This is a genomic window from Phytopseudomonas daroniae, from assembly GCF_004327275.1.
GTDB lineage: Bacteria > Pseudomonadota > Gammaproteobacteria > Pseudomonadales > Pseudomonadaceae > Aquipseudomonas > Aquipseudomonas daroniae.
The window spans coordinates 111,546-169,216 of record NZ_QJUJ01000012.1 but is presented as its reverse complement, the minus strand read 5'-3'; the positions used below and the strand labels follow the sequence as shown (position 1 = coordinate 169,216).

Below are 57,671 nucleotides of genomic sequence, written 5' to 3'. Positions count from 1 at the left end.
TCTACGTTCAGGCGGTGACCGACGATGCGCAACTGCTGTTCGACACCAGCGTGACCACCGGCACCAACATCGACGGCGTGAGTTATACCGGCAACACCGAGGCCACTGTCACCCTCAAGGAAGACACCGACTTCAACGTGAAGGATATCCTCAGCGCGTCGTTTCAGGATCTGGACGGCTCCGAGGTGCGCTCGATCACCATCACCAATAACACCGGGCAGGCCATCCTGGTCAATGGCACGCAGTTGGCGGTAGGCGCAAGCCGCGATATCCCCGCACAAACTGGCAGCGATGGTCAGACCGGTGATATCGCCAGCTTCCCGGCTATCAACATCGGCGCGGTCGGCGACTACAGTGGCGATCTCAACGGCATCGGCATCCGTATCAACGCCCAGGACAAGGACGCAGACGGCTTCCAGGGCACGCCGGGCAATTCGGGCAATCCTCCGAATGGCGTTGTCGAGGCCGATACCAGCAACAACAGTGTGATCCTGAACCTGCACATCACCCCGGTTGCCGGCGATGTGGCGGCGGGGAACGTGACCACCGAGGAAGATACCGCGGTAGCCTTCCTGCAGCATGTGCAGGTCACCGACATCGGCACCGGCACCGAGGTCATCGACAAGGTGGCCTTCGAAATCCCGAGTGGCTGGCAGGTGACCGAACCAACCAACAACGGTGGCTGGAGTGTTTCCGGCGACGGTTCGACCGGCGACCCCTACACCATCACCTTCGACGGCAGCCTGAGCGAAGCTCAACGTGAGGCCGTGCTGAATGGCTTCATGATCAAGCCGCCGGCACACAGTAGCAAGGATGCGGAGATCATATTGAAGGTCACCTCGACCGATACCAATGGCACCGACAGCCATCAGGTCGAGGATCAGGAACTGAGCGTCCGGATCACCGTCACCCCGCTCGGCGAGCGTGTCGACAGCGACTCGAATGGCCAGAACGGCAACGACGTGACCATGAGCGGCGACCACCTCTATACCGACCATGGCAAGGAAGACGAGTGGTTCGAGTTGAACTCGGAAGGCTTCGACCTCAAGACGCCCTGGAGCAACGAGGACGGCAATGGCACCGTCAATGGCGGCCCCGTTGGCGGCAGCGAGGAAACCTTCGCCCGCTTCACGCCTTACACGAATGCCGACGAGGAACTGGATGGCTCGTACTTCCAGTACAGCGATGGTGTCGATTGGATCACCGTGCCCTACAACGGCTCGCCGGTGGACATCCCGATCGAATACCTGGACACCGTGCAGTTCAAGGGGCCGCACAACTTCAAGGGCGTGGTCAAGATCAAGGTCGAAGCCGTCACCATCGACCATGATGAAGACGACTACAACGCTACCAATACCCAGGTCTCGGGCGAGTCCTGGCTGACCAACCTGATCCTCGATCCGGTGGCCGACCAGGTGACCCTGAAGGTGGATGCGCGAATTACCGCCTACGAGGATGCCGGTCGCGATGGCAGCGCCCCGATTCAACTGAACATCCGTCCGACCAGCGATGACCCGAGCGAGACCTTCAACATCACCATCAAGGGGATCCCGGACGGCGCCAGCATCACTTACGACGGTGTTACCTACGCAGTGGGCAGTGGGCTGACGCCGGACGGCAATGGCAGCTACCAACTGGAGCTGATCGACTTCGACAATAGCAAGCAGCCAACGCTGATCCCGCCGAAGGACAGCAACCAGACCATCAATCTGTCGGTCGAGGCGGTTTCCATCGATACGCTGACCTATATCGATAAAGATGGAATAGAGCAGACGATCACTTCGTCGCCGAGTGCTGCGCACATCCTGCCGATCACCGTCACCCTGCTGGGCGTACCGGACGAGCCGTCGATGACCATCGACAACGATCAGGTCTATGTCGAGGAGGATCTCGACAACAACGGCAGCCAGGTGGAGCTGCGTGAGCTGGTCACCTCGCTGGCCTCCGGCGAGACCTCAAACGACGGTTCGGAAACCATCACCCTGCGCATCAGTGGCCTGGCCGATGGCTTCAGCGTGGTGGGTGCCGGGCCAGTGGTCGGCAATGCCAGCGGTAGCGACCGGGTCTGGGTGGTGACGCCTGCGCAGATCGCCGATGGTTCGGTGAAGATCCAGGTGCCGGCCAACTACAGCGGCACGGTGCAATTGACCGCGCAGCCGGTAGTGACGGAGAGCGACAACCCGTCGGAGACCTTCTTCGCGCCGCAGAACGTCGAGTTTCAGGTCACGTCGTCACCGGAGGCGCAGCTCAACATGAGCTCCAGCATGATCGAGGATCAGCTCGGCCGGCTCGACCTGTCGCCCGACTACAAGAATGGTGATACCGACGAAGAGATCAGCGCGGTGCGCATCGAGGCAGTGGATGGCGTCACCTTCTACAGTGACGCCGCCGGCACCCAGCCACTGGTCGCGGTGGGTGGCTGGTACGAGATCAGCGGTGTGGATGCGGTGAAGAGCATCCATGCCAAGGCGGGTGCCAACTTCAGCGGCGATATCGTGCTGAACGTGCAATACAAGGTCACCGATACTGCCCAGGACGGCACCACCGGGCCGGTGGAAAGCGGCTGGCAGAACACCAGCCATACCCTTGAAGTGCAGCCGGTGACTGACGAGGTCGATCTCGCCCTGACGGCGATCAACGGCCAGCCGGGCACTTCCTACCTGCTGATGGCCGAAGGCACGGTCACCGTCAGCCTGGACATCGCCAAGGAGCCCGATGCCAACGCCGGCAACGCCAGAGACTACGATGGCAGCGAGCGACTGACCCATATCCTCATCCAGGGTGTGCCGAACGGTATGGCGGTGCAGGGCGGGATATTCACCGGTGCTGGCCAGTGGTTGCTACCGGTCGGCGAGCAGTTCAACGGAGATATCGCCAAGAGCATCGTGTTCAGTGTCAACGGTAATAGCGGCGCGCTCGACAACGTGCCGATCACCATCACTGTGGTGACCCGCGATGGCAATGCCGAGAGTACCGAGGAGGCCAGCATTACCTGGTACCTGAGCACCGACTTCGCCCTGGGCGAGGAAGGCAAGCTGCCGACGGTGACCCTGGGCGAGATCGTCGCCCCGCAGAGCGAGGATGGCCCGTTCACCCTGGATCAGGTGGTATCCGCCACAGTGGATACCAGCGGCGCCGATCAGGCCAGCTTCGATATGACCATTACCCTGCGCACTGCGCCAGGCGACGGCACCACGTTCCCTGGCATGACCCAAACGGAAGCGGTCGAGAACGGCCAGCCGGTGGTGCTGTGGATCACCACAGTGACGGGTGTGACCAACGCCACCGTCCAGGATGTGCTGAACAATGCGCTGGCGGGCATTACCGTCATCCCGCCGACGAATGCCAATGGCAACGCCAACAACCTCGGCGGCGACCTGCCGCTGGATGTCACCGTGACCCTCCACAACAACGGCGTGCATAGCGAAGGCCACGTCGAGCCGCAGGTCGAGCTGGCGCCGGTCACCGACAAGGCGACAGTGTCGATCGTCGCCGCGCCGGTAACCGAGGGCGAGCCGATCGATATCGCTATCACGGTTTCCAACCCGGCCGATCAGGGCGGCGACTGGAGCGTCGTCGACGGCAAGCTCTATCTGCAACTGGATGGCACGGGTATCCCAGGCGAGCTCAGCCAGGGTGCTGCGCCGCTGGCCCTGCAGGATGTGAGTGGCGTACCGGGGCTGAGCGATGGCCAGTACTACGTCATCGACGGCGTCACCCCGGACACCGTGCTGAACCTGACCTATACCCCGGCCGGTACGCATGACAGCGGCAGCGTCCAGCTCCAGGCCTGGGTGCAGAATCAGGAGAACGGCGGCGCGGCGATGATTTCCGCAGGCCAGGGCAACCTGACGGTCAATCCGACCAACACCGCCCCGGAAGTGACGATAGCGGCCGCTGGCACCGAGCATGACGGTGTGACCAAGACGCAGGCGCAGTTGAACATCACCGGTACGCTCCTGCCGGACAGCGGTGAGACCCTGCAATCGGCCTTCATCGAGGGGCTGCCCAAGGACTTTACGGTCTGGTATGGCAACAACGCGGATGGTTCGGGTGCCGTGCTGGCCAGCAACGCCGGAGGCAGTACGACCAACACCTGGTCCATCCCCGTCTCGGGCAATGCCCTGCCGGCCTATATCGGCATCCAGGCTCCGGCCCACTGGAGCGGCACGCTGGAAGACCTCAGGTTGTACCTGGTCAGCGGCGAGCCAGGTAACGAGCCGACTGCCTGGCCGGTCGAGTTCGACCTGAGCGTGGCACCGCAGGCGGACGGTATCGAACTGCGACCGACTCTCAGTTTTGGTACGGCGGGCGAGGTGATCGCCCTGAACCTGAACGCAGAGATGAAGGATCCGGTGGCGGTCAACGCCAACGATAGCCATCACGAGCTGACTACCCTGGAACTGAGCGGCTTCCCGGATGGTAGCAAGGTGGTGTTCTATGCCGACGGTGTCGAGCTGGTATCCACGTATGACGCAGACACCAATCAGCACACTCTCGCGGGCCTGACACAGGAGCAGTTGAATGGGCTGGGCTTCCTCCATCTGGGCACTGGCGGTGTGCAGAACATCGCCGTCACGGCCTGGACCCAGGAGGTGGATGCCAGTGGCAACCCGGTGGGCGTGGTCAGCAGCGAAGCGTCGACGACGCTGCAGATCAACGTCGCCGACAAGCTGCCGACCAACAACGCTGACAATCTGCTATGGAGCGGCGAGGCGATCGACGGTCGTGGCGGCGAGGACACCATCCAGCTGCGCTACGGCGAAAGCCTGAGCGGCACCGAGCTGGCCAGCAACCTCAGGAGCATCGAGGTGCTGGATCTGTCGGCCAAGGGCGCCAACGCGATCACCGGACTGACCGCCCAGGACGTGCTGGATATCGCCGGCGGTAACCTGCTGACGATTTTGGGTGACGACGAGGACTCGGTGGCGCTGGGCAGCGGTTGGATGCCAGGTGCCGATGTGAACGTGGGCGGCGATCTCTATCATGCCTACACCAACGGTGCCGCTACCCTGTACGTTCAGGAGCACGTACAGGTCATCGATTAGCCGCGGTGGGTTAGACGCACACCATCAGGGCTTGCCGTTCGACGAGTGACAGACGCTGTAAACCCACTGAGCGGGGCGCTGGACTCCGCTTGGCGCTCGGTGGGTTACGCATCGCTGTAGGGGTGGTAGGTTTGTGGTCTGGTCATTTGCGGATTCGCCGCTAATCCACCTTACGGGCTATTGGTCGTATTGAGTAATTCTCATTGCCGACGATCGAGGCTCGCTATCGTCGCCATGCGGTGGGCAATGGTTGTCCTACCTCGACCGAAGTAGGACAATTGGCGGCTTCCACCCCTTGTCAGCGACGTGCATGGCCTTTATCGCCCTCGGTATCAACCACAAGACCGCTTCGGTGGATGTCCGCGAGCGCGTGGCTTTTACTCCAGAGCAGCTGGTAGAGGCGTTGCAGCTGCTTTGCCGGCACACGCCAAGCCGTGAGGCGGCGATTCTGTCGACCTGCAATCGCAGTGAGTTGTACCTGGAACAGGACGGCCCGGGCGTCGATGCCGTACTCGGCTGGCTGGCCGATTATCACCATTTGAGCGTCGACGAGCTGCGTGCCTGCGCTTACGTCCACGAAGACGATGCGGCAGTTCGTCACATGATGCGCGTGGCCTCCGGCCTCGATTCCATGGTGCTGGGCGAGCCGCAGATTCTCGGCCAGATGAAGTCCGCCTTTGCCGTCGCCCGCGAGGCCGGCACCCTGGGCCCATTGCTCGGGCGTCTGTTCCAGGCCACCTTCAGCACCGCCAAACAGGTGCGTACCGACACCGCCATTGGCGAGAACCCGGTATCGGTAGCGTTCGCTGCCGTGAGCCTGGCCAAGCAGATCTTTTCCGACCTGCATCGCAGCCAGGCGCTGCTGATCGGCGCGGGCGAGACCATCAGCCTGGTCGCCCGTCACCTTCACGATCAAGGAATCAAGCGAATCGTCGTGGCCAACCGTACCCTCGAGCGTGCCAGCAGCCTGGCCGAACAGTTCGGCGCGCACGCCGTGCTGCTTTCCGATATCCCGCAGGAGCTGGCGCACAGCGATATCGTCATCAGTTCCACCGCCAGTCAGCTGCCGATTCTCGGCAAGGGCGCGGTGGAAAGTGCCCTGAAGCAACGCAAGCACAAGCCGATCTTCATGGTCGACATCGCCGTGCCGCGGGACATCGAGCCCCAGGTTGGCGAGCTGGACGACGTCTATCTGTATACCGTCGACGACCTGCACGAAGTCATCGAGGAAAACCTCAAGAGTCGCCAGGGGGCTGCCCAGGCCGCCGAGGAGCTGGTCTCCGTCGGCGCCGACGACTTCATGGTGCGCCTGCGCGAACTGGCCGCAGTGGATGTACTTCGGGCATACCGGCAGCAGGCCGAGCGCCTGCGTGACGATGAGCTGGCCCGCGCCCAGCGCATGCTCGCCAATGGCGCCGCTGCCGAAGACGTACTGGCACAGTTGGCCCGCGGCCTGACCAACAAGCTGCTGCACGCGCCCAGCGTGCAACTGAAAAAATTCTCCGCCGACGGGCGCGTCGATGCGCTCGGTGTGGCCCAGGAGCTCTTCGCCCTCGAAGAAGGCGCGTCGTCCAATAAAGGCATGCAATGAAAGCTTCGTTGATCAACAAACTCGACATGCTGCAGGATCGTTTCGAAGAGGTCACGGCCCTGCTCGGCGATGCCGAAGTGATCGGCAACCAGAACCAGTTTCGCGCCTACTCCAAGGAATACGCCGAGATCGAACCGGTGATCATGGCGTTCCGCGAGTTCCGCAAGGTGCAGGCCGATCTGGAGGGCGCCCAGGCGCTGCTCAAGGATAGCGACCCGGACATGCGCGAAATGGCCGAGGAAGAGGTCGACACGGCGAAGGCCCGCCTGGTCGAGCTGGAAGACAGCCTGCAGCGGATGTTGCTGCCCAAGGATCCCAACGACGGTCGCAACGTGTTTCTCGAAGTGCGTGCCGGTACTGGCGGCGACGAGGCGGCGATCTTCTCCGGCGACCTGTTTCGCATGTACTCGCGCTATGCCGAGAGGCAGGGCTGGCGCGTCGAAGTACTGTCGGCCAACGAAGGCGAGCACGGCGGCTTCAAGGAAGTGATCGCCAGGGTCGAGGGCGACAACGTGTTCGCCAAGCTCAAGTTCGAATCCGGCGCGCACCGCGTGCAGCGTGTGCCGGAAACCGAATCCCAGGGGCGCATCCATACCTCGGCCTGTACTGTGGCCGTGTTGCCCGAACCGGACGAGCAGATGGCCATCGAGATCAACCCGGCCGATCTGCGCGTCGATACCTATCGCTCCTCGGGTGCCGGTGGCCAGCACGTCAACACCACCGATTCGGCGATCCGCATCACCCACATTCCCACCGGTACCGTGGTCGAGTGCCAGGAAGAGCGCTCGCAGCACAAGAACCGCGCCAAGGCCATGGCCTGGCTGGCGGCCAAGCTCAAGGATCAGCAGGATGCCGCCGCGCACAAGGAAATTTCCGACACGCGCAAGCTGCTGGTCGGTTCCGGTGACCGCTCCGAACGCATCCGCACCTACAATTTTCCTCAGGGCCGGGTCACCGATCACCGTATCAACCTGACCCTGTATTCGCTCAATGAAGTGATCGCCGGTGGCGTCGACGCGGTGATCGAACCGCTGCTCGCCGAATACCAGGCCGATCAGCTGGCCGCGCTCAGCGATTGACCACCGTAGCGGCAAGCTGCAAGCCACAAGCCGCAAGTGGGTGCGCGGGAGCTTGTAGCTTGAGGCTTGCAGCTTGAGGCTTATAGTGATGGCGACCATCGAATTTCTGCTCAATGCCGCTGAACTGCCGGACTCACCCAGTGCCCGTCTGGATGCCGAGCTGTTGCTGGCTCATGCCCTTGGCAAGCCGCGCAGCTATCTGCGCACCTGGGCGGATCGTGAGGTCGAGGCCGACGCGGCTGTGCGATTCGCGGCCAGCCTGGCGCGCCGACGTAACGGCGAGCCGGTGGCGTACATTCTCGGCCGGCAGGGTTTCTGGAGTCTGGATCTGGATGTCGCGCCGCATACCCTGATCCCACGCCCGGATACCGAACTGCTGGTGGAAACCGCCCTGACATTGCTGCCTGGCAGCGCGGCACGTGTGCTCGACCTCGGTACCGGTACGGGCGCTATCGCCCTGGCGCTGGCAAGTGAGCGTCCAGCCTGGCAGGTGACGGGTGTCGACCGGGTCGACGAAGCTGTGGCCCTGGCTGAAAGCAATCGTGTGCGTCTGGGGCTGGATAACGCAGCGTTCAAATCGAGCCATTGGTTCGATGGGCTGGGCGGCGATCATTATCAACTGATCGTCAGCAATCCTCCTTATATAGCCAGTGACGACCGTCACCTGGGCGAGGGCGATGTACGCTTCGAGCCGAGCAGCGCGCTGGTTTCGGGCCTCGACGGCCTGGACGATATCCGTCTGATCATCAGGCAGGCGCCCGATTATCTGGCGGCTCCCGGCTGGCTGTTGCTCGAGCATGGTTTCGATCAGGCCGAGGCGGTGCGTGATCTGCTGAGCCAACGCGGTTTTGCCGAGGTTCACAGCCGGCGCGATCTGGCCAATCATGAGCGCATCAGCCTGGGGCGGTGGCCGCATGAATGAACACTTGAACGATGAGGAGCTGCTGCGTTACAGCCGGCAGATTCTGCTGTCGCAGATCGATATCGATGGCCAGTTGCGACTCAAGAGCAGCCGCGCACTGATCGTCGGCCTCGGTGGGCTCGGCTCGCCGGTAGCGCTGTATCTGGCGGCGGCCGGAGTCGGTGAGCTGCACCTGGCGGATTTCGATACTGTCGACCTGAGCAACCTGCAGCGGCAGATCGCTCACGACACCGCGAGCATCGGGCAGAGCAAAGTGGATTCGGCGTTGGCTCGGCTGGCGGCGCTCAACCCCGACATTCGTCTGCATGCCCATCGCCAGGTGCTGGACGCGGACTCCCTGGCAGCAGCGGTGGCGGCGGTCGATCTGGTGCTCGATTGCTCGGACAACTTCGCCACCCGCGAGGCGGTCAATGCCGCCTGTGTCGCCGCCCGCAGGCCGCTTATCAGTGGCGCGGCGATCCGTCTGGAAGGGCAGCTTTCGGTGTTCGATCCGCGTCGTGCCGACAGCCCCTGTTACCACTGCCTGTATGGCCATGGCAGCGAAGCCGAGCTGACCTGCAGCGAAGCGGGTGTGGCTGGGCCACTGGTCGGCCTGGTTGGCAGCCTGCAAGCGCTGGAGGCCCTGAAGCTGCTGGCCGGTTTCGGTGAACCGCTGGTGGGGCGGCTGCTGCTGATCGATGCTTTCGGCTCGCGCTTTCGTGAACTGCGGGTCAAGCGCGATCCGGGTTGTGCGGTCTGTGCGGGCAACGCCCATGAGTGAAGCGCCGATAGGGGTGTTCGATTCCGGCGTCGGTGGCCTCACGGTGTTGCGAGAGATCCGTGCGGTGCTACCGCACGAGTCGCTGCTTTATGTGGCCGATAGCGGTCACGTGCCCTATGGCGAAAAAAGCGCCGAGTACATCCGTGAGCGCTGCCGGGCAATCGCCGAATTCCTCCTCGTCCGGAATGCCAAGGCCCTGGTGCTGGCCTGCAATACCGCGACGGTGGCGGGTGTCGCCGAGCTGCGGGCGCTTTACCCACAGCTGCCTATCGTGGCCATGGAGCCTGCGGTCAAGCCTGCCGCCGCGGCGACCCGATCCGGCGTGGTTGGTGTGCTGGCTACCACCGGCACGCTGAAAAGCGCTCGTTTCGCCGCGCTGCTCGATCAGTTCGCCAGCGATGTGCGGGTGGTCACCCAGCCTTGTCCGGGGTTGGTCGAGTTGATCGAAGCGGGGGATCTGGACGATCCGGCGCTGCACGAGTTGCTGCGTGGCTACGTCGAACCACTGCTCGCCGAGGGCTGCGATACGTTGATTCTCGGCTGCACCCACTACCCCTTTCTCAAACCATTGCTGAGCCAGTGGCTGGATCCGTCGATCAGCCTGATCGACACCGGCGCTGCCGTAGCACGGCAGCTACAACGGCTGCTGAGTGAACGAGGGTTGCTGGCCGCAGGGCCGGCAGCGCCAGATCGCTTCTGGTGCAGTGGTGAACCATTGCTCATGCAAAGGATTCTGCCGCGGCTGTGGGGCAGCGCCGAGTATGTAAACAGTTTTACCCAAGAGCGTTAGTGGGCTATTGGCCATTAAATATTTTTAGAACAAATGGAACTCAGAGCAACTCTGTAACTATAGTTTTTCCGTGCTTCACTTAAACAGAATCCGTGATCCCTATAAAAAGGATGTTTCCAATGAAGAAGCTGGTTGGCTTGGCCGCTGCAGTTGCGTTGTCTCTTGGATCGGTAACAGCAGTTCAGGCCGCGGGAGTGACCTTTTCTGCAGGTCAGTCAGGTGATTCCACCATGGTTTACCGTCTCAGTGCTCAGTTCGATTTCAACAGCCGCTGGTTCGAAAGTAGTGTCGGCCACTTGGGCGGCTACTGGGATGCTGGTTACACCTATTGGGAGGGTGATGATACGTCCACCAACCACAGCATCTCCTTCGCGCCGGTATTCGTCTACGAATTCGCCGGGCAGAACGTCAAACCCTACCTGGAAGCCGGTATCGGTGTGGCAGCGTTTTCCAACACCAAACTCGAGTCCAACGATCTGGGTTCCTCGTTCCAGTTCGAGGATCGCATCGGCGCTGGCCTACGGTTCGCAGGCGGTCACGAAGTCGGTATTCGTGCGATTCACTATTCCAACGCCGGCCTCAAGAACCCCAACGATGGCGTCGAGGCTTATACCGTACATTACCGCCTGAATTTCTAAGTCGGTCGCGTTGCCACATCCTGAACCGGGCCTCACGCCCGGTTTTTTATGCCTGCAGTAAGTTCGTGGCGAGGCCGCGGAGAGCACTGTCAGCGATAGGCATCGCGGATGCCGCGGCGTTCCTCCAGGCATTCGGGAGCGCCCAGTTCGAACTCGCGGCAGATCAGTGGACGTACCGAATAGATGGTGCAGCGCATGGTGTCGCGATCCAGTGCGGCGCACCAGCCGTCATCCAGCCTGCGCATCACCTCGCCACCCCAATCGTCGTTGTCGATAAAGCGCCGTGGCACGCCGGTATCGGTGATCAGCATCACTTCCAGCTGGCAGCAGCAGGCCGCGCAGGTGCTGCAACTGACCTCGGTGTTTTCGGCAATCTGGGTATGGGGGATGTAGTGGTTGGCGCTCATGGGGTTAGTTTACGCCAGGCGCCGTTGCTCTGAGTGGATTCAAGCCGGGCGGTCGTTCGCCGTGTGGAGCCTGGCGAAACCGTGCAACACCGGCAGCACTACCGCCCAGATCAGTGCCAGCAGGGCCAGCGTGACCTCGGCACCGTAAGGGAAACTCGCTCCGGTCAGAGCGGCGCTCGCATAGTAGGACAATGGCGCGAAGCAGGCGCCGAGCAGGCTGGCGCGCCACCAGGGCCGCGCTGTCCAGGCCAGACAGTGGCACAGCGTAGTGCCGAGCAGCAGCCATAGCAGCGCCAGCCACAAGGGGATGAGCTGGCGAGGTTCGCCGAAATAGAAGACGCCGAATTGCAGCAGAAAGCTGTCCACCGCGCTGCCGAACAGGAACACGCTCACCAGCAGTTTGCCTTCGCGCTGCCAACTGCCAATGTAAAACAGGTGCACCAGCATGATCACCGCCACCAGCCACAACCAAGGGCCGCCACCGAGTACACAGGTGAACCAGCCGATTTGAAAGAGGATGGCGTTGAGCAGGTTTTTAGGCACCGAATCGTCCGAGCAGCTGTTGGGGGGGACGCTGCCGGTTTGGCCAGCAGCATTTGAGCGGTGTCGATGGTGCGCTCGATAAAGCCGCCTTCGCAATAGCCGCGGTAGAAGTCCCACAGTCTGAAGACGAAATTCGTCAGATCCCGGATGCGCCCGTTCGTGCCGCGCCCGCTGCGGATTTCGTCCTACAGGCGCAGGGGGCGCACGTAATGCAGATGATGTAGCCCGCCGAGACGATCCAGGTTGTGCTTGCCCAGACTGGTGAGACGCTGCAGGAATTCGTTCACGAGGGCTCGCTTGCCGATGGCAGGTTCTTGAACGCGTCCAGGGCCCGCTGGCGGCTGGCACGTAGGTCGACGATTGGCAGTGGATAGTCCAGGCCTGCTGCAAACAGACCGTCCTGCCCTTTGCGGCCGACATGAGGATCGTGAATCTCCTTGTCGCTGAGCGTGGCCAGTTCCGGCAGCCACTGACGGATGAAGCGACCATCCGGATCGAAGCGCTGGGACTGGCTGACCGGATTGAAGATGCGGAAGTAGGGCACCGAGTCGGTACCGGTCGAGGCGCTCCACTGCCAGCCGCCATTGTTGGCAGCCAGATCGCCGTCGATCAGGTGACGCATGAAGAAGCGCTCGCCTTCGCGCCAGTCGATCAGCAGGTTCTTGGTCAGGAACATCGCCACTACCATGCGCAAGCGGTTGTGCATCCAGCCGGTGGCCAGCAACTGGCGTATCGCCGCGTCGATGATCGGGATGCCGGTGCGCCCCTCTTGCCAGGCTTGCAGGTCGCTCCCGGCATCACGCCACGGCAGGGCTTCGGTTTCCGAACGGAACGCGCGGTGCATGGACACGCGTGGGTAGCCGACCAGGATATGGGTGTAGAACTCTCGCCAGATCAGCTCATTGACCCAGGTGACGGTACCCTGATTGCCGATTTCGAACTCACCCTGGTTGAGATTCAGCGCCGTGTGCAGGCACTGGCGCGGGGAAACCACGCCAGCGGCCAGGTACGCGGATAACTGGCTGGTGCCGGGGCGGGCCGGGAAGTCGCGGTTGTCGTGGTAGTCCTCGATCCATTCACTGGCGAAGCGCTGCAGCCGCTCCCGAGCGGCCTGCTCGCCAGCCGGCCAGGCATCACGCAGCGTCTGGCTCGGCGGTTCGAAGCCGGAGACGCTATCCGGCACCTTGTCGCCGTCGATCTTCAGTCTGGCTTGCGCCTTTGGCAGTACCACCAAGGGCGGCAGGGCGTTGTGCAGACGCTGGTAGCAGATCCCACGGAACTGGCTGTAGACCTTGAAGTAAGTGCCCGTGCGCGTCAGCACGCTGCCGGGCTTGAACAGCAGACGATCGAGGTGGCTGTGAAAGTTGATGTCGAGCCCATCCAGTACGGCTGCGACGCCATGGTCGCGCCGGGTTTCATTGACCCCATATTCCTCGTTGACGTGTAGCGCGCTGGCCTCCAGCTCCTGAGCCAATGCGCCCAGGATTTTGGGGGCAGCGCTCCACTCATCGGCTTCACGAATCAGCAGCGGTACGTTGAGGCGCTGCAGCTCCCGGCTCAGTTCAGCCAGGTTGCGCAGCCAGAAGTCCACCTTGCTTGGCGCATCGTCATGCCGTTGCCATTGACCGGGGCTGAGCAGAAATACGGCCACCGTCGGCCCGGCCCGCATGGCGGCGGTCAGCGCGCCGTTGTCGGTGACGCGCAGGTCTGTTCGGAACCACATCAGTTGCAGCATGGGGCGTCCTATTCGAGCAGATGGCGGTCGGCGAGCGTTTGCAGCGCGGCGAGGGGATCGGCCATGAAGGTGATATCCGCGCCTTTGGGGGCATTGGCGACCAGTTGCCCGCCGCGGGCTTCGTCCTCGATGCCGACCAACAGGCAGGGCACGCCGTGGTCGCCCAACCAGTCATGCAGCGACGACTCGGCATCGGTATTGGAGTCCGCCTCGCAGAACAGCAACAGGGCACGGGGTTGCAGTCGGGCGATGGCCAGCGCTAGTTCGTTGGCGGGGATTGGCCCATCGAAGGCATCCACCGGGCAACCGGCGGTGCCGATCAGCCAGGCGCACAGCCACAACTGCGGCGACATCGGCACCTGGCACAGGTTGATCAGCAGCAGCGGCTTGCCATTGTGCTGGCGGTTGTCGTGGTAAACCCGAGCGCCGAGCTTGCTGCGCAACCAGCTGTGCAGGAACAGCCGCTCGGTTTTCGCGCCGGGGCGTTGTGGCCAGCGTTCTTCCAGGGTTACCAACAGCGGCAATAGCAGGTGCTGGCAGAGAATCTGCGGAGGGTAGAGCGCCTGTTCGGCGTTGAAACGTTCGTCCAACTGGCGCTCGTCGAGCAAATGGATGGCGTGGCACATGCGCTCGCGTTTTTCCTGCCATTGTGAAGCCTGTTCAGCCGGCAGCGGCTGGTCGGCGCGCAGCAGCCCCTTGACCTGACCGACCGATACACCGCGATTGAGCCAGCCGAGCACGGCGTGAATGGTCTGCACCTGCTCCGGGGAGTACAGGCGATGACCCTTGGCGGTGCGGTGCGGCACGATCAGGCCGTAACGCCGCTCCCAGGCGCGCAGGGTGACCGGGTTCACGCCAGTGCGGCTGGCCACCTCGCGGATCGGCAGGTAGCCGTCGGCGATGGCGCCGCGGTAAGCCCCCGCGTTTGGCTCGGGTGAGGTTGGCTGGTTCATAGAGCGTTCCGCAGGCTGAGGTTTTCCGGGTGCGGTTGCAGGTAAATCTGCTGCGCGATGTAGCGATCGGGATGTTGGCGGAAGTGGTGCTTGAGCAGGGTCAGCGGCACCACCAGGGGCACGATGCCATGGCGGTATTGGCCAATGAGCTGCTGCATTTCCTGTTTTTCCGCCGTATTCAGGGCGCCCTTCAGGTAGCCACTCAGGTGCTGCAACACGTTGCTGTGGGTGCCGCGAGTCGCGCAGCGCTTCAGGGCCGTCATCAGTTCGCTGATGTAGTGCGCGGCCAGGCTGTGCAGATCCTGCCCGGACAGATCGCCGAGCAAACGGCCGAGACGCTTGTAGCGCAGCGGGTCGGTGGCCATCAGCAGGTATTTGTGACGTGCGTGAAACTCAATCAGCTTGCCGCGGCTCAGGCCGGTTCGGCACAGTGCCTGCCACTGCGCGTAGGTGAACACCCGCGTCAGGAAGTTCTCGCGCAGCACCGGGTCGTTGAGCCGGCCGTCTTCCTCGATGGGCAAGTTCGGGTGGCGTTCGCACAGCACACGGGTGTAGAGCCCGCGGCCCTTCGGCTCGCTGGGGTGACCGTTGTCCTGATAGACCTTGACCCGCTCCAGGCCGCAGGACGGCGATTGCTGCATGACGATGTAGCCGCTGATAGGCGGCAGATCGGCAGCCACCTGCTCGCCATAGGCGGTCAGGGCGTCGGTGTGATCCTGGTCAGGATGTACGGTGCCCACGGCGCGGGGCGCTGCCGGGTCACCGACCAGGCGAATCGGCTCGCGCGGCGTACCCAGACCGATGGCGACTTCCGGGCAGAACGGCACGAACTCGAAATAGTCGCTCAGTTGATCCAGGCACAGCCTGGAAGCCTTATGGCCGCCGTTGTAGCGCACTTCTGCGCCGAGCAGGCAGGCGCTGACGCCAAGCTTGGGTTTTTCGCAGTGGAGTGGGCTGACTGGCATGGCGAACCTTCGAGAATGTTCTTGTACAAGGATTTATTTTTGTACAAGTTTAATTTCATCTTAGGCGCGATCTTGTACAAGTCAAATGCTGTGTACAGCTATTGCCAGCAACAGGCGAGGCGGGCAGCGCTTCAACGCCAGCCCATCTGCCAGTGTTCGGTATCCTGCAGCAGCCGCCAGTCGAGGTACTGGGCGCGCTTGCTGAGTACGGCCTGAAGTTCCACTTCCTGCACCGTACCTTCTTCGTCGCAGAACAGTTCGGTGACCAGAAAGTGCTTTTCGCGGTTCTGCGGCGTGGCCGCCGTCCATTTGGACAGCAGCAGCTTGCGCGGGGGCAGGCGATGCCTTGCGGTATTCACTGATTGTGCGCGATCAGTTTGCGAGCCGCTTCCTGGCCGCTTAGCCAGGCGCCTTCGACACGGCCTGACAGACACCAGTCACCACAGGCGTAGAGACCCAGGTCGGCATCGGCCAGGGCGCCCAGTTGATGCGCCGCCGAAGGGCGGGCGTACAGCCAGCGATGGGCCAGGCTGAATACCGGCTCCGGCACGGCGCAACCGATCATTTCAGCGAAGGCGCCATGCAGGTGCTCGATCACCTGCTCCTTGGGCAGATCCAGATGCTGGCGACTCCAGTTGCTGCTGGCGTGTAGCACCCAGGTGTCCAGCTTGACATCTCGTCCGGGTTTGCTGCGGTTGCGTGCCGTCCAGTCCAGCGGATAGTCCTGTACGAAACAACCTTCCAGCGGTGTCTGTAGATGCTCTTCGAAAGCCAGCGCTACCGCCCAGGTTGGCTCCATGCTCACGCTGGCAACCGTGCCGGCGAGCTTGGGCGCCGCTGCCAGCAGAGCACTGGCCTGGGGCGCCGGTATGGCGATGATGACGTGGCTGAAAGGGCCGTGGCTCTCGCCGTCGGCATCGAGCAGATGCCAGTGCAGCTCACCGCGGAATACCTCGGTGATACGGCAGGAAAACTTCACCGGCAGGGCCCCGAGTATGGCGCGGGTGATGGCGCTCATGCGTGGCTTGCCGACCCAGCGCACCTGCTCGTCGGCCGATGGGCTGAGCGTGCCGTTGGCGAACTGGTAGAGGCTGGGCGTCCATTCCTCGACCCAGCCACGGGCCTGCCATTGCTGGACAGCAGCGGCGAAGCGGCGGTCGCGTGCGGTGAAATATTGAGCGCCCAGATCCAGGGCGCCAGCGTCACTGCGTTTGCTGGCCATGCGGCCGCCGCTGCCGCGACTCTTGTCGAACAATTGCACCGGATATCCGGCGGCATGCAGTGCCTCGGCCGCGGACAGCCCGGCGATACCGGTGCCGATGATGGCGATGGGAACTGTATTGGTCATGTTTACCTCATGTGCTGTCGGGCTGCCGCAACCGCAGGATCGACAACCCGCTGGGCCCCAAAACTACACTTTGGACATAGCTCATACAATGTACAGTTCATGTATAAGCTTATGTCCATGTCGGCCAGTGCCTGCAGCCAGGGCATCTATTCTTCAGAATAGGTGCGGGCGGCAATAGTTTCCCCGTTTATGTCGGCTGACTGCTCCAGCGGGTAATTGTTCTTGAGCATTGCCCCGCAAGCGGCGTCGAACCTTGTGAGCACACCATAGTGAGGAACCTGCCATGCATATCCTGATCACCGGCGGTACTGGTCTGATTGGTCGCGCGCTCTGTCACCACTGGCTCGAGCAGGGGTACCAACTGACGGTGTGGAGTCGTCGCCCGGAGCAGGTGGCGGTGCTCTGTGGTACTCGCGTGCGCGGCGTCGGGCGACTGGAGGACATCGGCGACGAGCCGCTGGATGCAGTCGTCAACCTGGCCGGCGCCCCCATCGCCGACCGCCCCTGGAGCAAGGCGCGCAAACAGCTGTTGTGGGAAAGTCGCGTTCACTTGACGGAGCAGTTGCTGGCCTGGCTGCAGAGCCGTGAACGGAAGCCTGCCGTGTTGCTATCCGGTTCGGCGGTCGGTTGGTATGGCGACAGTGGCGAGCGCATCGTCGATGAGCAGGCTGCCTCCGGCGCGGATTTCGCCGCGCAACTGTGCGTCGCCTGGGAAGATACCGCGCAGCAGGCCGAAGCACTGGGCATTCGCGTGGTTCTGCTGCGTACCGGCCTGGTGCTGGCGAAGGAGGGCGGCATCCTCAAACGCATGGTCACGCCGTTTCGCTTCGGGTTGGGCGGTCGCATCGGCGATGGACGCCAGTGGATGCCTTGGATTCATATCGCCGACCAAATCGCCCTGATTGATTTTCTCTTGCAGCACGAGCAGGCGCGCGGTCCTTATAATGCGTGTTCGCCGCATCCGGTACGCAACAGCGAATTCGCCAGCGAACTTGGCCACGCCGTGCACCGGCCCGCCATCGTGCCGCTACCGGCCTTCGCACTGCGCGCAGGCCTGGGCGAGATGTCACTGCTCCTGCTGGGCGGCCAACATGCTTTGCCTGTCAGGGCGCAGGAGGCCGGCTTCGAATTCCGTTTCACTCATCTGGACGTGGCTCTGGTGGATTTGCTGAGCCTTCATTAACAGGATGACATTGCATGACCGATCACGCCTTACTACTGGTCAACCTCGGCTCACCGGCCTCCACGGAAGTCGCCGATGTGCGGAGTTATCTCAACCAGTTTCTGATGGATCCCTATGTGGTCGATCTGCCCTGGCCGCTGCGACGGCTGTTGGTGTCGTTGATCCTGATCCGCCGCCCTGCGCAATCGGCCCACGCCTACGCGTCGATCTGGTGGCCGGACGGCTCACCGCTGATCGTGCTCAGCAAGCGTTTGCAGGAGGCGATGAAAGCGCAGTGGACGCAGGGGCCGGTAGAACTGGCCATGCGCTACGGCGAGCCGTCGCTGGAAACCGTACTGACCCGCCTCGCCGGCCAAGGCATCGAGCAGGTCACGCTGGCACCGCTGTATCCGCAGTTTGCCGACAGCACCACCACCACGGTGATCGAAGAGGCCAAACGGGTGGTGCGTGAGCGCAAGCTGCCGATTCGCTTCTCCATCCTCCAGCCGTTTTTCGATGATCCCGATTACCTCGATGCCCTGGCCGACAGCGCGCGCCCGTATCTGCAGAAGGATTTCGATCATCTGCTGCTGAGCTTTCACGGCTTGCCGGAGCGGCACATTCGCAAGCTGGTGAAAGGTATCGACGCGAAACACGACCTGCGCCGCCCCGATAGCGTGGGCGTCAGCGACGCAGTGCTGGCGCGCTGTTACCGTAGCCAGTGCCAGCGCACCGCCGAGGCGTTCGCGGCGCGCATGGGCTTGCGGCCCGAGCAATGGTCGGTGTCGTTTCAGTCGCGGCTGGGCAAGGACAAATGGATCGAGCCCTACACCGAGGCGCGCCTTGACGAGCTGGCCGTCCAGGGCGTGAAAAAGCTGCTGGTGATGTGTCCGGCCTTCGTTGCCGACTGCATCGAGACGCTGGAGGAAATCGGTGATCGCGGACGCGAACAGTTTCAGGAGGCGGGGGGCGAGAGCCTGGAGCTGGTGCCTTGCCTGAACGACCACCCAAGTTGGGCGGCAGCGCTCAAGCGGCTTTGCGAGCGAGCGCCGCAAAGCGTGGGGTAAGAGCGCGCCCTATCGCGAGTCCCACAGCTGTTCACGATCTTTCGACGAGACTCCGAGCGCAATGACAGCAAAGAGGGGTGCAAGCGGACGTAGGGTGGATCGGGGCGCGTAGCTGACGCTCTTTTCATCCACCATTGCGATCGCTGGGTTGGTGGACGGATGAAGCGTCGTCCACCCTACGTCATGAAACCCACCAAATCGAATGTCCGCTTCCGCCTTATTGCCGCCGATCCAAGGGATACGGATTCCTATTTGCCAAACACACGAAGATCGTGAACAGATTCTCAGATGTCCGGCGCTTCGTCTGCGTTCTTTTTCTTCCAGCCGTCGTTGCCCGGCAGGATCAGGTTCAGCGCGATGGCGACGATGGCGCACAGGGCGATGCCCTTGAGGCCGAAGTCGTCCGGGCCGTCGCCGGTGCCGATCAGTACGCCACCGATACCGAACACCAGGGTCACCGACACGATCACCAGATTGCGTGCTTCGCTGAGGTCGACGCTGTGGCGGATCATGGTGTTCATGCCCACTGCGGCGATGGAGCCGAATAGCAGGCACAGGATGCCGCCCATTACCGGTACCGGAATACCCTGCAGGATGGCGCCGAACTTGCCGATGAAGGCCAGGGTGATGGCGAAGATCGCCGCCCAGGTCATGATCTTCGGGTTGTAGGCCTTGGTCAGCATCACCGCACCGGTGACTTCCGCGTAGGTGGTGTTGGGCGGGCCGCCGAACAGACCGGCTGCCGAGGTGGCCAGGCCGTCACCGAGCAGGGTGCGGTGCAGGCCCGGCTTCTTCAGGTAGTTCTTGCCGGTGACGCTGCCCACCGCGATGACGCCGCCGATGTGCTCGATGGCCGGAGCCAGAGCCACCGGCACGATGAACAGGATCGCCTGCCAGTTGAAGGCCGGCGCGGTGAAGGCCGGCACCGCCAGCCAGGGCGCGTCGGCAACATGGCCAAGGTCGAGGGCGCCGAAGTAGATCGACAGTGCGAAGCCCACCAGAATGCCGGAGATGATCGGCACCAGACGGAAGATGCCGCGGCCGAAAACGGCGACGATCAGGGTGGTCAGCAAGGTCGGCATGGAAATCCACATCGCCGTGCTGTAGGGCAGCAGCACGCTGCCGTCACCCGCTTTGCCCATCGCCATGTTGGCGGCGATCGGCGCCATGGCCAGGCCGATGGAAATGATCACCGGGCCTATCACCACCGGCGGCAGCAGGCGGTCGATGAAACCGGTGCCCTTGATCTTCACGGCCAGGCCGAGAAAGGTATAGACGAAACCGGCAGCGACCACGCCGCCCATGGTTTCCGCCAGGCCGAACTGGCCCTTGGCGAGAATGATCGGGGTGATGAATGCGAAGCTCGAGGCCAGGAAAACCGGTACCTGGCGGCCCGTGACGATCTGGAACAGCAGGGTGCCCAGGCCGGCGGTGAACAACGCCACGTTGGGGTCGAGGCCGGTGATCAGCGGCATCAGCACCAAGGCGCCAAAGGCCACGAAGAGCATCTGCGCGCCGGACAGCACCTGACGCCACAACGGATCGTTGAATTCGTCGCGCATCAATCAGGCGTCCTTCTGCTTGGTGCCGAAGATCTTGTCGCCGGCATCACCCAGCCCGGGGATGATGTAGCCGTGTTCGTTGAGACGCTGGTCGATGGAGGCGGTGTAGATCCTCACGTCCGGATGTGCTTCGTTGACCGCCTTGATGCCCTCGGGCGCGGCGACCAGCACCATGGCGCGGATCTCCTTGCAGCCGGCCTTCTTCAGCAGGTCGATGGTGGCGACCATGGAGGCGCCGGTGGCCAGCATCGGATCGATGATCATCGCCAGGCGTTCGTTGATTTCCGGTACCAGTTTTTCCAGGTAGGTGTGCGCCTGCAGGGTTTCCTCGTTGCGGGCCACGCCGACGGCGCTGACCTTGGCACCCGGAATCAGGCTGAGCACGCCGTCGAGCATGCCGATGCCGGCGCGCAGGATCGGTACCACGGTGATCTTCTTGCCGGAGATCTTCTCGACCTGTACGGGGCCTGCCCAGCCCGCGATTTCGTAGCTTTCCAGCGGCAGATCCTTGGTCGCCTCGTAAGTGAGCAGGGCGCCCACTTCCTGGGCCAGTTCGCGGAAATTCTTGGTACTGATATCCGCGCGGCGCATGAGGCCGATCTTGTGGCGAATCAGCGGATGGCGGATCTCGAGGACTGGCATTGCGGGGTCTCCGGCAAAAGTGGGCAAAAAACACGCTAGATTAAAGCATTGCGTCGCAGTGTGGGCGCTGCGGATGTGGAACTTTTTACAATCGGCGAGCAACGGCCATGCCATTTGTCGAGCGCATTCGTGGATGCTTGCGCCACACCCGTCGGATGCGTAACGTTGCCGCCTTTTTCTGACCCGGTGATCAGCTTGTGCGCCGGAGCCATCAATACAGCGTGATCGACGCTCGGCAGAGCCAGGCTTCTGCCCGCCGTCGGCCACCAATGAGGACATGATATGCCCGCCGATCTCGCTCACATCCGTCAGATAATGGCCGAAGCCGACTGCCTGTACAGCGAAGCCGAAGTGGAAGCCGCCATCGAGCGCGTCGCCGTCGCCATCAACGCCGAACTGGCCGACCGCAACCCGGTGGTGTTCTGCGTGATGAACGGTGGGCTGATCTTTTCCGGCAAGCTGCTGACCAAGCTCGACTTCCCCCTGGAAGCCTCCTACCTGCACGCCAGCCGCTATCGCAACCAGACCAGCGGCGGCGAGCTGTTCTGGAAGGCCAAACCGGAAGTGTCGTTCATCGACCGCGATGTGCTGATCATCGACGACATCCTCGATGAAGGGCACACCCTGGGGGCGATCATCGATTTCTGCCACCACGCGGGCGCCAGCAACGTGCACACCGCCGTGCTGATCGACAAGGATCACGACCGCAAGGCCCGCCCGGATCTCAAGGCCGACTACGTGGGCCTGCCGTGCATCGACCGCTACATCTTCGGTTATGGCATGGACTACAAGGGCTACTGGCGTAATGCGCCGGGAATCTATGCGGTGAAGGGGCTCTAAGAGCCCGTCAGTTCGCGAGACCGTGATCAGGCGCTAACTGCCAGCTTTCGCAGATCGTCCGGGCGCGTGGTAGATCCCGGGCATAACTCAAGCGGCCATGAGCGTTTTGCAGACCGGCGCGGCGCAGTTTCAGGCGCAGTGAAGGCGAGGCGCCGCTGACGATCAGGGAGATATCGTGCTTGCGGTACTCCAGCACGATGCTGTGCAGCGCGGCGAGCGCCGTCATGTCGAGCATCGGCACGGCGCTGAGATCGAGAATCACCACCCGGATGTCAGGATCGAGCCGGCGCAGCGCACTCAGCGTCCGCTCTGCCGCACCAAAGAACAGCGGGCCACGAATGGCGAAGGCCAGCACGTGCTCCGGCAGGTCACTCAGGGCCTGATGGTTTTGCCGTGGCAGGCTGCGGGTATCGGTCAGTTCGCTCATGCGCTTGATGAATAGCCCTGCGGCCAGCAACAGGCCGACGCCGACGGCCAGCACCATATCGAACAGTACCGTGAGCAACAGGCAGGTCAGCAGCACCAGCACGTCGCTGCGTGGCGCGATGCGCAGGGTATGGGCCACGTGGTGGGCTTCGCTCATGTTCCACGCCACCATCAGCAACAGGGCGGCGAGCGCGGCCATCGGCAGGTAGCTGAACAGCGGGGCGAGAAACAGGATGGCGGCCAGCACCACGGCGGCGTGGATGACTGCGGCCAGCGGCGAACAGGCGCCGGCGCGCACGTTGGCGGCGCTGCGGGCGATGGCGGCGGTGGCGGTGATGCCGCCGAACAGCGGCGCGACCAGATTGCCAATGCCCTGGCCGAGCAATTCGGCGTTGGGGTCGTGCTTGCTGCCGGTCATGCTGTCGGCGACCACGGCGCAGAGTAGCGATTCGATAGCGCCGAGCATGGCGATGGCGAAGGCCGGGGCCAGCAACTGGCGGATCAATTCGAAGGACAGAACCAGTGGCTGGCCATCTGCTCCAGGCAATTGCCACGGCCAGGCGAACGTTGGCAGAAAGGGTGGAATGCCTGGGTAGCTGACGCCCTCGACGCTGTAACTGAAGCGCTCACCCAGCGTCGCCACCGGCAGTCCGCCGCGCTCCAGCAACAGGCCCAGCAGTGCGCCGATCGCCAGCGCCACCAGATGCCCCGGAATGCGCGGCACCAGGCGCGGCCAGAGCAGCAATACGGCAAGGCAGGCCAGCGCCACCAGGCTGTCGCCGAGCCGGATGCCGGGCAGTGCCTGGAACAGCAACTGCAATTGCTGCACATAGTGGCTCGGCTGCTCGGCCAGTTGCAGGCCGAACAGATCCTTGATCTGCAGCGTGGCGATGACGATACCGATACCGGCGGTGAATCCCAGCGTGACCGGGTAGGGCACGAACTCGATCAGGCGACCGGCCTTGAGCAACCCCAGCATGATCATAATCAGCCCGGCGAGCAGGGTGCACAGCAGCAGACCACCAATGCCGAATTTCTGGGTGATCGGCAGCAGAATCACCACGAAGGCGGCGGTGGGGCCGGAGATATTGAAGCGCGAGCCGCCGCACAGGGCGATCAGCGGGGCCGCCACCAGAACCGTGTAGAGACCATGCTGCGGCGCCACGCCGACGGCGATAGCCAGGGCCATGGCCAGGGGGATGGCGATGATGCCCACCGTGAGGCCGGCGGCCAGATCGCCACGCAGGCTGGCCCAGGAATAACCGCCGAGCAGGCTCTGGCGGCAAGCGGCGAACAGAGTGGGCATTGTGGTGTTTCCTAGGGGCTGTTGACGTTTCAGAGCAAGCCGCGTTGCTGCGAGAAATCTCGCCAGGCCGGGCGATCCGCTAGGCGGAGGACGCCGGTAATGGTATTCCCTTGCCAAGCCCTCCAACAATGCATGGCGAAATTTCTCGCGCAACCTGGGCGGCCCCACCCGCAGGGCGGTCATGCTGAAACGTCCACAGACCCTGAGGTTGTCACCAGTATAAGAGTGACCAGAGCGCATCGGTATTGACTTAGGTCGCGTACCGCTCAGGGTTTGCCAGTGCTAGAAAGGTTGGCTGTACCTGCGACGAGTTCCCCGCGTTGAGCGGTTGCGGCGCCGGGGTTACACTGCCGGCCCCGTGTGGTCTGGTTAGCTGGAGTGAGCGATGCGTAAAGACAAGAAGCAGGTGATTGGCGACGAAGTGAGCGACGAGCAGATCAAGCTGTTTCTCGCCGTGGAACCGGCTGATGCCACGCCGCCCTCGCTGCACAAACTGGTCAAAGCCTACCGCGGCTTGCGTGACCACGATTTCGAGCGGTTCGTCGGGTTCTTCGTCGAAGCCGGCTACGACCTCGATGCCAAGGATGCTGACGGCAATGACTTCGTCGCGTTGATCAAGGATCAGCGTCAGGCCGAGCCTTACATCCAGGCGATCAACGCCGCTCGCGGCTGATCGCTGCCGGGTGACGGCGTTCTGCCGTCGCCCGCTCTGATCGACTAGCGGCTAATTGCCGCGTTTGCTGTCGATCCTGTTCAGGCGATTGCCCTCGAAACGCAGAAAGTAGTTCATGCCGTTGCGCGGGCCGTAATTCCACTCCTCTATCTGCACTTCATGGGTGAAGCCATAGCTGTCAGTCTGTTCCTTGTAGCCGATGAACGCGCGGTTGTTCGGTTCGCCGCATTTGGACTGGACTTCGGCGGTGCTGTCGCCGGTGCTGGCTAGAGCGCTGCCGCAACGCCAGGTCGCCGCGTTGGCGGTGCTCGCCAGCAGCATGAGCAGGGTGCAGGTGATGAGTGTTTTCATGGTCGTCAGCGGCTGCGTTTGCGTTCGATGCGCGTCAGCCGATTAGCCTCGAAAGTCAGAATGGTGAACATGCCGTTGCTGGGTTCGTAGGCCCATTCCTCGATATTCGTTTCGCGTCGATAGTGGGGGCCGAGCGTATAACCGACGGGGTCACGGAAAGCCGGTTCGCCACATTTCTGCATCACCTCGAAGGTGCGATCACCGAGGTTCACCAGCTTGTTGCCGCAGCGCAGGGTATCGGCCTGGCTCAGCAATGGGCTGGTGCAGAGCACCAGCAACAGGCTCAAACGCTTCATATCCCTATCACTCGCTATCCAGATGCAAGGGCGTAGCCACGCGGCCGTCGTTCTCAGCCTCGCCTAGGCTAACGTCGAGCAAGTAGATGCGTTCGTCCGCCAACTTGCCGCTATCCACCAAGTACGCCTTGATCGCCGCGGCGCGATCCTGGGCCAGCTGGCGCTGCAGGCCACGGCTGTCGCTCCAGGACTCCAGCACGGCATCGCGCAGGTGCGCCGTGCGCTCATCGCTGTCCAGCTCGGCCCACTCGGCAGGCGGCTGTTGTTTCAGGCGGGCGCGGTAGATGCCTTCCAGCAACGGGGCTTTTTCGTCCTCCGGCACCACCAGCAAGTCGGCGTTGGCCGGCACCTGATCACCACGGCGTTGCATGATGCGGTACAGGTAGTCCTGATACTCGCGCTCCAGGCGCTGCTCGGCCAGCAATGGGCCGTCGCTGCTCTGGGCACTAAGACCCTCGATTTCCAGGCGCAGGGTCGGGCGTTCCTGCAGGGCGCTGGCGAGCATATCCAACGATTTTTGCGCCTGCTCATCCAGCTCGGCGTTGCCAGGTGCGAACACCACGGTGCTCAGATCCATGTCGGCACCACCGCTGACCAGGCCGCCGATGAACTTGAACGGTGCCTGGGCGGCACGCAGCACCAGGTTGCGCAGGGTTTGCCAGACGATTGGCATGACGCTGAACTGTGGGTTGTTGAGGTCGCCCTGCAGAGGTAGCTCCAGGGAAATCCGCCCCTGAGTATCCTTGAGCAGAGCTACGGCCAGGCGAATCGGCAGATCCACGGCGTCCGGGCTGTCGACTTTTTCGCCGAGCTGCAATTGCTCGACCAGTACCTTGTTCTGTGCGTTCAGCTTGCCGTTGTTGATGCGGTAATGCAGATCCAGGTTCAGGCGGCCCTTGCGGATGCGGTAGCCGGCGAATTTGCCGGAGTAGGGCGTCAGGGTGGTCAGCTCGACCTGTTTGAACTGGGTGGCGATGTCCAGGCTCTGCAGTGGATCGAACGGCGTCAGGCTGCCCTTGATGCTGACCGGCGCGTAACGGTCGACCTTGCCGCTGATATCCACGGGGGCTGGTTTGCTGCTGGTGCTGTCGAGGGTGCCGATACGACCATTGAGTTGCTGTATCGCGGTGGCGAAGTTGGGCCTGAGGCTGAAGTCGGCGAAGTTGGCCGAGCCATCCTTCAGGCTGACCTCGCCGATATGGATGGCCAACGGCTTTTCAGCGGCGGCTGACGATTGCGCTTGAGCGGCGTTGCCAGCGGGCTGTTTGACGATCAGCTCGTTGAGGTTGGTGCTCAGGTCTTCGTTGATGATGAAGCGCGCATAGGGCTGTTCCAGGTCGACCCGCTCGATGCCCAGACGATCGCCATGGCGGTAGTCGAGGCCGCCCAGATCCAGTTGCTTCCAGCGCAGCAAGTCACGGTTCTTGAGGGTGTCGAGGGTGTGCAGCTGGGTGATCTGTGCCTTGCCCTGTACACGCAGGGCCAGGGGCTCGGTTGCCGTGAGCTCGACACCAAGATCGCTGCTCAGCAGGCCGCTGCGCAGCTCCAGGTGCACGAAGGGGCTGATGTAGGCTTGTGCCACGCGCAGGTCGATATTGCGGGTGACCACTTTCAGGGTCGCGGTGGTCGGGCTCAGTTGCACCTGACCCTCGGCTTGCAGCTTGCCCTGTTTGCCGACACCGGTGTCGAGCTTGAGATCAAAGGGCGAGGTGCCGAGGCTATCGAAGTTCTGCACGTCGAGGTCGAGTGGGCCGAGTTCCACGGTGGTCGCCTTGCTCGGCACACGGTCGACGAGGTGGGCATGGTAGTCGCGTAACTGTACGTCCTTGACCAGAACGTGCCAGGGCTTTGCTGGCTCGCTCGGCGCGGCTTGCGAGCCGTGGTCTGCATCGTCGGCCGCCTCGGGTGTCTCGGAGGCATCCGCAGGCGCTTGCTTGGGCGCATCCTGCGGTTTGCCGGCCAGCAGCTTCTGCCAGTCGAGCTCTCCGTCGGCTTCGCGGGTGGCCCAGGCTTCCAGTTTTTGGCCGCGGATCTTGCCGATCACCACCTGTTGCCTGGCCAGATCCAGAGAGGTTTCGCTGACCTCGAGTGCATCCAGCTTGAGCAATGGCTTGCCGTCCGGCGCCTGCATGGCGAATGGCGCTACTTTGATGCGGGCGTTGTTCAGCAACAGCTCGGTGCTGTCACGCAGGCTCAAGCGGTAATCGGTCGACAGGCTCACTACACCGTTTTCGAGCACCAGCGGGACGGCGTCACGCACGTAGGGCCAGAACGCTTTCATCGGCTCGTCGGTGATCTTCAGGGTGCCACTGGAACTGATCGGGCTCAGACTCAGTTCACCGCTCCAGTCGATACGGCCGCCAGCCGGGCCGGTGGCCACCAGGGTCATGTCGGCGTTGTCGTCGGGCAGGGTGCTGAGGTTATGCAGTTCCAGGTTGAGATCGTCGTAGTGGATGTCGATCGGCTCCTGCGGGCGCAGATCCTGGAAATGCAGGTTACCGCCCAGCAGTTCGATGCGGTCGATGCGCAGGGCAAATGGCTCGCCGGGTTCTTCCGTCTGCTCCTCACTGGCCGGGAGCTTGAACAGCTGGGCCAGGTTGAGGTTGCCATCCTTGTCGAAACGCACCTCGGTGTGAGGCTTCACCAATCTCACGTCAGCCAGGTGCAGGGCACCGCTCCACAGGCTGTCCAGCTGCAGATTCACGGCCAGGTGCTCGAAGGCCACCTGCTCTTTGCCAGGCTCACCGAGGTGCAGACCCCAGAGATCCAGCTCCAGAGTGAAGGGGTTGAGTTGCAGGCGATCCAGCCGTGCAGGCTGAGTCGCATAATTTTCCAACTGCTGGTTGGCGATGCGCAGTGCAATGCCGGGCAAGATGAGAAAGCCGATCAGGCTGTACAGGCCGATGGCGATCAGTAGGGCAGTGGCGGCGCGTCGCAATCCTTTGGGCATGGTCTTGCTCATCTTCCTGGCGAGAGTGCCTTGGATTATGGCATGAGCCCTGGGTTCCGCGGGACGGTGCGAGTCTTCAAAAATGTAGAACGAGGGTTTTCAGCGGTGGGTTGCCGTCCGCGGAGGGGAAGTCCGCAGCCGGCAGCAGCTGTTCATGCGCGCGTACCGGGCGCCCCAATTTGCTGGCGCAGCGCAGCACCTGTTCGCGCCAGTCGGTCATGGCCACCTTCGCCAGGTTGTTGCAGCACACCAGGGTACCGTTATCGGCGGTAGCGAGAATCGCCGGTTTCAGCAGGCTCTGGTAATCGCGCAGCAGGTCGACGGTGCCGAAGGCGCTCTTGGCCCAGGCCGGCGGATCGAGGAACACCAGGTCGAACTGACGCTGTGCGAGGCGTGGATAACTCGGCAGCTTCTGCCCGCGTCGCTGGGCGATAGGCAGCCCGGCCCACTGACGGATCGCCGGGAAATAGTCCGACTGCACGAACTGCATGGGCAGCAGATCCGGGTTGAGCGCGCCATTTTCGCGACCGACCGCGAGGTTGCCCTCGGCGAAGTCGAGGTTGACCACTTCGTGTGCGCCACCGGCCGCCGCATTGAGGCCAACGCCGCAGGTGTAGGCGAACAGGTTGAGCACGCTTTTCCCGGCGCTGTGGCGCTGGATCCAGCCGCGGGCGTTGCGCAGGTCGAGAAACAGCAGCGGATCCTGGCCGGGATGGCGACCACGCACGCGGTAATCGAGGCCCCATTCCCGGCCAACCTGATCGGCCAGGGCCTCTTCGCTCGAGGCATACACCGGGTCGCTGCGGTCGATACGCGAGTTGCCTCTGGAGCGGTCGTTGTAGACCAGCAGCGTGTGCAGCCCGAGAACCTCGTTGACCTGTTCGTGCAGGGCGAGCAGCTCGTCATGGGTCAGCGTCTGGTGAAAACTCTGCACCATCAACTGTTGGCCGTAACGGTCGAGGGTCAGGCCGCCGGCACCTTCCTGGCTGCCGTGGAACAGGCGATAGCAATCGGTGTTCTGTGCATGCAGCTCGGCGATCAGGGCTTGGCGATTGGCAAGCGCGGCGCGCACTGCCTGGTCGAGAGACGGCATGTGCGGCGACTCGTGAATAAGGGGGCGCGCAGTTTATCACCCTCAGTAGGGCGGCAGGCCCATGCGTATCCGCGACTTATGCAGTGAGCCGCTGTGTACCGCCCAGCGTATGACCGGGGCAATGGCATGTACGCCACCGCGGGTCAGGCGGCTGCGCAGCGGCGTCATCCGTTGTTCGAGCATCGTCTGGGCCCAGTCCGGCAGCAGGTCGATGCCCGCCTGCAGGAACAACTGGCCCACGGGAACCGCAAGCCTGCTGGGGGCTGGTGCGGCAAGCAGGATGCGCAGAATCTCCCGGGAGCGCTCGTCGCACAGCAACTGCCCGCGCATCGCCGCAAGATAAGCGTCGATTTCGGCTCGGTTACGTGGCACGTCGCGTGCGCCCAGGCGTTCGGCGACCAGGGCGATTTCCCCGTAATAGCGATCCTGATCGGCCGCGCTCAGGCGTGGATCGAGATACCGCAAATGGGCCTGCAGAAAGCTGTGCACTTCGGCGACATGCACCCAGGTCAGCAGAGCCGGATCACTGGCTGCGTAGGGTCTGCCATCCGGCGCAGTGCCGGTCACCTGCAGATGGACGCGTTTGACCTTGTCGATCAGCCACTCGGCATCTTTGCTGCTGGCGAAGGTGGTGCCGGAGACGAACTGGCCAGTACGGCGCAGGCGGCCAAGCAGGTCATCGCGGAAATTGGAGTGATCCCACACCCCGGCCAGTGCCAGGGGATGTAAAGCCTGCAGCAGCAGGGCGCTGACCCCACCAATCAGCATGCTGGTGAAATCGCCATGGATACGCCAGCTCACCGAATCCGGGCCGAACAGGCCGGGATCGCCCTTGGGGTTCTCGAAATCGATCTGCCCCAGGGCGATGCCACTGAGGCTGAGCACCTGGCTTTCGATTCGGCGGCGGATGAATTCCATGGCGGGGCGGTTTTCCTGGCTAGAGCGACGCCCCATTGTAACGATCGAGGGTGGATCGGGGCGTTCCCCAATCTACCCTATGTGGCTAACCGTTCAGCCGTTCGGCGACCAGGCTGTCGACCACCGCCGGGTCGGCCAGGGTCGAGGTGTCGCCCAGGCTGTCCAGCTCGTTGCAGGCGATCTTGCGCAGGATGCGCCGCATGATCTTGCCCGAGCGGGTCTTGGGCAGGCCCGGCGCCCACTGGATCAGCTCGGGTTTGGCGAAGCTGCCGATTTCCTTGCCGACCAGGCTGAGCAACTCTTTCTTCAACTCGTCGTTTGCTTCGACACCGTTCATGGTGGTGACGAAGGCGTAGATACCCTGGCCCTTGAGGTCATGGGGATAGCCGACCACGGCCGCCTCGGCTACGGCATCGTGCAGCACCAGCGCGCTTTCCACCTCGGCGGTGCCGATGCGATGGCCGGAAACGTTGATCACATCGTCGATACGCCCGGTAATCCACCAGTAGCCATCCTCGTCGCGGCGCGCACCGTCACCGCTGAAATAGTAACCGGGGTAGGCGGTGAAATAGGTCTCGAGCATGCGCTTGTGGTCGCCGTAGACGCTGCGAATCTGACTCGGCCAGCTTGCTTTGATGGCGAGCACGCCAGCGCCGGCACCGTCGATTTCCTTGCCTTGCTCGTCCAGCAACACCGGTTGCACGCCAAAGAACGGCCGCGTCGCCGAGCCGGGCTTGAGGTCGGTGGCGCCGGGCAGTGGCGTGATCATGATGGCGCCGGTCTCGGTCTGCCACCAGGTATCGACAATGGGGCAGCGCTTTTCGCCAACCACGTTGAAATACCACTCCCAGGCTTCCGGGTTGATCGGTTCACCGACGCTTCCGAGCAGGCGCAGGCTGCTGCGCGAAGTTTTCTTCACCGGGGCTTCGCCTTCGCGCATCAGCGCGCGCAACGCTGTCGGTGCGGTGTAGAAAATGTTCACTTGATGCTTGTCGATCACCTGCCAGAATCGCGAGATATCGGGATAGTTGGGCACGCCCTCGAAGATCAGGCTGGTGGCGCCATTGGCCAGCGGGCCGTAGACGATGTAACTGTGTCCGGTAACCCAGCCGACATCGGCGGTGCACCAGTAGATGTCGCCGTCGTGGTAGTCGAACACGTACTTGTGGGTCATCGCCGCCTGCAGCAGGTAACCCGCGGTGCTGTGCAGCACGCCCTTGGGTTTGCCGGTACTGCCGGAGGTGTAGAGGATGAACAGCGGGTCTTCGGCATCCATGGGCTCGGTGGGGCATTCGGCGTCCACCTGCTGCACGGCTTCGTGGTACCAGAGGTCGCGTTCCGGCACCCAGTCGACGCTGTTCCTGGTGCGCTCGACCACCAGTACGGTGGAGACGTTGGGGCAGCTTTTCAGGGCCTTGTCGACATTGCTCTTGAGCGGGATGAGCTTGCCGCCGCGTACCGCTTCATCGGCGGTGATCACGGTGCGGCAATCGGCATCGAGAATCCGATCACGCATGGCATCCGGCGAGAAGCCGCCGAATACCACCGAGTGCACGGCGCCGATGCGGGTGCAGGCGAGCATCGCGTAGGCCGCCTCCGGGATCATTGGCATGTAGATACACACGCGGTCGCCTTTCTTCACACCGCGGCGTTTGAGCACGTTGGCCAGGCGGCAGACCTGCTCGTGCAGTTGCCTGTAGGTGATGCTGGCCGAATCTTTTGGATCGTCGCCTTCCCAGATCAGCGCCACCTGATCGCCACGTTTGGCCAGGTGACGGTCGATGCAGTTATGGCTGATGTTCAACTGGCCACCGGAGAACCAGCGAATGTCGCCCTTGCTCAGGCTGCCGCTGGAAACTTCGTCCCAGGGTTTGAACCAGTCGAGAAAGGCTTTGGCCTGTTCGCCCCAGAATGTCTGGGGATCGTCGACCGACTGGCGGTAGAGGCGCTGATAAGCGGCTTCATCGAGGTGGGCACGCTGGCGTACTTCGTCGCTGACGGGGTGGCGGCTGATCGTGAACATGGTGGGTTACCCTTGTTGTTATATGTCCGCAATAGACACTAGGGTCTGTTGACGTTTCAGCGCAAGCCGCGTTGCCGCGAGAAATCTCGCCAGGCGAGGCGGAGGACGCAGGGAATGGCGTTCCCTTTTCAAGTCCTCCAACGACGCATGGCGAGATTTCCCGCGCAACCCGCAGGGCCGGGCCCGTTTTGCCGCGATGCTGCGTTTCTCGCCGGCTCATTTAGCCAGCTAAACTTCGCGGCTCGTGCCTTGCCTCGCGGCAAAATGGGCTCCGGCGCGGTCGTGCTGAAGCGTCAACAAACCCTAAGGGTAGCAGCCAAGTTTTCAAGAGTGATCGAGGAGTGACGCAAAGTATTGCGGGCGCCCGCCGCCAAGCGAGCGCCTGCAATGGATCAACCGCGATGGCGCCCGCGGAAGTAGTTGATCAGCCCCTGGGTGGAGCCATCTTCGGCACGACTTTCTTCGCTACCGACCATGCGCGAGTAGACGCCCTTGCCCAACTCCTTGCCCAGCTCCACGCCCCATTGATCGAAGGCGTTGATGCCCCAGATGGCGCTCTGGGCGAATATCTTGTGCTCGTACAATGCCACCAGCGCGCCAAGGCGGCGTGGGCTGATGCGTTCGAGCACCAGGGTGTTGCTCGGGCGGTTGCCGGGGATCACCTTGTGCGGCGCCAGGCGCTGCACTTCCTCCTCGCTCAGGCCCTTGGCGCGTAGTTCGGCCTCGGCCTCCTCGCGGGACTTGCCGAGCATCAGCGCCTGGCTCTGCGACAGGCAGTTGGCGTACAGCCACTGATGGTGATCGGACACCGGGTTGTAGCTGACCACCGGGACGATGAAGTCCGCCGGAATCAGTTGGGTGCCCTGGTGTAGCAACTGGTGATAGGCGTGTTGACCGTTACAGCCGACACCACCCCAGATCACCGGGCCGGTTGCACCGCTGACCGGGCTGCCATCCTGGCGCACGCTCTTGCCGTTGGACTCCATGTCCAATTGCTGCAGGTGCTTGGTGATGTTGCGCAGGTAATGGTCGTACGGCAGGATCGCCTGGCTCTGGGCATCCCAGAAGTTGCCGTACCAGACGCCGAGCAACGCCAGCAGCACCGGCATGTTCTCTTCGAATGGCGCGGTCTTGAAATGCGTGTCCATGCTGTAGGCACCGGCCAGCAGTTCCTTGAAGTTGGACATGCCGATGGACAACGCGATGGGCAGGCCGATGGCCGACCACAGCGAGTAGCGGCCGCCGACCCAGTCCCACATCGGGAAGATGTTTTCCTCGCGGATGCCGAAGGCCACTGCGGCCTCACGGTTGCTCGACACGGCGATGAAGTGCCGGTACAGCTCGGCCTCGGAGCCGCCCTGAGCCAGGTACCAGCCACGGGCCGCCTGGGCATTCTTCAGGGTTTCCAGGGTGCCGAAGGACTTCGATGAGACGATGAACAGCGTGGTCTCGGCGCGCAACTTGGCCGACAGCTCATGGAATTCGCTGCCGTCGATATTGGCCAGGTAATGACAGCGCACGCCACGCTGGGCGAATGGCAGCAGCGCCTCGGAGACCAGTTGCGGGCCGAGGAAGGAGCCGCCGATGCCGATGTTCACCACGTCGGTGATGGGCTTCTCGGTGTAACCGCGCCACAGGCCATCGTGAATACGCCCGACCAGCTCGGTCATCTGTTGCAGCACATGCTGCACATGGGGCATCACATCGATGCCGTCGACCAGCACCTTGTCGCCCAATGGCCGGCGCAACGCGGTGTGTAGGGCCGGGCGACCTTCGGAAGCATTGAGCTTTTCACCGTCGAACATGGCGCGAATCGATTGCTCCAGGCCAACTTCGCGGGCCAGCGCCATCAGCAGCGCTATGGTCTCGGCACTGGCCAGGTTCTTCGAATAGTCGAGGAACAGGCCACAGCTACTCAGGGAAAATTGTTCGAAGCGCTGTGGGTTGCCGACGAAGGCATCACGCATGCTGAAGTGCTGCATGGCCTGGCGATGCTGCTGTAGCGCCTGCCAGGTGGGAAGGGCGAGAACATCGAGCGGCTGTCGGTAATACGCCATGGGGCTTCCTTGTTGAGGCATTCGGTTGGCAGGCTTCGGCGATAGATCTACATACCAAAAAGCCCGGCTAATCGTCCGGGCTTTTCAGTGTATCCGGGTTCTTGTACCCGGTGGAGATGGTCGTCAGTAGCCCTGATCCAGAATGAAACTCAAGTTATCGATCAGCCGGGTGTTACCCAGGTAGGCCGCCACCAGCACCACCAGTTCACGGTCGCCAGGGCTGACCGTACGCAGGCTCTGCGCCTCGCGTACTTCCAGGTAATCGGCCCGCAGGCCGGCATCGGCATGCTGGCGCTGTGCCTGTTCGATCAGCGCGGGCAGGTCACGCTCACCGGCCTGGATGGCCTGGGCGATCTCCTGCAGCGAGCGGTAGAGAACGGTGGCGGTATCGCGCTGTTCATCGCTCAGGTAACCATTGCGCGAGGACAGCGCCAGGCCGCTCTCGGCGCGCACGGTTGGCTCGCCAATGATCTGGATCGGCATGTTCAGGTCGCGCACCAGGGTGCGGATCACCGCCAGTTGCTGGAAGTCCTTCTGACCGAACACCGCCAGGTCTGGCTGCACCATGTTGAACAGCTTGGTGACCACGGTGGCGACACCTTCGAAATGACCGGGGCGGCTGGCACCGCACAGGCCCTCGGATACTCCGGGCACGCTGATGCGGGTCTGCTCGCCCATGCCGTTCGGGTACATCTCCTCGACATCCGGGTGGAACAGCAGGTGGCAACCGGCGTTGACCAGACGCTGCTGGTCGGCCTGCAGGGTGCGCGGGTACTTGTCGAGATCCTCGGCAGGGCCGAACTGCATGGGATTGACGAAGATGCTGGCGACGACGAAGTCGGCGCGTTGCGCGGCTTTTTCCACCAGTGCGGCGTGGCCGGCGTGCAGGTTGCCCATGGTCGGCACCAGGCCGATCTGCTTGCCTTCGGCACGTGCCTGGGCAACAGCAGCGCGCAGTTCGCGCACTGTCTTGACGGTATTCATGCGGAGAACCCGTGTTCGGCAGCCGGGAAGCTGACGTCCTTCACCGCTTTCACATAGGCCGCGAGAGCGTCTTCGATGCTGGCCTGACCAGTCATGAAATTCTTCACGAACTTGGCCACGCGGCCGCTCAAGGAAAGTCCGAGCATGTCGTGCAGTACCAGCACCTGGCCGTCGGTCTGCGGGCCGGCACCGATACCGATTACCGGTATCTTGACGGAGCGGCTGATCTCACCGGCCAGATCGACCGGTACGCACTCGAGTAGCAGCATGGCTGCGCCGGCCTGCTCCAGGGCGATGGCGTCGGCGACCATCTGCCGGGCTTGCGCTTCCTGGCGGCCCTGCACCTTGTAACCGCCGAGGATATTCACGGTTTGCGGTGTCAGGCCCAGGTGCGCGCACACCGGCACGCCGCGTTCGGCCAGGCGGGTGATGGATTCGGCCAGCCAGGCTGCGCCTTCGATCTTGACCATATGAGCGCCTGCCTGCATCAGTGCACCCGCATTCTGCAGGGTCTGCTCCAGGGTGGCGTAGGCCATGAAGGGCAGGTCGGCGACGATCAGCGCGCCCCGGTTACCGCGTTTGACGCTGGCAGTGTGGTAGGCCATGTCGGTAACGCTGACCGGCAGGGTACTGTCATGTCCCTGTAGCACCATTCCCAGGGAGTCCCCGATCAGCAGCACTTCTACGCCGGCCTGCGAGCTGGACTTGGCGAAAGTGGCGTCGTAGCAGGTCAGCATGGTGATCTTTTCACCCTTCTGCTTGAGCGCTTGCAGGGTGGTCAGGGTTACATCAGGCATGAACGTATCCTCACTCGGAACCTGTGCGGGGCCTGCTGCTTGCAGGCTCTCGTGGAGCAGATTCTCTCTGGCATCGAAAGGGCAGCCGGGCTGCTTCAATGTGGCCTGTATCGGCCTTTTTGCTCCAGTACGGGGCAATGGGTGGCTATAGTCCCGATGGCAGGGGCCCAAGTCAATCGAATGTGTTACCGCGCTGTTACGACGTTACCGCAGTCGGCAGCGTCAGGGCGCCAGGCGTTCCAGACCCTCGAAGGGGCAGGCCGCCAGCAGCTCGTCGAGGGCACGGCCGTCGGGCAGCTTCAGGCCCGCGGCGATCTCCGCGAGGGGATAGAGAACGAAAGCGCGTGCGTGCATGTGGTAGTGCGGTACGTGCAGACGTGGTTCGTCGATCAGCCGCTCGCCGAATAGCAGGATGTCCAGATCCAGCGTGCGCGGGCCCCAACGCTCATGACGCTCGCGGCCCTGACCAAGCTCGATACCTTGCAGCGCATCGAGCAATTGCAGCGGCTGTAGGTCACTGTCCAGCGCCGCCACGGCATTGGTGTAACGCGGTTGGCCAGGTAACAGCGAATCGCTGGTATAGAAGGAGGAGACTGCCACCAGGTGTGTGTGTGGCAGTTGTTCGAGCGCGGCGAGTGCCTGGCGCAGTTGTTCGGCTGGTGCGGCGAGGTTGCTGCCCAAGCCAATGTAGATGCGTTCCATGGGGTTACTCGCTGGCGGTGCCGCCCTGGGGGCTACGCTTGCGCTTGCCGCCACTGCGCCGCCGCTTGCGGGGAGCGCCGGGCGTATCGTCCTTACTGGACAGGTTGCGAATCATCACCCGACGGTCGCTGTCGCTGGCATCCTGATAGTCCGTCCACCAGTCGCCGAGGCCGTCGGTTTCCTCGCCAGCGCTTTCGCGCAGCAGCAGGAAATCGTAACCAGCACGGAAGCGCGGGTTTTCCAGCAGCAGGTCGGCACGTTTGCCGCTGCGTCGTGGCAGGCGCTCCTGCATGTCCCAGATCTCGCGGATCGGCAGGGTGAAGCGCTTCGGCACGGCGATACGCTGGCACTGTTCGCTGATCAGCTCGTGGGCCGCTTCCTGCATCGCCGGAATCGCCGGCATGCCGCGCTCCTGCAGGCGAACCACCCGCGCCGGCAGTGCCGGCCAGAGCAGGGCGGCGAACAGGAAGGCCGGGGTGACCGGTTTGCCCTGTTGCACGCGCAGATCGGTGTTGTCCAGTGCGTTGCGGATCAGCGTGTCGGTGTATTCGGGGTTGTGCTTCAGCGCAGCGGCACTGGCGGGGAACAGCTGGCCGAACAGGCCGTAGTCCACCAGCAGGTCATAGGTATAGATGGCGTAACCGCTGAGAAACAGCTTGAGCACTTCGTCGAACAGGCGGGCCGCAGGAATGCCGCCCAGCAGAGGGGCCAGGTCATAGATCGGATCGGCGCTGTGTTTCTCGATGTCGAAGTCCAGCTTGGCGGCGAAGCGCACGGCGCGCAGCATGCGCACCGGGTCTTCCTGATAACGCTGTGTCGGGTCGCCGATCAGCCGCACCAGGTTGTTGCGGATGTCGTGCATGCCATTGGCGTAGTCGAGAATCCGCTCGGAAACCGGATCGTAGTACAGAGCGTTGATGGTGAAGTCGCGGCGCTGGGCGTCGTCTTCCAGCGTGCCGTAAACATTGTCACGCAGGATGCGGCCACTCTCGTTACGCGATGCCTGATTGCTGTCTTCTTCCTCGTCACCTTGCGGGTGATTGGCGCGGAAGGTGGCGGTTTCGATGATCTCGCGGCCGAAGTGCACGTGTACCAGCTTGAAGCGGCGGCCAATCACCCGGGCGTTACGAAACTCGGCTCTGACCTGCTCCGGAGTGGCGCTGGTGGCGACGTCGAAGTCCTTGGGCTCGATACCCAGCAGCAGATCGCGTACGCAACCACCGACCAGATAGGCCTCGTAGCCTGCGTTCTGCAGACGCTCGACCACGCTGATGGCGTAGCGGCTGATCTGCCCGCGCTGGATCGGGTGCTGGTTGTTGTTCAGCACGTGCGGCGTACTGTGAGGCTTGTGAGCGCGGCGCAGCGGCGAACGGAAGGACTTGAACAGCTTTTTCAGCATGGAGGGCACTGTATGACGAAATGAGCGGCCAGAATAATGTAAAGGCGCAGAAATAGCGCGGATTCTAGCATTGAGTCGTATGAGGGTGTAAGCGGGGGAGGAAGGCAGGCCGGGGCGGAAGCTACTGGGGGAGCCGAAGCTTCCCCATAAATGTTGCTGCGCGTTTTTTCTTGTTATGCGGGCTTGTTGTTTTTGTTCGATCGCCCGTTCCGGAGTCCATGCTGTCCGGAAAGCCTCCCGATACCGGGAGCAAGAGCAAACGGATTGCTTTGGATGCTGACGCTACCTCGGGTCTTCGACCCAACCAGAACCGGTGCTGTCTATCGACAGTTTTATTGTTCTCTATCTGGTTACGGGGCAAGGCCCCATAAGGAAATCCTCTCCAAAAGAATCAGTTAGCTTCGTCTCCTGCCGTCTTGTTCTTATTGTGCTGGAGTCGTTACGTCTTATTTTTATTGTCGTGGGTCATGCTTGTTATTGTTGTTGTGCCAGAGATAGAGCACGTGGCGTGCCAGGTTTTATTTTCCCTTTAAAAACAATGGCTTGTTGTTTTGTTGCTTTTTCGTGAGCAGAAAAAAGCCGGGGTTCCGTTACCGTAAACCCCGGCTTTGTTACGTCTTGTCATCACTGCGGTAACAGCCGGCCTAGAGCCTTCGCACATTCAGGTACGGATTACTCGCTGGTGACGCTCGATTTGCGCCGTGGAATGCCCAGGCGCTGGCGGCGTTCCCACAGGCATTTGCGGCTGATACCCAGCTTGCGGGCCAGCTCGGTCTCGGTCATATGATCCTGGTGCTCGAGCACGAAGTGCTGGAAGTAGTCCTCCAGCGACAGATCTTCACTCGGATCCTGAGTGGTGGCGTTGACCGCCCCGCTTTGCGGCGGCAGGCCAATGAAGGCGTCGTCGTCCAGGTCTTCCAGCTCGATGTCGATGCCCAGCAGATCGGCGTTGATGGTGCTGCCTTCGCACAGGATCACCGAGCGCTCGATGGCGTTCTCCAGCTCCCGCACGTTACCTGGCCAGCTGTAATGATGGATGGCCTGTTCGGCGTCCGGGCCGAAGTGCAGGTCGCTGCGGCCCATGCGCGTGGATTGACGCAGGAGGAAAGAGCGGGCTATTTCCAGGACGTCGCTGCCACGCTCACGCAGCGGCGGCAATTTCAGGGCGATGACGTGCAGGCGGTAGTAAAGGTCTTCGCGGAACTGGCCGGTTTTCGACAGGGTTTTCAGGTCGCGGTGGGTTGCCGCGATCAGGCGTACGTCGACCTTCTGTGACTGTACCGACCCGACCCGGCGGATTTCGCCTTCCTGCAGTACCCGCAGCAGACGCGCCTGGGCTTCGAGCGGCAGCTCGCCGATTTCATCGAGAAACAGGGTGCCGCCGTCGGCCGCTTCTACCAGGCCGGCGCGGCTGGCGCTGGCGCCGGTGAACGCGCCCTTTTCATGGCCGAACAGTTCCGACTCGATCAGGGTTTCCGGGATCGCTGCACAGTTGACCGAAATCAGCGGTGCCTTGGCGCGCTTCGACAGGTTGTGCAGCGCGCGGGCGACCAGTTCCTTGCCGGTGCCGGATTCGCCCTGTACCAGTACATTGGAATCGGTAGGGGCGACTTTGCGGATCTTGCTATACAACTCCAGCATCGCCGGGCTGGAGCCGATGATGCCAATTTCGCCATTGGCCGCCTTGTCGCCTTTTTCCACCGCGCGGCCCGCGGCAGGGGCGCCGCCTGACGTGCTGCGGGCAGCTTGGCGATCACGCAGGATGCGCGCCACGGCTTGCAACATTTCGTCATGGTCGAAAGGTTTGGCGATGTAATCGACGGCACCCATTTTCATCGAGTCGACCGCCGAGCGCAGGCTCGCGTAGCTGGTCATGATCAGCACCGGAGCGCCCTGGGCCAGCTTGATCAGCTCGGTACCCGGCGCGCCAGGCAGGCGTAGGTCGCTGACTACCAGATCGAACCCCGGAATATCGAAGCGCTCCTGGGCTTCCTGTACCGAACCGGCTTCGCTGACCTGGTACTGGTTACGTTCAAGCAGGCGACGCAGGGCAGTGCGGATGATGGTTTCGTCTTCGACGATCAGGATATGAGGCATTTAAACGAATTCTCTCGACGGTCTCGGAACCTGCTTCCACGGTGCCTGCAGCCAAGCCGGGCCACACGCGTCGCCGGGAATGCGGTTCTTCGGTGTTTAGGTTGCCAGTGGCATTGCCTCGAAATGCCGAGGCAGCGTCACCCTGATACGGGTGCCACGTTGCTGCTCGGGGTCAATCGGGCTGTCGATTGTTATCTGGCCATAATGCTCTTCCACGATGGAATAGACCAGCGCGAGGCCGAGTCCGGTTCCTTTGCCAGGATCCTTGGTGGTGAAGAACGGCTCGAACAGCCGATCTATCACGCCCTTGGGAATCCCGCTGCCTTCGTCCTCTACGATCAGGTCGATGGTGTGTTCCGACGCTTCGCTGCGCACGCGGATGGCGCCGCCGGCTGGCGAGGCGTCGCGGGCGTTGCTCAGCAGGTTGATCAGTACCTGGGCAAGGCGCTGAGGGTCGCCCTCCGCCCAATGTTCGGGCTTGCACAGGTTGAAGAATTGCACGTCCACACTGCGCCGGTTAAGGGCCAGCAGACCGATGGCTTCCTGGGCGATTTCAGCCAGGCAGACCGGCTCGTCGGCCCGTTGATGATTGCCGGAGTGGGCGAAGTTCATCAGTGAGTGGACGATGCGCGTCACCCGCTTGGTCTGTTCCAGAATCTGCCCGCTGATTTCGGTCAGTTCGGTGTCGTCTTCGCGTTCTTCGCGCAGGTTCTGCGCCAGGCAGGCGATACCGGTGATCGGGTTGCCGATTTCGTGAGCGACACCGGCAGCGAGGCGACCGATGCTGGCCAGGCGCTCGGAGTGCACCAGCTTGTCTTCGAGCATCTGGGTTTCGGTCAGATCCTCGACCAGCAACACCAGGCCGCTATTGCCGGGCGCCAGCGGTTCGTCGATCGCGGCTTTGTGCAGGTTGAGCCAGCGGATCTGGCCGTCCAGGGCCAGGCGCTGCTTGTGCAGGTGTTCGTCGGGTATCTCGATGAAGCGCTGCAGCAGATCGCGCCAGGGCTCGCCGAGGGTCGACAGGCGCGAGCCGACGATGCGCTGTGCGGGGATCTCGGTGAGTTCTTCCATGGCTTTGTTCCACATCAGGATTTCATGATCCTTGGCCAGGGAACAGACGCCCATGGGCAGTTCCTGCAGGGTCTGGCGGTGGTAGCGGCGCAGGGCATCGAGTTCGGCGGCAAGGCCGGTGAGGCGCGAGTGATAATCCTCCAGGCGGCTCTCGATGAAGTGGATGTCCTCGGTAACGTAGCTCTCGCTGCCGGATTTGTAGGGCAGGAAGGATTCGATGATGTCCTGGGCCACGCTCGGGCCCATCAGCCCGGACAGGTTGGCTTCCAGGCGGTCGCGCAAGCGGCGCAGCGCATAGGGGCGGCTCTCGTCGAACGGCAGGTGCAGGTCGCGCAGGGCCTGCTCGACTTCGCGCTGGGCGGTCTTGGCGCCCAGTGGCTTGGCCAGTTGAGTGGCGAATTCCTGGGGCGACAGGGCCAGCAGCTCACGGCGCTGCGGACGGCGCACGTTGTCCACGGCGCAGGCTTCGGCGGCACTGTCCTCTTCCGGGCTCGAGTCGGTGAAGACCGAGACCAGCGTGAACACCAGCACGTTGGTCGCCAGGGAGGCGATGGCCGCCAGGTGCCAGCTGCTGTCATCCAGTACGTAGACCAGATCCAGGATCGGTACATAAAGGCCGGGCAGGGTACCCAGCAGTGGCATCAGCATGCTCACTGCCCACACCGCGATGCCCGCCAGCAGGCCGGCGATGAAGCCGCGACGGTTGGCGGTCGGCCAGTACAGCACCGAGAGCACGCCCGGCAGGAATTGCAGGGTGGCGACGAAGGATACGATGCCCAGGTTGGCCAGTTCCTGCTGGGCATCGAGCAGGTTATAGAACGCGTAGCTGGCGAGGATGATGGCGACGATCAGGGCGCGGCGCGTCCATTTCAGCCAGCGGTAGATGTTGCCCTCGGCCGGTGGCTGGTACAGCGGCAGCACCACGTGGTTGAGCAGCATGCCCGACAGCGCCAGGGTGGTAACGATGATCAGGCCACTGGAGGCCGACAGGCCGCCGATGTAGGCGATCAGCGCCAGCGTCGGGCTGTCCACGGCGATGCCCAGACCCAGGGTGAAGTACTCCGGGCTGGTGGTCGAGCCCAGGCGCAGGCCGGCCCAGAGGATCAGCGGCACAGCCAGGCTCATCAACAGCAGGAACAGCGGCAGGCCCCAGCTGGCGCTGACCAGGGCACGCGGGTTGAGGTTCTCGGTAAAGGTCATGTGGTACATGTGCGGCATGACGATGGCCGAGGCGAAGAACACCAGCAACAGGGTGCGCCACGGGCCTTCCTGCAGCGGCGTATGCAGGCTGGCCAGGGCCGCCTGGTTGAGCACCAGCCACTGTTCCAGCTCGCGTGGGCCGTCGAATACCGCATACAGCGCGTACAGGCCGATGGCGCCCATGGCCAGCAATTTGACGATCGACTCAAAGGCGATGGCCAATACCAGGCCCTCGTGCTTCTCTCGGGTTGCCAGGTGGCGGGCGCCAAAGAGAATGGTGACCAAGATGAACAGGCCACAGAACGCCAGGGCGATCTGCGGTTGCACCGGCTCGCGGGTGAGGATGCTGATGGCATCGGTTACCGCCTGGATCTGCAGTGCCAGCAGCGGCAGCACGGCAACCAGCATGCAGATGGTACTCAGCGCACCGGCCCAGGTGCTACGAAAGCGAAAGGCGAACAGGTCGGCCAGGGACGACAGTTGATAAGTGCGGGTGATGCGCAGAATGGGGTAGAGCAGCACCGGCGCCAGGAGAAACGCACCCGTCACGCCCAGGTAGCTGGCGAGAAAGCCATAGCCGTATTGGTAGGCCAGGCCGACGGTGCCGTAGAAGGCCCAGGCGCTGGCATACACGCCCAGCGACAGGGTGTAGGTCAGCGGGTGCCGAATGAGTCGGCGTGGAATCAGGCCACGGTCAGCACACCAGGCAACACTGAACAGCACGAGCAGGTAGGCGGCGCTGACCAGCATCAGCTGGCTAAGGCTAAAGCTCATCGGCATCACGTTGGCTCTGCGAGTGAAGGTGAACGGGCAGTCGGCGGGTTACACCGCATCAGGTCAGAGCTCGTCTGCATCGCGCTGGCTCTGCGAGTAAAGGTAAACGCGATCACCGGATTGCCCCTCGCCATGTCAGAGCTCGTCTGCATCGCGCTGACTCTGCAGGATGAAAGTCACCACGATGAGGATCAGCCACAGCATATAAGGCCGGTACCAGGCGCCATTGGGGTCGATCCACCAGTCCATGATGGCGGGCGAGAACAGGTAGATGCCCACTACCAGGATCAGAACCAATCGATAGATATACATGCCGCGTCTCGCTACTGAATATGCCGATGGTAACGGAAGCGCACTGCGCTGGCTAAGGTGCTGTTATGGTGCGTAGTGTTCGTCGTGGGGCGTGGTCTGCCCCATGTTGGGGCCAGGTCTTCGTCAAGGCGTTCACCCCGCCGCCGCAGGCTGGCGCTGGCACAAGTCTTGCGCCGTTATCGTTATCGCCCAGGCTTGCAGGAGGCCCGCCGTGTCCATTCATGTCGCGCTGCACCACATCACCCATTATCGCTATGACCGTGCCATCAACCTGGGGCCGCAGATCATTCGATTGCGCCCGGCACCTCATAGCCGCACGCGCATTCTCTCCTATTCCCTGAGCGTCGAGCCGGGCGATCACTTCATCAACTGGCAGCAGGATCCCCAGGGCAATTACCTGGCGCGCCTGGTGTTTCCGGAGAAGACTCGCGAACTGCGTGTCGAGGTGGATCTGGTCGCCGAAATGGCGGTGTTCAACCCCTTCGATTTCTTCCTCGAGCCTTATGCCGAACAGATTCCCTTGACCTATACGGCAGGCGAGCAGCGCGAACTGGCGCCCTATCTGGTCAAGCTGCCGGGCGAAGCCCGCTTCGCCGAGTACCTGGCGAGCATCGACCGCACGCCAAGGCCCAGCGTGGATTTCCTGGTAGCCCTGAATCAGCGTCTGGCCGCCGACATCGATTACCTGATCCGCATGGAGCCGGGCGTGCAAACGCCCGAACAGACCCTGCTCAATGCATCCGGTTCGTGCCGCGATTCATCCTGGCTACTGGTGCAATTGTTCCGTCACCTGGGCCTGGCTGCGCGTTTCGTCTCCGGTTATCTGATTCAGCTCAGCGCCGACGTCAAATCCCTGGATGGCCCGTCGGGCACCGAGGTGGATTTCACCGATCTGCACGCCTGGTGCGAGGTGTACCTGCCGGGCGCAGGCTGGATCGGCCTCGATCCCACCAGCGGGTTGTTCGCCGGTGAGGGCCACATCCCGTTGGCGTGCAGCCCGGAGCCCTCATCGGCGGCACCGATCAGTGGGGCGGTGGACGAGTGCGAAAGCGAATTCAGCCATGAGATGCGCGTGGAGCGCATCTGGGAAGCGCCGCGGGTGACAAAACCCTATAGCGACAACCAGTGGCGTGACATCGTCGAGCTGGGTCGCCGTGTCGACGAAGACCTGCAGGCCGGCGACGTGCGCCTGACCATGGGCGGCGAGCCGACTTTCGTCGCCCTCGATTACCCGGATGACGCCGAATGGAATACCGCGGCCCTGGGGCCGAACAAGCGCCGTCTGGCTACGGATCTGTTCCTGCGCCTGCGTGAGCACTACGCGCCGGCCGCCCTGGTGCACTTCGGGCAGGGCAAGTGGTACCCGGGCGAGCAGTTGCCGCGCTGGTCGCTGAATGCCTTCTGGCGCCGTGACGGTCAGCCGGTCTGGCAGAACGCCGAGCTGCTGGCCGACGAAGGGCGCGACTATGGCGCCGACGCAGAGCTGGCCGCGCGCTTTCTCGCCAACCTGGCCGAGCGCCTGGGTGTCGATGCCGCGCACAGCTTTCCGGCTTTTGAGGATGGCCTCTACTACCTGTGGCGCGAGGGGCGTTTGCCCGACAACGTCTCGCCCGAGGATTCCCGACTGAGCGACCCGCTTGAGCGTGAGCGCCTGCGCCAGGTGTTCGAACAGGGGCTGGATCGGGTGATCGGTCATGTCCTGCCGTTGGCGCGCGATACCCGCAGGGCCGGCTGGCGCAGCGGTTGCTGGTATCTGCGCGATGAATATTGCCGCCTGGTACCTGGCGATTCGGCCCTGGGCTACCGCCTGCCACTGGATTCGCTGCCATGGGTCAAAGCCGAGGAATACCCCTACGTGACACCGGCCGACCCTTCCCAGGTGTTCGCGCCGCTGCCGGCCGCTGCCGAGCTGCAGTACCAGCAGCGCGGGGTCTGGAATGGCGGCCGAGGCAATGCGCCAGGCAAACCCAAGCGCGGTCAGTCGGCAGCGGATGTCGTGCGCACCGCACTGTGCGCCGAACCCCGCGATGGCCGCCTGTACCTGTTCATGCCACCGCTGAGCGATCTCGAAGACTATCTGGAGCTGGCTGCCGCCATCGAGGAAACCGCTGCCGAACTGGATTGCCCGGTGCTGCTCGAAGGCTATGAGCCGCCGAACGATCCACGGCTGCAATTCTTCCGGGTTACGCCAGACCCTGGTGTGATCGAGGTGAACATCCATCCGGCGGCCAGCTGGGACGAACTGGTCGAGCGCACCGAGTTCCTTTACGAGCAGGCGCGTCAGTGTCGCCTGAGCAGCGAGAAATTCATGATCGACGGCCGCCACACTGGCACAGGAGGCGGTAACCACTTCGTCCTGGGTGGCGCCACGCCAGCGGATTCACCGTTCCTGCGCCGCCCCGATCTGCTGCGTAGCCTGATCAGCTATTGGCACAATCACCCGTCGCTGTCCTATCTGTTCTCCGGGCTGTTCATCGGCCCGACATCCCAGGCTCCGCGGGTCGACGAGGCGCGTAACGACGCCCTCTACGAGCTGGAGATCGCCTTTGCACAAATGCCCGAAGCGGGCCGCGAGTGTCCGCCCTGGCTGGTCGACCGCCTGCTGCGCAACCTGCTGGTAGATGTCACCGGCAACACCCACCGTGCCGAGTTCTGCATCGACAAGCTGTATTCGCCTGACTCGGCCTCCGGGCGCCTCGGCCTGCTCGAACTGCGTGCTTTCGAAATGCCGCCCCACGCGCAGATGAGCCTGGCGCAGCAACTGCTGCTGCGGGCGCTGATCGCGCGGTTCTGGAAGGAGCCATACCGGCCCGCGCGCCTGGTGCGTTGGGGAACCGAGCTGCATGACCGCTTCTTGCTGGCGCACTTCGTCGAGCAGGATTTCGCCGATGTGCTGCAGGAGTTGACCGCCTTCGGTTATCGCCTGCGCGCCGACTGGTTCGCCGCGCATTTCGAGTTCCGTTTCCCCAAGGCTGGCGACTTCAACGTCAAGGGCATCGACCTGGAACTGCGCCAGGCGCTGGAGCCCTGGCATGTGCTGGGCGAGGAGGGTGCAGTGGGCGGCACGGTGCGCTATGTCGACTCGTCCCTCGAACGGCTGCAGGTCAAGGTCAATGGCCTGACCCCGGATCGCTACGTGCTCACCTGCAATGGCGTGCCGGTGCCGTTGCACGCGACGGGCAAGGTCGGCGAATTCGTCGCCGGAGTGCGCTTCCGCGCCTGGCAGCCAGCGGCCTGCCTGCAGCCGACCATCGGTGTGCATGCGCCTTTGATTTTCGACCTGGTGGACACCTGGATGAACCGCTCCATCGGTGGATGCCAGTATCATGTCGCCCATCCGGGCGGGCGCACCTATGAAAGCCTGCCAGTGAATGCCTATGAAGCCGAAAGCCGGCGCCTGGCGCGCTTCTTCCGCCTGGGACACAGCCCCGGCAAACGCGCGCCGCTGACGCCAATCAGTAATCAGGAACTGCCGATGACCCTGGATCTGCGCCGTATCTAAGAACCTGTTTAAAGTCTGCTGCGCGTCGGCACTGCCGCGCGCTCGGCAAGCCGCTTGCGGCTAACGCACGTTAGTGCGGCCCCGAAGGGGCGAGCGAAGCGAGTCATGCTCATTTACACGTAAACTCGAACGCGAGCCCAGTTCGCTTCCTCGCCTGTTTTGACCAGCCTGAGGCTGTTACTACGTAGCGCCTTGCATTGCTCGAGCTCGCGAGACTTTAAACGGGTTCTGATGGCGCAGGTTCCGCTTTTATCTCGCAACGCCTACGCTAAGCCCACGAAAGACAGCACCGAGATCTTGATGCCTGACCTGCTCGCCGATTACCCACCCAACGATGCGGCTTATGATGAACTGCTCGACGCCAATGGTCAGGTGCGCCCGCACTGGCGCAGGCTGCTGAGCCAGCTACAGCGCAGCCGCCCGGCGCAGTTGCAGCAGCGTCAGGCCATGCTGACCCGGCAGATCCAGGAGAACGGCGTTACCTATAACGTCTACGCCGATCCTGATGGTGCGGATCGCCCCTGGGAGCTGGATCTGCTGCCCAACCTGATTCCTGCAGCCGAGTGGCAGACCATCGCCGCTGGCGTGGCGCAACGTGCGGCGCTGCTCGACAAGGTACTGGCCGACCTCTACGGCCCGCAGCAGTTACTGGCCGACGGCCTGCTGCCGCCGGAGCTGGTCTTCGGTCACGAGAATTTCCTCTGGCCATGCCAGGGGCTGCAGCCACCGGGCGGCACCTTTCTGCATGTATATGCCGTGGATCTGGCGCGGGCGCCCGATGGCCGCTGGTGGGTAACGGCGGATCGTACCCAGGCGCCTTCCGGTGCGGGTTACGCCCTGGAAAACCGGCAGATCGTTTCCCGCGCCTTTCCCGAGCTGTACCGGGATCTCGGTGTGCAGTACCTGGCCGGGTTCTTCCGCACCCTGCAGGACACCCTGGCACGCCTGGCACCGGCCGATGGCGAGACGCCGCTGGTGGTAGTGCTGACCCCCGGGCGATTCAACGAAAGCTACTTCGAGCACCTGTACCTGGCCCGTCAGCTCGGCTATCCGCTGGTCGAGGGCAGCGACCTGACCGTGCGCGACGCCACCCTCTATCTCAAGACACTCGCCGGGTTACGCCGCGTGCATGCGGTTCTGCGTCGGCTCGACGACGACTTCTGTGATCCCCTGGAGCTGCGCACCGATTCCGCACTGGGCGTACCCGGCCTGCTGGAGGCGGTTCGTCAGGGCCGGGTGCTGGTGGCCAATGCCCTGGGCAGTGGCGTGCTGGAAGCGCCTGGGCTGCCGGGCTTCCTGCCGGCGATCAGCGAGAAACTACTGGGTGAGCCGCTGTTGCTGCCCAGCATCGCCAGTTGGTGGTGCGGCGAACCACCGGTACTGGAGGAAGCGCTGGAGAAACTGCCAGAACTGCTGATCCGGCCGAGTTTCCCGTCGCAGAGTTTCACCCCGGTGTTTGGCCGTGATCTGGACGCAACGCAGCGTACCGAACTGGCCGCGCGTTTGCGTTTGCGCCCCTACGCCTATGTCGCTCAGGCGCTGGCGCAACTCTCCCAGGCGCCGGTCTGGCAGGCCGAAGAGGGCAAGCTGCAATCACGGGCCATCGGCATGCGCGTGTTCGCCGTGGCCAGTGCCGACGGTTACCGGGTGATGGCGGGCGGCCTGACCCGAGTGGCCGCGGAAGCCGATGCCGAGGTGGTGTCGATGCAGCGTGGCGGTGCCAGCAAGGACACCTGGGTGCTCGGCGAGCGCCACGGCCCTGGTGAGCCGTGGCATGGTATGCGCCCGTTGGGCGCCGCCGACCTGGTGCGCAGCGACCCCTATCTGCCGTCGCGGGTGGTGGAAAACCTGTTCTGGTTCGGTCGCTACAGCGAGCGCTGCGAGGACAACGCGCGACTGCTGCGCATCATGCTTGGCCGCTACGTCGACGACGATGACGACCCGCAGGCTCTGGAGGCTGCGCTGTATCTGGGCGAAAGTCTTGGCCTGCTACCGGACGAAGAGCACGGCGCGCTGGATGCACGGCTGCTGGAAGCGGTGCTCGGCGCCGAATGGCCAGCCAGCCTGCGTACCAACTTGCAGCGCCTGCAATGGACCGCCGGCAGCGTACGCGGCAAGCTGTCCCAGGCCAACTGGCAGGCGCTGGTGGAGCTGCAGCGCGACGCGCAGAATCTGGAGGTTCGTGGCGGCGATTTCGGTCAGTTGCTGGATTTTCTCAATCGTCTGCTGATGTCCCTGGCGGCGCTCTCCGGGTTCGCACTGGACGACATGACCCGCGACGACGGCTGGCGCTTTCTGATGATCGGCCGCTGCATCGAGCGCCTGCAGTTTCTCTGCGACAGCGTCGGTGGCTTCCTGCGTGGCGGCACGCCCGATGATCAATCGGCTCTGGAGTGGTTGCTGGAACTGGGTAACAGCAGCATTACCTACCGCACTCGCTACATGGCTTCGGCACAACTCATTCCGGTACTCGATCTGTTGCTGCTCGACGAGCAGAACCCCCATGCGGTGCTGTTCCAGGTACGCATGCTGTTGCGCTCCCTGGAACGCCTGGCCGAGCGCTTCCACTTGCCCGAGGCACCGGCGCTGGCGCAGCTCGAACGGCAGTTGAGCGCTGTCGATCTGCGCAGCCTGGAAAACCCGCTGTTCGGCGCGCGGGGGATTCGCGCGGTACTCGACGGCCTGGCCGACCTGCTCGAAGCCGTTGCTCAGGCATCCGGCAAGGTGTCGGATGAACTGGGCCTGCGCTTTTTCGTGCACGTCGCCGCCAGCCAGGGAACCCGGTCGTCATGAGTGTTCGTTATCAGGTATTGCACGACACCCATTATCGTTACACCTCGCCGGTGTCCCTGGCTCAGCAACTGGCGCACCTGTGGCCGCGTGACTGTGCCTGGCAACGTTGCGAGGAGCGCCATCTGCAGATCACCCCGCAGCCCTGCCAGCGTCACGATAGCGTCGATGTATTCGGCAATCCGCTGACCCGCCTGGCCTTCGAACGCCCCCATGACGCCTTGAAGGTCTGCGCGAAGCTGAACGTCGAAGTGCTGCCGCGGGCCTATCTCGATCTGCAGGATTCGCCATCCTGGGAGTCCACCTGTGACGCCCTGGGGTATCAGGGCCGGCCCTGGGAGCCGGAGCTGCTGGATGCCACGCGCTATCGCTTCCAGTCACCTTACGTGCGTTTGAAGCGCGCCTTCAGCCTGTTCGCCGACGACTGTTTTCTGCCCGAACAGCCGCTGCTGTTATCGGCGCGCGCGCTGATGCAGAAAATATTCGACGAGTTCACCTTCGACGCCGAAGCCACCCAGGTGGCGACGCCCTTGCTCAAGGTGCTCGAGGAGCGCCGCGGGGTCTGTCAGGACTTCGCCCACCTGATGCTCGCCTGTCTGCGTTCCCGTGGTCTGGCGGCGCGTTATGTCAGCGGCTATCTGCTCACCCAGCCGCCACCCGGGCAGCCGCGGTTGATTGGCGCCGATGCGTCCCACGCCTGGGTGTCGGTGTATTGCCCGCGCAATGGCTGGGTGGACTTCGATCCGACCAACAATATCCTGCCGGCGCTGGAGCACATCACCCTGGCCTGGGGCCGCGATTTTTCCGATGTTTCACCCTTGCGTGGGGTGATCCTCGGCGGCGGCGATCACGATCCTGAAGTACAGGTGACGGTGCTGCCTTTGCCGGCGAACTGAGCACCGCAGCCCGTCGAATGGCGGGCTGCGGGTGTCAGCCGAGTATCACGCGAATGACCGCGATCAGCTGGAAGGCACAGAAGAAGCCCAGGGCGATGCGCATGGGTTTCGACAGATTGCTGCCCAGGCTTTCCCGCAGCGGCTGGAGCATGAACCGGGGCGTCAGCGCCAGGCCGATCACCAGCGACACCACGGCGAACATCGAAAAGAACTCGCTGCTCATCGGCGGTACGCCCGATGTGAAGCCGTACAGCAGGCAACCGATGGCGACGGCGAAGAAAGCCCCGGAAATCAGGCGCTCCTTGGGTGTCCAGGAGGAAAAGTTCACAGGCGTATGCTCCACAGGCGAAATCGATGGGGCGCAGTATAAGGAATGGCGCGTTTCAGGGCAGTAGCCAGAAACAAACAACCCCCTGTGGTTGACGCAGCGAAACCCAGGGAACGATCTTCCGGGTATCGCTGCGCTCCATCCGGGCTACCAGGAGCGGCTCTACAGCACCCCGGCCTTTTTCCACGCCAGATAACGGTTGACCAGCTCCGGGCCGAGTTCGCCCGGGCGGGCATCGAGTACCGGGACGTTGTGAGCGGCCAGACGCTCGTGCAGAGTGTTGCGTGCGTTGAGGTAGTCCACGGCGCCGCAGTAGTTCAGCGCCGACTCGTAATCGTGCACCTGAGTGTGGCGCAGGCTGTCGAGCACTTCTTCGCGCAGGCTGGCGATCAGTACCCGGTGCCTGCGCTCGAGGCGTTTCACGGCGCCCAGCAATTGCTCGTCGTCTTCATCACGCAGGTTGGTGATCAGCACCACCAGGGCGCGGCGACTCTGGCGGCTGAGCAGGGTATCCACCGCGATGGCGTAGTCGGCAGGACGCTGGGTGCTCTGCAGGTCGTAAACCGCGTTGAGCAGCACATTGACCTGGGCCTGGCCCTTGACCGGCGCCAGGTAGCGGCTTTGCTCGCCGGCGAAGGTCATCAGCCCCACGGCATCGCCCTGACGCAGAGCCACGTAGCTCAGCAGCAGGCTGGCGTTGAGGGCGTGATCGAAATGCGCCAGCTCGCCGTCCTGGCTGCGCATGCGTCGGCCGCAGTCGATCAGGAACAGGATCTGCTGGTCACGTTCGTCCTGATACTCACGGGCGATGGGCGTGCGCTTGCGCGCGGTGGCTTTCCAGTCGATCTGGCGCAGCGTGTCGCCATCGCGGAACTCGCGCAGTTGATGGAATTCCTGACCCAGACCGCGCCGCTGCTGCTGGCGCACACCCAACTGGCTGACCCAGTCGTCCACGGCCATCAACTGCGCGCCGTACAGGCGGGCGAAATCCGGGTAGACGCGTGCTTCGTCGCGCACGTCCAGGTAGCGTCGCGACTGCCACAGGCGCAGCGGACTGGGCAGGCTGATCTCGCAGCGTGGAAAGACGAAATGGCCACGTACCAGCGGGCGAACCCGGTAGCTGAAGGTGGTCTGTTCGCCCGGTCGCAGTTCGACCTGCTGTGGTAGATGCTCGACGGCCATGTCCTGCGGGACATGATCGAATACCTGGAGGTGCAGCGCACGCGAGTAGGCATGATGGGCCGTCAGTTGCACATCGCTCCAGCGACCCAGCGGCAGGTTGCCCGGCAGGTGCCTCTGCAGGCGTGGCGATGGTTGGCGGTACAGGCGCAGGGCGTCGACCAGCGCGGTGCCTGCGAGCACCAGCAACGCGCCCCACCACAGGGCAACGAGGCGCTCCGGGACGGCAACGGAGAGGGCATCCAGCGCGCCGAGGACGATGGCGACCACCAACAACCCGCCCAGCAGGCGGAGCAGAACGGAGGAGGGCTTCATGCCGCGTTATCCCGGATCGAGGTGTTCATAGACGGGGCGCGGGAACCTGGTCGAGCAATTGCAGCAGAACCTGATCGATGGACAGCCCTTCGATGTCCAGCTCAGGCGACAGGCGTACGCGGTGGCGCAGCACGGCCAGGGCGCAACCCTTGATGTCATCGGGCAGCACGAAGTCGCCACCGCGCAGCAGCGCGCGCGCGCGAGCGCCGCGTACCAGGGCGATGGAAGCGCGTGGGCCGGCACCGATGGCCAGGCCCGGCCAACTGCGGGTCGCACGGGCCAGGCGCACGGCGTAGTCGAGTACCTGCTCGTCGAGCGGCAGGTCGCCGGCGATCTTCTGCATGATCAGCACGTCCTTGGCCTGCAGCAGCGTACGCAGTGGTGTGACTTCGAGCATGTCGGCCTTGGTCGAGCGGGTTACCTGGCGCACCATGCTCAGCTCTTCATTCTGCTCGGGATAGTCCATGTGCAGCTTGAGCATGAAACGGTCGAGCTCGGCTTCTGGCAGCGGGTAGGTGCCTTCCTGTTCGATGGGGTTCTGGGTGGCCAGCACCATGAACGGCAGCGGCACCGCCAGAGGACGGCCTTCCAGGGTCACCTGGCGCTCCTGCATGACTTCCAGCAGGGCGGCCTGGGTCTTGGCCGGTGCGCGGTTGATCTCGTCGGCCAGCAGCAGGTTGGTGAAGATCGGCCCTTTACGCAGCTTGAACTGCTCGCTTTGCAGGTCGTACACGGCGTGGCCGGTGATGTCGCTGGGCATCAGATCCGGGGTGAACTGGATGCGCGCGAACTCGCCACCGAAGCAGCGGGCCAGGGCGCGAACCAGCAGGGTCTTGCCCAGGCCGGGCACGCCTTCGAGCAGCACGTGGCCACCGGCGATCAGGGCGGTGAGCACATCGTCGATCACTGCCGTCTGGCCGATCACGGCCTTCTGCAGTTCCAGGCGCAGGGCCTGGGCCAGTTGGCTGGCGCGTTGGCGCTGCTGGGCGATATGGCTGGCGGCCGGCGCGGCAGCGGCTTGGCTGGCAGGTTCGCTGATCGGACTGCTCGGCTGGTCGGGCGTGTGTTCGCTCATAGGGCATTCCTGAGTGTTTGCAGGTGGGCGACCTGACGGGTGAAGTCGTTGGCGGAAAGACGTTTCTTGCTCAGCGGACGCATGGCCTGGCTGATAGCGGTAGACGGTTGGCGGCTGAGGCGGCCGAGAATCTGCCATTGCTCGGCGACCCCCAGACGCTCGAAGCCGGGATGACGGCGACGGGCGCGGCGCAGGATGTCCTGCTGCAGATTGTTCAGCAGGCGCTGCTGGCCCCCATGGCGCAGCAGGAAGTCGGCCGCGCCGCGCAGATGCTCCTGAAGTTGCCGACGGCTCGCTGGCTGTGGCTGCAGTAATGGGCCCTGACGCTGGCCAACGTGCCACAGCACCAGCGCCACCAGCAAGCCGAGGGCCAGCAGAGCCGGAGCGAAATGCCGCTGCAACAGGGTCAGCAGGTTGTCGCGGTCGGCGTTGTAGACCAGGGTCACGGCGCTGTCCTGGCTCAGGTACCAGAGCAGCCAGGCGTTGTCGTGATCGGCCAGGTTGGGGTTCTGCCAGATCCACGCATCGGTGACGACGCTGATCAGGCCTTCGCCGTGATAGATCTGCAGCAGGTGCGTGGCTTCGCCGCTGTTGGCCCAGACGTGGGCAAGGTTGTTGGCGTCGTAGAGGTGGAAGTCGGTATCGAAGTCGATATAGGCCGGCGCCTGCTCGTTCTCCAGATAAAGCTTGGTCAGCTCCGGGTAGGCATCCGTCGACTCTTCTTCGCTTTCTTCGCCGGCCGAGTCCGAGGTTTCCTCGTCATATTCGTCGAGTTTCTCGACCGGATACTGTTGCACGCCCAGGGCATCGAGCAGCAGGTCGCCGCTCTTGCCTTCCTCTTCGTCCCACATGCGCTCGGCGACGAACAACAGGTGGCCACCCTGGGCCGCCCACTGCAGCAGGCGCTCGCTCTGCCGCGGCGTCAGGTTGCTACGGTTGCCGAGCAGCAGCAGGGTATGCCCGCGGCTGGGTAATGTGGCCAGGCCGGCGAGGTTGTCGGCACGCGCCACCTCGAGGCCCTGCTTACGCAGAAAATGTTCAGCAGCCATGTAGGGGTTGGCACGCGCCTCCGGGGATGGCCCGTGGCTCACTACATCTTCGTAGGGCTCGGCGCGGCCCAGCAGGTAGCTGCCGAGCAGACCAAGGCCCAGCACCAGCAATGCGCCGAGGACGAAACGTGCGGTACGGTTCATGACCGGCCACCCTGTTCGACCAGGCGTCGCCAGTCATTGCACAGTACGGAGCTCAGCTCTGCCGGCGGCAGGCGATGGCCGTAAGCGAGGTTCTGCCAGTGACGGGTCAGGGTCTGGCTGAAGATGCTCAGTTCCGGATCGTCGAGGCCGTCGACCAGGGGCAGTACCTCGGCTTCGGTATGGGAGCTCTTGAGCGGCAGTTTGTGGTCGTGAATCAGGCGGCTGAGCAGGGCGCGGTAGAGCAGGCCCAGCGCTGCGCGCGGATCGTCCTGCCAGAGTCGTTCGACGGTGCTGGCGATATCATCCGGCAGGCTCTGCGGCACCACTTCCAGGCCAAATAGCTGGTTCGGCGCTTCGCTTCTTTCGGGCATCCGCAGCCGTGCTCGGCCGGCGAAGGCGCTCAGCCATTCGCGGTAACGCCAGATCACCAGACCGATGCTGCCAATCAGCAGCGCCCATAGCAGGGCCTCGAAGAACAGGGCGATGCCTTTCAGCGCGCTCCAGTTCTCGACCATCTTGAACAGGGCTTCCAGCGCCTTGGCCAAGTCCTCCGACGACTCTTCCTCGGCCTTCTCGGTGTCGTCACCGAAACGCCAGCGAGTCACTGTCTCGCGGTTCTCGAAGGGCGGCTCGTCGAGAATCGCCAGCACGGATTCGCGCGAAGCCTCGCTGGTCAGCGGTTGGGCGAGCAGCCGTGGCGCTTCCGGGCCATTCGGGTCTTCACTGGGCAGCGGGCAGCTGTGCGCTGTGTCTGCGAAGGCTGGTGTGGGGGCGTGCAGCGCTAGCATGCCGAAGCCCAGCAACAGGGCGTAGGCGACGCCGGTGAGGCGCTGGCGCAGGCGGCGGAACGTCAGCTCGATATCCCAGCCCTCCAGAGCGGTACGGCGGTTCAGGTACAGGCTGAAACCGCAGGCGACGTAGATCGGCTCCCAGAAAACCAGCAGCAGGACGTAGAACAGGTTGGACAGATGTTCCAGCCAGAACCATTGGCTGGTATCGCCACTGATCAGGCTCTGCCAGTCCCACTCCGTTTCCATCTGTGCGGGCAGCAGCAGGTACACCAGGCTGCCCAGGCCGATCCACAGAGCGACCTCCAGATGTACGCCGACCAGAGTCAACCAGGTCGCGGCGCCGGCATCGCGTTGTGCCAGCACGTTCAGGCGTTGCGTGCGTGCCTTGCCCTTGAGGCCTTCGAGCTGCAGTACCGGTAGGTCGAAACTGCGAGTGGGGCTGAGGCGGCGCCAGGTCAGGCTGGCCAGAAGTTGCGGTTTGAGCAGGCCGGGAAAGGCTTTGAGCGCCTGCTTCAGTGTCGGCGTTTCGCCGAACAGGGAACGCGACAGGATGTACAGCGGCAGCCGTTCATAGGCCGGCTTCAACCACCAGAAAATGAATATGGCCCACGACGGGTACTGCCACAGCAGCCCACAGAGCACGGCGAAAATCGGCAGGGTGACGACGGCCCAACTGGCCATCAGCAGGCTGCGATGGCGGCCGGCCATGAGGACGCCGAGATCCATGGCTTCCCAGGGCGTGCGCGGGCGGATCGCCACGCTGGCGTCAGTCAGGCGCATGCTGCCCCCTGCCGGCCAGACACAGGTAAGCCAGCACCAGCGCCCAGAGTCCGGCGCCAACCCAGTATTTGATATGGGGGGTGGTGAAGGTCATGGAGGACCAGTAGGCCTCGATGAAGGCGGCGATCAGCAGAAACAGTGCAGCGCCGCCGAGCAGCCTGACGGCGCGTATTGCCGCCAGGCGCAGCGCTTCACCACGAGGCAGGCGGCCGGGAGCGAGCAGCGCCCAGCCCAGCTTGAGGCCCGCGGCGCCGGCCAGGGCGATGGCGGTCAGTTCGAAGGCGCCGTGGCCGATCACGAACGACCAGAAGGTTTCGCTGTAGCCCAGCTGCGTCAGGTAACCGGCCACTGCACCGATCATCAAACCGTTGAATAACAGGAAGAACAGGCTGCCGACCCCGAACAGCAAGCCGCTGGCGAAGGTCTGAAAGGCGATGCCGATGTTGTTCATGATGTAGTAGCCGAACATCATCCAGTCGTCACCGGAGTCGCGTTCGCCGAAACGTCCCAGGCGCGTGGTATCGGGATCGTACATGCTCTCCATCTCGCTGACGCGGCTGGGATCCATGACGCTGTAGACGAGATCGGGAAACAGGTAAACGAGCACGCCCATCAACGCCAGGCTGCCGAAGAACAACAGGCTGGCGATCGTCACCAGGCGCCATTCCTCGCGCACCAGACGCGGAAAACCGGCCAGCACGAAACCGATCAGCTGCGGCCCTATGGCGCTGCGGTGACGATAGAACTGCTGGTGGCCTCGCAACGCCAGTTGTTGCAACTCATCGATCAGGTGGTTGCTGTAGCCGCGCTCCCTGGCCAGAGCGAGGTGCTGACACAGGCGTCGGTAGTCGGCGGCGAAGGTGCGGCTTTTCTCCGCATCGGCACTGCCTTTCTCCAGTCGATCCAGCTGCTCGGTGAATGCCTGCCACTGAGGCTGGTGCCGGGTTTCGAAAAGACTCTGTTTCATGTCGGGCCCAACAGACTGCGGGCAATACCGTTGATCCTGCTTTCCGCGTGCTCGGCACCCACTTGCAACGGTTCGGCGAGAATGGCGGCCAGCTCGGCCCGCCGTGCAGTCGACAGGCGTTCGCCGCGCTCGGCGAAGGCGAGCATGGCGCGCTGCTCGGCGAAGTCGAGAGGGAAGGGCGCACGCTGCGCTTCGGCCTCAGGCAGGTTGGGGCGCTCGATGGGCTGATCGCGATAGACCACCAGGGTACCGGCGGCAATGTCGCCAAGGCGTTTGAAGGCACGGTTGCTCAGGCAGCTGATGATGCCCAGGGTGTAGGCGAATGGCAGCAGGTCGACGAAACGCAGCAGGTTGCGGGTCAGCGACGCTGGCCA

The 57,671-nt window shown here is 63.3% G+C and carries 45 protein-coding genes (2 of these 45 cut by a window edge); 14 read left to right on the top strand and 31 right to left on the bottom strand.

Going from position 1 to position 57,671, the window contains the following annotated elements; genetic code table 11:
* From DNK10_RS23130 to DNK10_RS23100, 7 genes are all read left to right on the top strand, one after another.
* Positions 1 to 5,048, top strand: partial view of a T1SS-143 repeat domain-containing protein gene (locus tag DNK10_RS23130; protein WP_208738860.1) — the 3' end only. 5,722 nt of this gene lie to the left of the window's left edge; the window shows 5,048 of its 10,770 coding nt (coding positions 5,723–10,770); its start codon lies off the left edge, out of view; its stop codon occupies positions 5,046 to 5,048.
* A gap of 310 nt (positions 5,049 to 5,358) precedes the next feature.
* Complete coding sequence (gene hemA / locus DNK10_RS23125; RefSeq protein ID WP_131179705.1) at positions 5,359 to 6,639, top strand: glutamyl-tRNA reductase; 1,281 nt, start codon at positions 5,359 to 5,361, stop codon at positions 6,637 to 6,639.
* On the top strand, positions 6,636 to 7,718 hold the full coding sequence (prfA, locus tag DNK10_RS23120; RefSeq protein ID WP_131179706.1) for a peptide chain release factor 1: 1,083 nt from the start codon (positions 6,636 to 6,638) through the stop codon (positions 7,716 to 7,718). The genes hemA and prfA overlap by 4 nt, the downstream gene beginning before the upstream one ends.
* 88 nt (positions 7,719 to 7,806) lie before the next feature.
* The gene (gene prmC / locus DNK10_RS23115) at positions 7,807 to 8,640 is read left to right on the top strand and encodes a peptide chain release factor N(5)-glutamine methyltransferase (RefSeq protein ID WP_131193168.1); all 834 of its coding nucleotides are present in this window, start codon (positions 7,807 to 7,809) and stop codon (positions 8,638 to 8,640) included.
* Entirely contained in the window at positions 8,633 to 9,400 is a 768-nt protein-coding gene (locus DNK10_RS23110; protein WP_131179708.1) for a molybdopterin-synthase adenylyltransferase MoeB, read from the top strand. Before prmC ends, DNK10_RS23110 begins: the two co-directional genes overlap by 8 nt.
* Positions 9,393 to 10,190 carry a glutamate racemase gene (gene murI / locus DNK10_RS23105; protein ID WP_131179709.1) on the top strand — a complete coding sequence of 266 codons (798 nt, stop codon included), beginning with the start codon at positions 9,393 to 9,395 and terminating at the stop codon, positions 10,188 to 10,190. Before DNK10_RS23110 ends, murI begins: the two co-directional genes overlap by 8 nt.
* Positions 10,191 to 10,309: 119 nt before the next feature.
* Complete coding sequence (locus tag DNK10_RS23100; protein WP_131179710.1) at positions 10,310 to 10,828, top strand: acyloxyacyl hydrolase; 519 nt, start codon at positions 10,310 to 10,312, stop codon at positions 10,826 to 10,828.
* A gap of 89 nt (positions 10,829 to 10,917) precedes the next feature.
* Here DNK10_RS23100 and DNK10_RS23095 read toward each other — a convergent pair whose 3' ends face one another.
* From DNK10_RS23095 to DNK10_RS23065, 7 genes are all read right to left on the bottom strand, one after another.
* Positions 10,918 to 11,235 (bottom strand): YkgJ family cysteine cluster protein, encoded by a 318-nt coding sequence (locus DNK10_RS23095; RefSeq protein ID WP_131179711.1) that lies wholly within the window; start codon positions 11,233 to 11,235, stop codon positions 10,918 to 10,920.
* 39 nt (positions 11,236 to 11,274) lie between these two features.
* Positions 11,275 to 11,778 (bottom strand): DUF2878 domain-containing protein, encoded by a 504-nt coding sequence (locus DNK10_RS23090; RefSeq protein WP_131179712.1) that lies wholly within the window; start codon positions 11,776 to 11,778, stop codon positions 11,275 to 11,277.
* 283 nt (positions 11,779 to 12,061) lie between these two features.
* The gene (gene phrB, locus DNK10_RS23085; RefSeq protein ID WP_165496026.1) at positions 12,062 to 13,510 is read right to left on the bottom strand and encodes a deoxyribodipyrimidine photo-lyase; all 1,449 of its coding nucleotides are present in this window, start codon (positions 13,508 to 13,510) and stop codon (positions 12,062 to 12,064) included.
* Between the two features lie 11 nt (positions 13,511 to 13,521).
* Positions 13,522 to 14,466 carry a MerR family transcriptional regulator gene (locus tag DNK10_RS23080; RefSeq protein WP_131193166.1) on the bottom strand — a complete coding sequence of 315 codons (945 nt, stop codon included), beginning with the start codon at positions 14,464 to 14,466 and terminating at the stop codon, positions 13,522 to 13,524.
* A complete protein-coding gene (locus DNK10_RS23075; RefSeq protein ID WP_131193165.1) occupies positions 14,463 to 15,431 on the bottom strand; it encodes a YbgA family protein in 969 nt (322 codons plus the stop codon). Before DNK10_RS23075 ends, DNK10_RS23080 begins: the two co-directional genes overlap by 4 nt.
* Before the next feature lie 131 nt (positions 15,432 to 15,562).
* Complete coding sequence (locus tag DNK10_RS23070; RefSeq protein WP_131193164.1) at positions 15,563 to 15,790, bottom strand: TIGR02450 family Trp-rich protein; 228 nt, start codon at positions 15,788 to 15,790, stop codon at positions 15,563 to 15,565.
* Positions 15,787 to 16,779, bottom strand: coding sequence for an NAD(P)/FAD-dependent oxidoreductase (locus DNK10_RS23065; RefSeq protein ID WP_131193163.1), 993 nt, complete (start codon positions 16,777 to 16,779; stop codon positions 15,787 to 15,789). Before DNK10_RS23065 ends, DNK10_RS23070 begins: the two co-directional genes overlap by 4 nt.
* 283 nt (positions 16,780 to 17,062) lie before the next feature.
* Here DNK10_RS23065 and DNK10_RS23060 point away from each other — a divergent pair, with 283 nt between their 5' ends.
* Both DNK10_RS23060 and hemH read left to right on the top strand, forming a co-directional pair.
* A complete protein-coding gene (locus DNK10_RS23060) occupies positions 17,063 to 17,962 on the top strand; it encodes a TIGR01777 family oxidoreductase (protein ID WP_131179718.1) in 900 nt (299 codons plus the stop codon).
* A 14-nt stretch (positions 17,963 to 17,976) separates the two neighbouring features.
* Positions 17,977 to 19,008 carry a ferrochelatase gene (hemH, locus tag DNK10_RS23055; protein ID WP_131179719.1) on the top strand — a complete coding sequence of 344 codons (1,032 nt, stop codon included), beginning with the start codon at positions 17,977 to 17,979 and terminating at the stop codon, positions 19,006 to 19,008.
* Between the two features lie 284 nt (positions 19,009 to 19,292).
* Here the strand turns inward: hemH and DNK10_RS23050 are convergent, their stop codons facing one another.
* Together DNK10_RS23050 and upp are read right to left on the bottom strand one after the other, a co-directional pair.
* Positions 19,293 to 20,570 carry a uracil-xanthine permease family protein gene (locus tag DNK10_RS23050; protein ID WP_131193162.1) on the bottom strand — a complete coding sequence of 426 codons (1,278 nt, stop codon included), beginning with the start codon at positions 20,568 to 20,570 and terminating at the stop codon, positions 19,293 to 19,295.
* Positions 20,571 to 20,573: 3 nt separating this feature from the next.
* Positions 20,574 to 21,212, bottom strand: a complete 639-nt coding sequence (upp, locus tag DNK10_RS23045; RefSeq protein ID WP_131179721.1) for a uracil phosphoribosyltransferase — start codon at positions 21,210 to 21,212, stop codon at positions 20,574 to 20,576.
* Between the two features lie 282 nt (positions 21,213 to 21,494).
* Between upp and DNK10_RS23040 the strand changes: the two genes are divergently transcribed.
* Complete coding sequence (locus DNK10_RS23040) at positions 21,495 to 22,052, top strand: hypoxanthine-guanine phosphoribosyltransferase (RefSeq protein WP_131179722.1); 558 nt, start codon at positions 21,495 to 21,497, stop codon at positions 22,050 to 22,052.
* 7 nt (positions 22,053 to 22,059) lie between these two features.
* Here DNK10_RS23040 and dauA read toward each other — a convergent pair whose 3' ends face one another.
* Entirely contained in the window at positions 22,060 to 23,784 is a 1,725-nt protein-coding gene (dauA, locus tag DNK10_RS23035; protein ID WP_131193161.1) for a C4-dicarboxylic acid transporter DauA, read from the bottom strand.
* Positions 23,785 to 24,169: 385 nt separating this feature from the next.
* Between dauA and DNK10_RS23030 the strand changes: the two genes are divergently transcribed.
* On the top strand, positions 24,170 to 24,457 hold the full coding sequence (locus tag DNK10_RS23030; protein WP_131179725.1) for a PA4642 family protein: 288 nt from the start codon (positions 24,170 to 24,172) through the stop codon (positions 24,455 to 24,457).
* Positions 24,458 to 24,508: 51 nt separating this feature from the next.
* Here the strand turns inward: DNK10_RS23030 and DNK10_RS23025 are convergent, their stop codons facing one another.
* The 14 genes from DNK10_RS23025 to DNK10_RS22955 form a co-directional block, all read right to left on the bottom strand.
* Positions 24,509 to 24,808, bottom strand: a complete 300-nt coding sequence (locus DNK10_RS23025) for a DUF2845 domain-containing protein (RefSeq protein WP_131179726.1) — start codon at positions 24,806 to 24,808, stop codon at positions 24,509 to 24,511.
* Positions 24,809 to 24,813: 5 nt separating this feature from the next.
* Positions 24,814 to 25,104 (bottom strand): DUF2845 domain-containing protein, encoded by a 291-nt coding sequence (locus DNK10_RS23020; protein ID WP_131193160.1) that lies wholly within the window; start codon positions 25,102 to 25,104, stop codon positions 24,814 to 24,816.
* Positions 25,105 to 25,111: 7 nt separating this feature from the next.
* Entirely contained in the window at positions 25,112 to 28,054 is a 2,943-nt protein-coding gene (locus DNK10_RS23015; protein WP_131193159.1) for a DUF748 domain-containing protein, read from the bottom strand.
* Between the two features lie 76 nt (positions 28,055 to 28,130).
* Positions 28,131 to 29,147 carry a class I SAM-dependent rRNA methyltransferase gene (locus DNK10_RS23010; protein ID WP_131193158.1) on the bottom strand — a complete coding sequence of 339 codons (1,017 nt, stop codon included), beginning with the start codon at positions 29,145 to 29,147 and terminating at the stop codon, positions 28,131 to 28,133.
* 42 nt (positions 29,148 to 29,189) lie between these two features.
* On the bottom strand, positions 29,190 to 30,065 hold the full coding sequence (locus tag DNK10_RS23005; protein ID WP_131179730.1) for an oxygenase MpaB family protein: 876 nt from the start codon (positions 30,063 to 30,065) through the stop codon (positions 29,190 to 29,192).
* 85 nt (positions 30,066 to 30,150) lie between these two features.
* Positions 30,151 to 32,088 carry an acetate--CoA ligase gene (acs, locus tag DNK10_RS23000; RefSeq protein ID WP_131193157.1) on the bottom strand — a complete coding sequence of 646 codons (1,938 nt, stop codon included), beginning with the start codon at positions 32,086 to 32,088 and terminating at the stop codon, positions 30,151 to 30,153.
* A 392-nt stretch (positions 32,089 to 32,480) separates the two neighbouring features.
* Positions 32,481 to 34,145, bottom strand: a complete 1,665-nt coding sequence (pgi, locus tag DNK10_RS22990; RefSeq protein WP_131193156.1) for a glucose-6-phosphate isomerase — start codon at positions 34,143 to 34,145, stop codon at positions 32,481 to 32,483.
* A gap of 123 nt (positions 34,146 to 34,268) precedes the next feature.
* On the bottom strand, positions 34,269 to 35,129 hold the full coding sequence (panC, locus tag DNK10_RS22985) for a pantoate--beta-alanine ligase (RefSeq protein ID WP_131193155.1): 861 nt from the start codon (positions 35,127 to 35,129) through the stop codon (positions 34,269 to 34,271).
* Positions 35,126 to 35,926, bottom strand: coding sequence for a 3-methyl-2-oxobutanoate hydroxymethyltransferase (gene panB / locus DNK10_RS22980; protein ID WP_131193154.1), 801 nt, complete (start codon positions 35,924 to 35,926; stop codon positions 35,126 to 35,128). Before panB ends, panC begins: the two co-directional genes overlap by 4 nt.
* Positions 35,927 to 36,148: 222 nt before the next feature.
* Positions 36,149 to 36,628: a 2-amino-4-hydroxy-6-hydroxymethyldihydropteridine diphosphokinase gene (gene folK / locus DNK10_RS22975; RefSeq protein WP_131179736.1), complete on the bottom strand. Its 480-nt coding sequence runs from the start codon at positions 36,626 to 36,628 to the stop codon at positions 36,149 to 36,151.
* 4 nt (positions 36,629 to 36,632) lie between these two features.
* Positions 36,633 to 38,027 carry a polynucleotide adenylyltransferase PcnB gene (locus tag DNK10_RS22970; RefSeq protein WP_131193153.1) on the bottom strand — a complete coding sequence of 465 codons (1,395 nt, stop codon included), beginning with the start codon at positions 38,025 to 38,027 and terminating at the stop codon, positions 36,633 to 36,635.
* Between the two features lie 672 nt (positions 38,028 to 38,699).
* Entirely contained in the window at positions 38,700 to 40,124 is a 1,425-nt protein-coding gene (locus DNK10_RS22965; RefSeq protein ID WP_131179738.1) for a sigma-54-dependent transcriptional regulator, read from the bottom strand.
* A gap of 96 nt (positions 40,125 to 40,220) precedes the next feature.
* Positions 40,221 to 43,175: a sensor histidine kinase gene (locus tag DNK10_RS22960; RefSeq protein WP_165493639.1), complete on the bottom strand. Its 2,955-nt coding sequence runs from the start codon at positions 43,173 to 43,175 to the stop codon at positions 40,221 to 40,223.
* Between the two features lie 129 nt (positions 43,176 to 43,304).
* Positions 43,305 to 43,481, bottom strand: coding sequence for a hypothetical protein (locus tag DNK10_RS22955; RefSeq protein ID WP_042556252.1), 177 nt, complete (start codon positions 43,479 to 43,481; stop codon positions 43,305 to 43,307).
* 211 nt (positions 43,482 to 43,692) lie between these two features.
* Between DNK10_RS22955 and DNK10_RS22950 the strand changes: the two genes are divergently transcribed.
* The 3 genes from DNK10_RS22950 (at position 43,693) to DNK10_RS22940 (ending at position 50,669) form a co-directional block, all read left to right on the top strand.
* On the top strand, positions 43,693 to 46,983 hold the full coding sequence (locus DNK10_RS22950; RefSeq protein ID WP_131193152.1) for a transglutaminase family protein: 3,291 nt from the start codon (positions 43,693 to 43,695) through the stop codon (positions 46,981 to 46,983).
* A 300-nt stretch (positions 46,984 to 47,283) separates the two neighbouring features.
* Entirely contained in the window at positions 47,284 to 49,776 is a 2,493-nt protein-coding gene (locus DNK10_RS22945; protein WP_131193151.1) for a circularly permuted type 2 ATP-grasp protein, read from the top strand.
* Positions 49,773 to 50,669: a transglutaminase family protein gene (locus DNK10_RS22940; RefSeq protein ID WP_131193150.1), complete on the top strand. Its 897-nt coding sequence runs from the start codon at positions 49,773 to 49,775 to the stop codon at positions 50,667 to 50,669. Before DNK10_RS22945 ends, DNK10_RS22940 begins: the two co-directional genes overlap by 4 nt.
* A 34-nt stretch (positions 50,670 to 50,703) precedes the next feature.
* Here the strand turns inward: DNK10_RS22940 and DNK10_RS22935 are convergent, their stop codons facing one another.
* From DNK10_RS22935 to DNK10_RS22905, 7 genes are all read right to left on the bottom strand, one after another.
* Entirely contained in the window at positions 50,704 to 50,997 is a 294-nt protein-coding gene (locus DNK10_RS22935; protein ID WP_131179743.1) for a hypothetical protein, read from the bottom strand.
* 162 nt (positions 50,998 to 51,159) lie between these two features.
* Positions 51,160 to 52,491 carry a DUF58 domain-containing protein gene (locus DNK10_RS22930; RefSeq protein ID WP_131193149.1) on the bottom strand — a complete coding sequence of 444 codons (1,332 nt, stop codon included), beginning with the start codon at positions 52,489 to 52,491 and terminating at the stop codon, positions 51,160 to 51,162.
* Between the two features lie 25 nt (positions 52,492 to 52,516).
* On the bottom strand, positions 52,517 to 53,566 hold the full coding sequence (locus DNK10_RS22925; protein WP_131179745.1) for an AAA family ATPase: 1,050 nt from the start codon (positions 53,564 to 53,566) through the stop codon (positions 52,517 to 52,519).
* Positions 53,563 to 54,759 (bottom strand): DUF4350 domain-containing protein, encoded by a 1,197-nt coding sequence (locus tag DNK10_RS22920; RefSeq protein ID WP_131193148.1) that lies wholly within the window; start codon positions 54,757 to 54,759, stop codon positions 53,563 to 53,565. Before DNK10_RS22920 ends, DNK10_RS22925 begins: the two co-directional genes overlap by 4 nt.
* Positions 54,756 to 56,330, bottom strand: a complete 1,575-nt coding sequence (locus tag DNK10_RS22915) for a DUF4129 domain-containing protein (protein ID WP_131193147.1) — start codon at positions 56,328 to 56,330, stop codon at positions 54,756 to 54,758. Before DNK10_RS22915 ends, DNK10_RS22920 begins: the two co-directional genes overlap by 4 nt.
* The gene (locus DNK10_RS22910) at positions 56,317 to 57,297 is read right to left on the bottom strand and encodes a stage II sporulation protein M (protein ID WP_131193146.1); all 981 of its coding nucleotides are present in this window, start codon (positions 57,295 to 57,297) and stop codon (positions 56,317 to 56,319) included. The genes DNK10_RS22915 and DNK10_RS22910 overlap by 14 nt, the downstream gene beginning before the upstream one ends.
* Positions 57,294 to 57,671, bottom strand: partial view of an RDD family protein gene (locus tag DNK10_RS22905; protein WP_131193145.1) — the 3' portion only. The gene runs 348 nt beyond the window's last position; 378 of the gene's 726 nt are visible here — the last part of the coding sequence; its start codon lies off the right edge, out of view — the gene reads right to left on this strand; its stop codon occupies positions 57,294 to 57,296. Before DNK10_RS22905 ends, DNK10_RS22910 begins: the two co-directional genes overlap by 4 nt.

What these genes read in the sequence shown, in the direction of transcription:
- hemA (WP_131179705.1), top strand. Translation starts at nt 5,359, where the DNA reads ATGGCCTTTATCGCCCTCGGTATCAACCACAAGACCGCTTCGGTGGAT.
- prfA (WP_131179706.1), top strand. Translation starts at nt 6,636, where the DNA reads ATGAAAGCTTCGTTGATCAACAAACTCGACATGCTGCAGGATCGTTTC.
- prmC (WP_131193168.1), top strand. Translation starts at nt 7,807, where the DNA reads ATGGCGACCATCGAATTTCTGCTCAATGCCGCTGAACTGCCGGACTCA.
- DNK10_RS23110 (WP_131179708.1), top strand. Translation starts at nt 8,633, where the DNA reads ATGAATGAACACTTGAACGATGAGGAGCTGCTGCGTTACAGCCGGCAG.
- murI (WP_131179709.1), top strand. Translation starts at nt 9,393, where the DNA reads ATGAGTGAAGCGCCGATAGGGGTGTTCGATTCCGGCGTCGGTGGCCTC.
- DNK10_RS23100 (WP_131179710.1), top strand. Translation starts at nt 10,310, where the DNA reads ATGAAGAAGCTGGTTGGCTTGGCCGCTGCAGTTGCGTTGTCTCTTGGA.
- DNK10_RS23095 (WP_131179711.1), bottom strand. Translation starts at nt 11,235, where the DNA reads ATGAGCGCCAACCACTACATCCCCCATACCCAGATTGCCGAAAACACC.
- DNK10_RS23080 (WP_131193166.1), bottom strand. Translation starts at nt 14,466, where the DNA reads ATGAACCAGCCAACCTCACCCGAGCCAAACGCGGGGGCTTACCGCGGC.
- DNK10_RS23075 (WP_131193165.1), bottom strand. Translation starts at nt 15,431, where the DNA reads ATGCCAGTCAGCCCACTCCACTGCGAAAAACCCAAGCTTGGCGTCAGC.
- DNK10_RS23065 (WP_131193163.1), bottom strand. Translation starts at nt 16,779, where the DNA reads ATGACCAATACAGTTCCCATCGCCATCATCGGCACCGGTATCGCCGGG.
- DNK10_RS23060 (WP_131179718.1), top strand. Translation starts at nt 17,063, where the DNA reads ATGCATATCCTGATCACCGGCGGTACTGGTCTGATTGGTCGCGCGCTC.
- hemH (WP_131179719.1), top strand. Translation starts at nt 17,977, where the DNA reads ATGACCGATCACGCCTTACTACTGGTCAACCTCGGCTCACCGGCCTCC.
- DNK10_RS23050 (WP_131193162.1), bottom strand. Translation starts at nt 20,570, where the DNA reads ATGCGCGACGAATTCAACGATCCGTTGTGGCGTCAGGTGCTGTCCGGC.
- upp (WP_131179721.1), bottom strand. Translation starts at nt 21,212, where the DNA reads ATGCCAGTCCTCGAGATCCGCCATCCGCTGATTCGCCACAAGATCGGC.
- DNK10_RS23040 (WP_131179722.1), top strand. Translation starts at nt 21,495, where the DNA reads ATGCCCGCCGATCTCGCTCACATCCGTCAGATAATGGCCGAAGCCGAC.
- dauA (WP_131193161.1), bottom strand. Translation starts at nt 23,784, where the DNA reads ATGCCCACTCTGTTCGCCGCTTGCCGCCAGAGCCTGCTCGGCGGTTAT.
- DNK10_RS23030 (WP_131179725.1), top strand. Translation starts at nt 24,170, where the DNA reads ATGCGTAAAGACAAGAAGCAGGTGATTGGCGACGAAGTGAGCGACGAG.
- DNK10_RS23025 (WP_131179726.1), bottom strand. Translation starts at nt 24,808, where the DNA reads ATGAAAACACTCATCACCTGCACCCTGCTCATGCTGCTGGCGAGCACC.
- DNK10_RS23020 (WP_131193160.1), bottom strand. Translation starts at nt 25,104, where the DNA reads ATGAAGCGTTTGAGCCTGTTGCTGGTGCTCTGCACCAGCCCATTGCTG.
- DNK10_RS23015 (WP_131193159.1), bottom strand. Translation starts at nt 28,054, where the DNA reads ATGCCCAAAGGATTGCGACGCGCCGCCACTGCCCTACTGATCGCCATC.
- DNK10_RS23010 (WP_131193158.1), bottom strand. Translation starts at nt 29,147, where the DNA reads ATGCCGTCTCTCGACCAGGCAGTGCGCGCCGCGCTTGCCAATCGCCAA.
- DNK10_RS23005 (WP_131179730.1), bottom strand. Translation starts at nt 30,065, where the DNA reads ATGGAATTCATCCGCCGCCGAATCGAAAGCCAGGTGCTCAGCCTCAGT.
- acs (WP_131193157.1), bottom strand. Translation starts at nt 32,088, where the DNA reads ATGTTCACGATCAGCCGCCACCCCGTCAGCGACGAAGTACGCCAGCGT.
- pgi (WP_131193156.1), bottom strand. Translation starts at nt 34,145, where the DNA reads ATGGCGTATTACCGACAGCCGCTCGATGTTCTCGCCCTTCCCACCTGG.
- panC (WP_131193155.1), bottom strand. Translation starts at nt 35,129, where the DNA reads ATGAATACCGTCAAGACAGTGCGCGAACTGCGCGCTGCTGTTGCCCAG.
- panB (WP_131193154.1), bottom strand. Translation starts at nt 35,926, where the DNA reads ATGCCTGATGTAACCCTGACCACCCTGCAAGCGCTCAAGCAGAAGGGT.
- folK (WP_131179736.1), bottom strand. Translation starts at nt 36,628, where the DNA reads ATGGAACGCATCTACATTGGCTTGGGCAGCAACCTCGCCGCACCAGCC.
- DNK10_RS22970 (WP_131193153.1), bottom strand. Translation starts at nt 38,027, where the DNA reads ATGCTGAAAAAGCTGTTCAAGTCCTTCCGTTCGCCGCTGCGCCGCGCT.
- DNK10_RS22965 (WP_131179738.1), bottom strand. Translation starts at nt 40,124, where the DNA reads ATGCCTCATATCCTGATCGTCGAAGACGAAACCATCATCCGCACTGCC.
- DNK10_RS22960 (WP_165493639.1), bottom strand. Translation starts at nt 43,175, where the DNA reads ATGCCGATGAGCTTTAGCCTTAGCCAGCTGATGCTGGTCAGCGCCGCC.
- DNK10_RS22955 (WP_042556252.1), bottom strand. Translation starts at nt 43,481, where the DNA reads ATGTATATCTATCGATTGGTTCTGATCCTGGTAGTGGGCATCTACCTG.
- DNK10_RS22945 (WP_131193151.1), top strand. Translation starts at nt 47,284, where the DNA reads ATGCCTGACCTGCTCGCCGATTACCCACCCAACGATGCGGCTTATGAT.
- DNK10_RS22940 (WP_131193150.1), top strand. Translation starts at nt 49,773, where the DNA reads ATGAGTGTTCGTTATCAGGTATTGCACGACACCCATTATCGTTACACC.
- DNK10_RS22930 (WP_131193149.1), bottom strand. Translation starts at nt 52,491, where the DNA reads ATGAAGCCCTCCTCCGTTCTGCTCCGCCTGCTGGGCGGGTTGTTGGTG.
- DNK10_RS22925 (WP_131179745.1), bottom strand. Translation starts at nt 53,566, where the DNA reads ATGAGCGAACACACGCCCGACCAGCCGAGCAGTCCGATCAGCGAACCT.
- DNK10_RS22920 (WP_131193148.1), bottom strand. Translation starts at nt 54,759, where the DNA reads ATGAACCGTACCGCACGTTTCGTCCTCGGCGCATTGCTGGTGCTGGGC.
- DNK10_RS22915 (WP_131193147.1), bottom strand. Translation starts at nt 56,330, where the DNA reads ATGCGCCTGACTGACGCCAGCGTGGCGATCCGCCCGCGCACGCCCTGG.
- DNK10_RS22910 (WP_131193146.1), bottom strand. Translation starts at nt 57,297, where the DNA reads ATGAAACAGAGTCTTTTCGAAACCCGGCACCAGCCTCAGTGGCAGGCA.